General features: G+C 63.6%; 52 protein-coding genes, 1 tRNA gene and 1 pseudogene (1 of these 54 only partly in view). 26 read left to right on the forward strand and 28 right to left on the reverse strand.

Features of this window, described 5'->3' with window-relative positions:
- Positions 1-7 precede the first annotated feature (7 nt).
- A complete protein-coding gene (locus ACR3YK_RS07115) occupies positions 8-874 on the reverse strand; it encodes an HAD family hydrolase (protein ID WP_486174234.1) in 867 nt (288 codons plus the stop codon).
- A gap of 195 nt (positions 875-1,069) precedes the next feature.
- On the opposite strand from ACR3YK_RS07115, the gene ACR3YK_RS07120 reads away from it, so the two are divergent.
- The 5 genes from ACR3YK_RS07120 to ACR3YK_RS07140 all read left to right on the forward strand — a co-directional run bounded on the left by ACR3YK_RS07120 (position 1,070) and on the right by ACR3YK_RS07140 (position 6,601).
- Positions 1,070-3,547 (forward strand): ATP-dependent Clp protease ATP-binding subunit, encoded by a 2,478-nt coding sequence (locus ACR3YK_RS07120; RefSeq protein ID WP_486174235.1) that lies wholly within the window; start codon positions 1,070-1,072, stop codon positions 3,545-3,547.
- Between the two features lie 135 nt (positions 3,548-3,682).
- Positions 3,683-4,186 (forward strand): amino-acid N-acetyltransferase, encoded by a 504-nt coding sequence (locus tag ACR3YK_RS07125; RefSeq protein ID WP_486174236.1) that lies wholly within the window; start codon positions 3,683-3,685, stop codon positions 4,184-4,186.
- 26 nt (positions 4,187-4,212) lie between these two features.
- On the forward strand, positions 4,213-4,830 hold the full coding sequence (locus ACR3YK_RS07130) for a hypothetical protein (RefSeq protein ID WP_486174237.1): 618 nt from the start codon (positions 4,213-4,215) through the stop codon (positions 4,828-4,830).
- A gap of 12 nt (positions 4,831-4,842) precedes the next feature.
- Positions 4,843-5,286, forward strand: a complete 444-nt coding sequence (locus ACR3YK_RS07135) for an SseB family protein (protein ID WP_486174238.1) — start codon at positions 4,843-4,845, stop codon at positions 5,284-5,286.
- A 205-nt stretch (positions 5,287-5,491) separates the two neighbouring features.
- The gene (locus ACR3YK_RS07140) at positions 5,492-6,601 is read left to right on the forward strand and encodes a DUF2510 domain-containing protein (protein WP_486174239.1); all 1,110 of its coding nucleotides are present in this window, start codon (positions 5,492-5,494) and stop codon (positions 6,599-6,601) included.
- A gap of 93 nt (positions 6,602-6,694) precedes the next feature.
- Here the strand turns inward: ACR3YK_RS07140 and radA are convergent, their stop codons facing one another.
- The 4 genes from radA to ACR3YK_RS07160 form a co-directional block, all read right to left on the reverse strand.
- Positions 6,695-8,050 carry a DNA repair protein RadA gene (radA, locus tag ACR3YK_RS07145; protein ID WP_486174240.1) on the reverse strand — a complete coding sequence of 452 codons (1,356 nt, stop codon included), beginning with the start codon at positions 8,048-8,050 and terminating at the stop codon, positions 6,695-6,697.
- Between the two features lie 31 nt (positions 8,051-8,081).
- Entirely contained in the window at positions 8,082-8,414 is a 333-nt protein-coding gene (locus ACR3YK_RS07150; RefSeq protein WP_100388113.1) for a metal-sensitive transcriptional regulator, read from the reverse strand.
- 2 nt (positions 8,415-8,416) lie between these two features.
- A complete protein-coding gene (locus ACR3YK_RS07155; RefSeq protein ID WP_100388114.1) occupies positions 8,417-8,719 on the reverse strand; it encodes a rhodanese-like domain-containing protein in 303 nt (100 codons plus the stop codon).
- Positions 8,720-8,788: 69 nt separating this feature from the next.
- On the reverse strand, positions 8,789-10,444 hold the full coding sequence (locus ACR3YK_RS07160; RefSeq protein WP_486174241.1) for an FAD-dependent oxidoreductase: 1,656 nt from the start codon (positions 10,442-10,444) through the stop codon (positions 8,789-8,791).
- Between the two features lie 152 nt (positions 10,445-10,596).
- Between ACR3YK_RS07160 and ACR3YK_RS07165 the strand changes: the two genes are divergently transcribed.
- From ACR3YK_RS07165 to ACR3YK_RS07175, 3 genes are all read left to right on the forward strand, one after another.
- Positions 10,597-11,181, forward strand: a complete 585-nt coding sequence (locus ACR3YK_RS07165) for a hypothetical protein (protein ID WP_486174242.1) — start codon at positions 10,597-10,599, stop codon at positions 11,179-11,181.
- Positions 11,182-11,220: 39 nt separating this feature from the next.
- A tRNA-Ser gene (locus tag ACR3YK_RS07170) sits at positions 11,221-11,310 on the forward strand.
- Between the two features lie 351 nt (positions 11,311-11,661).
- A complete protein-coding gene (locus ACR3YK_RS07175; RefSeq protein ID WP_486174243.1) occupies positions 11,662-13,014 on the forward strand; it encodes a cell wall-binding repeat-containing protein in 1,353 nt (450 codons plus the stop codon).
- Between the two features lie 139 nt (positions 13,015-13,153).
- On the opposite strand, the gene ACR3YK_RS07180 is transcribed toward ACR3YK_RS07175, so the two are convergent.
- The 4 genes from ACR3YK_RS07180 to ACR3YK_RS07195 all read right to left on the reverse strand — a co-directional run bounded on the left by ACR3YK_RS07180 (position 13,154) and on the right by ACR3YK_RS07195 (position 16,683).
- Positions 13,154-13,750, reverse strand: a complete 597-nt coding sequence (locus tag ACR3YK_RS07180) for a cysteine hydrolase family protein (RefSeq protein WP_486174244.1) — start codon at positions 13,748-13,750, stop codon at positions 13,154-13,156.
- Positions 13,747-15,195: a purine-cytosine permease family protein gene (locus ACR3YK_RS07185; RefSeq protein ID WP_486174245.1), complete on the reverse strand. Its 1,449-nt coding sequence runs from the start codon at positions 15,193-15,195 to the stop codon at positions 13,747-13,749. The genes ACR3YK_RS07180 and ACR3YK_RS07185 overlap by 4 nt, the downstream gene beginning before the upstream one ends.
- Before the next feature lie 42 nt (positions 15,196-15,237).
- Positions 15,238-15,999, reverse strand: a complete 762-nt coding sequence (locus tag ACR3YK_RS07190; RefSeq protein ID WP_486174246.1) for a GntR family transcriptional regulator — start codon at positions 15,997-15,999, stop codon at positions 15,238-15,240.
- Positions 16,000-16,083: 84 nt separating this feature from the next.
- Complete coding sequence (locus ACR3YK_RS07195; RefSeq protein ID WP_486174247.1) at positions 16,084-16,683, reverse strand: TetR/AcrR family transcriptional regulator; 600 nt, start codon at positions 16,681-16,683, stop codon at positions 16,084-16,086.
- Between ACR3YK_RS07195 and ACR3YK_RS07200 the strand changes: the two genes are divergently transcribed.
- From ACR3YK_RS07200 to ACR3YK_RS07215, 4 genes are all read left to right on the forward strand, one after another.
- A complete protein-coding gene (locus ACR3YK_RS07200; RefSeq protein ID WP_486174248.1) occupies positions 16,682-18,142 on the forward strand; it encodes a flavin monoamine oxidase family protein in 1,461 nt (486 codons plus the stop codon). The two genes, ACR3YK_RS07195 and ACR3YK_RS07200, sit on opposite strands and share 2 nt — an antisense overlap.
- Positions 18,143-18,144: 2 nt before the next feature.
- Positions 18,145-19,224, forward strand: a complete 1,080-nt coding sequence (locus ACR3YK_RS07205; protein WP_486174249.1) for an agmatine deiminase family protein — start codon at positions 18,145-18,147, stop codon at positions 19,222-19,224.
- Complete coding sequence (locus ACR3YK_RS07210) at positions 19,221-20,933, forward strand: amidase (protein WP_486174250.1); 1,713 nt, start codon at positions 19,221-19,223, stop codon at positions 20,931-20,933. The genes ACR3YK_RS07205 and ACR3YK_RS07210 overlap by 4 nt, the downstream gene beginning before the upstream one ends.
- 171 nt (positions 20,934-21,104) lie before the next feature.
- Complete coding sequence (locus tag ACR3YK_RS07215) at positions 21,105-21,587, forward strand: MogA/MoaB family molybdenum cofactor biosynthesis protein (RefSeq protein ID WP_486174251.1); 483 nt, start codon at positions 21,105-21,107, stop codon at positions 21,585-21,587.
- A gap of 39 nt (positions 21,588-21,626) precedes the next feature.
- Here the strand turns inward: ACR3YK_RS07215 and moaC are convergent, their stop codons facing one another.
- Together moaC and ACR3YK_RS07225 are read right to left on the reverse strand one after the other, a co-directional pair.
- Entirely contained in the window at positions 21,627-22,106 is a 480-nt protein-coding gene (gene moaC, locus ACR3YK_RS07220; RefSeq protein WP_486174252.1) for a cyclic pyranopterin monophosphate synthase MoaC, read from the reverse strand.
- Positions 22,103-23,413 (reverse strand): molybdopterin molybdotransferase MoeA, encoded by a 1,311-nt coding sequence (locus tag ACR3YK_RS07225; RefSeq protein ID WP_486174253.1) that lies wholly within the window; start codon positions 23,411-23,413, stop codon positions 22,103-22,105. The genes moaC and ACR3YK_RS07225 overlap by 4 nt, the downstream gene beginning before the upstream one ends.
- 97 nt (positions 23,414-23,510) lie before the next feature.
- On the opposite strand from ACR3YK_RS07225, the gene ACR3YK_RS07230 reads away from it, so the two are divergent.
- The 7 genes from ACR3YK_RS07230 to ACR3YK_RS07260 all read left to right on the forward strand — a co-directional run bounded on the left by ACR3YK_RS07230 (position 23,511) and on the right by ACR3YK_RS07260 (position 29,058).
- A complete protein-coding gene (locus tag ACR3YK_RS07230; RefSeq protein ID WP_486174254.1) occupies positions 23,511-23,924 on the forward strand; it encodes a TOBE domain-containing protein in 414 nt (137 codons plus the stop codon).
- A 2-nt stretch (positions 23,925-23,926) separates the two neighbouring features.
- Positions 23,927-24,760 carry a molybdate ABC transporter substrate-binding protein gene (modA, locus tag ACR3YK_RS07235; RefSeq protein ID WP_486176387.1) on the forward strand — a complete coding sequence of 278 codons (834 nt, stop codon included), beginning with the start codon at positions 23,927-23,929 and terminating at the stop codon, positions 24,758-24,760.
- On the forward strand, positions 24,757-25,659 hold the full coding sequence (locus ACR3YK_RS07240) for an ABC transporter permease (protein WP_486174255.1): 903 nt from the start codon (positions 24,757-24,759) through the stop codon (positions 25,657-25,659). Before modA ends, ACR3YK_RS07240 begins: the two co-directional genes overlap by 4 nt.
- A 3-nt stretch (positions 25,660-25,662) precedes the next feature.
- A complete protein-coding gene (locus ACR3YK_RS07245) occupies positions 25,663-26,832 on the forward strand; it encodes an ABC transporter ATP-binding protein (RefSeq protein ID WP_486174256.1) in 1,170 nt (389 codons plus the stop codon).
- A 77-nt stretch (positions 26,833-26,909) separates the two neighbouring features.
- Positions 26,910-27,737 carry an MOSC domain-containing protein gene (locus tag ACR3YK_RS07250; RefSeq protein ID WP_486174257.1) on the forward strand — a complete coding sequence of 276 codons (828 nt, stop codon included), beginning with the start codon at positions 26,910-26,912 and terminating at the stop codon, positions 27,735-27,737.
- Positions 27,738-27,746: 9 nt separating this feature from the next.
- Entirely contained in the window at positions 27,747-28,811 is a 1,065-nt protein-coding gene (gene moaA, locus ACR3YK_RS07255) for a GTP 3',8-cyclase MoaA (RefSeq protein ID WP_486174258.1), read from the forward strand.
- A gap of 1 nt (position 28,812) precedes the next feature.
- Positions 28,813-29,058 (forward strand): MoaD/ThiS family protein, encoded by a 246-nt coding sequence (locus ACR3YK_RS07260; RefSeq protein WP_486176388.1) that lies wholly within the window; start codon positions 28,813-28,815, stop codon positions 29,056-29,058.
- Between the two features lie 4 nt (positions 29,059-29,062).
- Here ACR3YK_RS07260 and ACR3YK_RS07265 read toward each other — a convergent pair whose 3' ends face one another.
- Both ACR3YK_RS07265 and ACR3YK_RS07270 read right to left on the reverse strand, forming a co-directional pair.
- Positions 29,063-29,488 carry a molybdenum cofactor biosynthesis protein MoaE gene (locus ACR3YK_RS07265; RefSeq protein ID WP_486174259.1) on the reverse strand — a complete coding sequence of 142 codons (426 nt, stop codon included), beginning with the start codon at positions 29,486-29,488 and terminating at the stop codon, positions 29,063-29,065.
- Between the two features lie 2 nt (positions 29,489-29,490).
- Positions 29,491-30,747: a ThiF family adenylyltransferase gene (locus ACR3YK_RS07270; protein WP_486174260.1), complete on the reverse strand. Its 1,257-nt coding sequence runs from the start codon at positions 30,745-30,747 to the stop codon at positions 29,491-29,493.
- Between the two features lie 176 nt (positions 30,748-30,923).
- Between ACR3YK_RS07270 and ACR3YK_RS07275 the strand changes: the two genes are divergently transcribed.
- The 4 genes from ACR3YK_RS07275 to ACR3YK_RS07290 all read left to right on the forward strand — a co-directional run bounded on the left by ACR3YK_RS07275 (position 30,924) and on the right by ACR3YK_RS07290 (position 33,556).
- Positions 30,924-31,295 carry a PH domain-containing protein gene (locus ACR3YK_RS07275; RefSeq protein ID WP_100388132.1) on the forward strand — a complete coding sequence of 124 codons (372 nt, stop codon included), beginning with the start codon at positions 30,924-30,926 and terminating at the stop codon, positions 31,293-31,295.
- 32 nt (positions 31,296-31,327) lie between these two features.
- Entirely contained in the window at positions 31,328-31,954 is a 627-nt protein-coding gene (locus ACR3YK_RS07280; RefSeq protein ID WP_486174261.1) for a GyrI-like domain-containing protein, read from the forward strand.
- Between the two features lie 80 nt (positions 31,955-32,034).
- On the forward strand, positions 32,035-32,535 hold the full coding sequence (locus ACR3YK_RS07285) for a DUF6328 family protein (protein WP_100388134.1): 501 nt from the start codon (positions 32,035-32,037) through the stop codon (positions 32,533-32,535).
- Positions 32,528-33,556, forward strand: coding sequence for a YihY/virulence factor BrkB family protein (locus ACR3YK_RS07290; RefSeq protein WP_486174262.1), 1,029 nt, complete (start codon positions 32,528-32,530; stop codon positions 33,554-33,556). Before ACR3YK_RS07285 ends, ACR3YK_RS07290 begins: the two co-directional genes overlap by 8 nt.
- Here ACR3YK_RS07290 and ACR3YK_RS07295 read toward each other — a convergent pair.
- From ACR3YK_RS07295 to ACR3YK_RS07335, 9 genes and pseudogenes are all read right to left on the reverse strand, one after another.
- Positions 33,553-34,662: a PQQ-dependent sugar dehydrogenase gene (locus ACR3YK_RS07295; protein ID WP_486174263.1), complete on the reverse strand. Its 1,110-nt coding sequence runs from the start codon at positions 34,660-34,662 to the stop codon at positions 33,553-33,555. The two genes, ACR3YK_RS07290 and ACR3YK_RS07295, sit on opposite strands and share 4 nt — an antisense overlap.
- A gap of 18 nt (positions 34,663-34,680) precedes the next feature.
- A pseudogene (locus ACR3YK_RS07300) lies at positions 34,681-36,949 on the reverse strand (heavy metal translocating P-type ATPase).
- 65 nt (positions 36,950-37,014) lie between these two features.
- On the reverse strand, positions 37,015-37,239 hold the full coding sequence (locus tag ACR3YK_RS07305) for a heavy-metal-associated domain-containing protein (protein WP_100388137.1): 225 nt from the start codon (positions 37,237-37,239) through the stop codon (positions 37,015-37,017).
- Positions 37,240-37,313: 74 nt separating this feature from the next.
- The gene (locus ACR3YK_RS07310) at positions 37,314-37,595 is read right to left on the reverse strand and encodes a metal-sensitive transcriptional regulator (RefSeq protein ID WP_341619151.1); all 282 of its coding nucleotides are present in this window, start codon (positions 37,593-37,595) and stop codon (positions 37,314-37,316) included.
- A gap of 102 nt (positions 37,596-37,697) precedes the next feature.
- Positions 37,698-38,402 carry a hypothetical protein gene (locus ACR3YK_RS07315; protein WP_486174264.1) on the reverse strand — a complete coding sequence of 235 codons (705 nt, stop codon included), beginning with the start codon at positions 38,400-38,402 and terminating at the stop codon, positions 37,698-37,700.
- A 62-nt stretch (positions 38,403-38,464) separates the two neighbouring features.
- Entirely contained in the window at positions 38,465-39,040 is a 576-nt protein-coding gene (locus ACR3YK_RS07320) for a hypothetical protein (protein WP_486174265.1), read from the reverse strand.
- Between the two features lie 65 nt (positions 39,041-39,105).
- Positions 39,106-40,026 carry a nucleotidyl transferase AbiEii/AbiGii toxin family protein gene (locus tag ACR3YK_RS07325; RefSeq protein ID WP_486174266.1) on the reverse strand — a complete coding sequence of 307 codons (921 nt, stop codon included), beginning with the start codon at positions 40,024-40,026 and terminating at the stop codon, positions 39,106-39,108.
- Positions 40,016-40,831 carry a type IV toxin-antitoxin system AbiEi family antitoxin domain-containing protein gene (locus ACR3YK_RS07330; protein WP_486174267.1) on the reverse strand — a complete coding sequence of 272 codons (816 nt, stop codon included), beginning with the start codon at positions 40,829-40,831 and terminating at the stop codon, positions 40,016-40,018. Before ACR3YK_RS07330 ends, ACR3YK_RS07325 begins: the two co-directional genes overlap by 11 nt.
- 73 nt (positions 40,832-40,904) lie before the next feature.
- Positions 40,905-43,082 carry a RecQ family ATP-dependent DNA helicase gene (locus ACR3YK_RS07335; protein WP_486174268.1) on the reverse strand — a complete coding sequence of 726 codons (2,178 nt, stop codon included), beginning with the start codon at positions 43,080-43,082 and terminating at the stop codon, positions 40,905-40,907.
- A 239-nt stretch (positions 43,083-43,321) separates the two neighbouring features.
- On the opposite strand from ACR3YK_RS07335, the gene ACR3YK_RS07340 reads away from it, so the two are divergent.
- Both ACR3YK_RS07340 and ACR3YK_RS07345 read left to right on the forward strand, forming a co-directional pair.
- Positions 43,322-44,719, forward strand: coding sequence for a DNA cytosine methyltransferase (locus ACR3YK_RS07340; RefSeq protein WP_486174269.1), 1,398 nt, complete (start codon positions 43,322-43,324; stop codon positions 44,717-44,719).
- A 163-nt stretch (positions 44,720-44,882) separates the two neighbouring features.
- Entirely contained in the window at positions 44,883-46,091 is a 1,209-nt protein-coding gene (locus ACR3YK_RS07345; protein ID WP_486174270.1) for an MvaI/BcnI family restriction endonuclease, read from the forward strand.
- Between the two features lie 18 nt (positions 46,092-46,109).
- Here ACR3YK_RS07345 and ACR3YK_RS07350 read toward each other — a convergent pair whose 3' ends face one another.
- The 5 genes from ACR3YK_RS07350 to ACR3YK_RS07370 all read right to left on the reverse strand — a co-directional run bounded on the left by ACR3YK_RS07350 (position 46,110) and on the right by ACR3YK_RS07370 (position 53,950).
- The gene (locus ACR3YK_RS07350) at positions 46,110-46,508 is read right to left on the reverse strand and encodes a (deoxy)nucleoside triphosphate pyrophosphohydrolase (protein ID WP_486174271.1); all 399 of its coding nucleotides are present in this window, start codon (positions 46,506-46,508) and stop codon (positions 46,110-46,112) included.
- A gap of 129 nt (positions 46,509-46,637) precedes the next feature.
- On the reverse strand, positions 46,638-47,417 hold the full coding sequence (locus tag ACR3YK_RS07355) for a DNA-formamidopyrimidine glycosylase family protein (RefSeq protein WP_486174272.1): 780 nt from the start codon (positions 47,415-47,417) through the stop codon (positions 46,638-46,640).
- Positions 47,410-52,293, reverse strand: a complete 4,884-nt coding sequence (locus ACR3YK_RS07360) for an Lhr family ATP-dependent helicase (RefSeq protein WP_486174273.1) — start codon at positions 52,291-52,293, stop codon at positions 47,410-47,412. Before ACR3YK_RS07360 ends, ACR3YK_RS07355 begins: the two co-directional genes overlap by 8 nt.
- A 131-nt stretch (positions 52,294-52,424) precedes the next feature.
- Positions 52,425-53,048, reverse strand: coding sequence for an alpha/beta hydrolase (locus tag ACR3YK_RS07365; RefSeq protein ID WP_486174274.1), 624 nt, complete (start codon positions 53,046-53,048; stop codon positions 52,425-52,427).
- 23 nt (positions 53,049-53,071) lie between these two features.
- On the reverse strand, positions 53,072-53,950 hold the full coding sequence (locus ACR3YK_RS07370; RefSeq protein ID WP_486174275.1) for a hypothetical protein: 879 nt from the start codon (positions 53,948-53,950) through the stop codon (positions 53,072-53,074).
- A 206-nt stretch (positions 53,951-54,156) separates the two neighbouring features.
- Here ACR3YK_RS07370 and ACR3YK_RS07375 point away from each other — a divergent pair, with 206 nt between their 5' ends.
- On the forward strand, positions 54,157-54,696 hold the full coding sequence (locus tag ACR3YK_RS07375) for an NUDIX hydrolase family protein (RefSeq protein WP_341619163.1): 540 nt from the start codon (positions 54,157-54,159) through the stop codon (positions 54,694-54,696).
- Between the two features lie 745 nt (positions 54,697-55,441).
- On the opposite strand, the gene ACR3YK_RS07380 is transcribed toward ACR3YK_RS07375, so the two are convergent.
- Positions 55,442-56,475 carry the 3' portion of a DEAD/DEAH box helicase gene (locus tag ACR3YK_RS07380; RefSeq protein WP_486174276.1) on the reverse strand. It continues 697 nt past the right edge of the window, so 1,034 of the gene's 1,731 nt are visible here — the last part of the coding sequence; its start codon lies beyond the right edge, outside the window; it ends in the stop codon at positions 55,442-55,444.

Here is a 56,475-nt window from a genome sequence, read left to right on the forward strand (position 1 = left end):
TCGTGAGCTAACGCGCCGGCGCGAATGCAGGCACGTGAAGGGGATGTTCGGGATTGCTCCAGCGCGTGATTTCCTGAGCCACCCCGTCCTCATCGTTTGTTTCAATCACGCGCGTTGCAGCTGCCCTCACCACGGCTGAGGCGTTCGATGGTGCGAAACTGTGGTCCGCCAGTGCCATCATCTCGAGGTCGTTGTCGCCGTCACCAAAGGCGACAAGGCTGCTCGTTCCGGTAAGCGACATCAGCCGCTTGAGGGCGTTCGCCTTCCCGGCGCTGCTGCTCGCGATTTCCAAGCAGCGCGTGCCGGTATACACGTTTTCGTACGCGATGGCGGAAAGTCCGGAGATCAGCGTGCATTGCGCTTCGACCTCGTGCAGCTGGGCTGCTGTCCCCACAACGGCGACATAGATCAGATCATGTGAGTCGGTGGGCTGCGCGCGGCTAGGCCCAATAAATTCGATCCCCGCATCGGTCGCGGCCTGACTGGCATATTGCGTGAACGCGAGATCCTCTTCGCGGGCGTAGTGGACACGAAGCCCCTGTGAACCGAGACGATAGAAGAATGCCCCTGCCCCGGCTTCGCTCACGAGGGCGGAAATCCTAGCGGTGTCCTCTTCCGAGATCGGAAAAGAGTCGACGTACTTGTGCTCGGGAAAGGAGTAGATCGCGGCACCATTCATGACCACGCTCGGGGTCGTGAGATTGATGCCGGAGATTCTGGGTGCCGCGCCAAACTCCATGCGAGCTGTGGCGACGGTGAATAGCCCTCCGGCATCGATGAAGCGATTGATTGCTTCGACGCTAAACGCGCTGATGCTCTTGGCTGAATTCAGTAGTGTTCCGTCAAGGTCGCTTACAACGAGCTGGCGAGTCAATGGATCTCCTTAGGGGAATATTCGTATGATGTCAGACTACTCAAGATTGAGTGCGCATGCTGCTGTGTTTGGGTTCTCTGCGGTCGTCGGATTGCACAGTCACGCCTAGGGCGAACAGCGGACTATTTCAGGATTTCTGTCGTTAGTCTCTTTACATCGGTACCGAATCTGTAGCGGTATCTAAGGAGTGAAGAGATGTTTGAGAGATTTACCGACCGCGCCCGTCGGGTAGTCGTTTTGGCCCAAGAAGAGGCCAAGATGCTCAACCACAACTACATCGGCACCGAGCACATTTTGCTCGGCCTCATCCACGAGGGTGAAGGTGTTGCCGCTAAGGCGCTTGAGTCGCTGGGTATCTCACTCGACTCCGTGCGCGAACAAGTGCAAGACATTATTGGCCAAGGTCAGCAGCAGCCGACCGGGCACATTCCCTTTACGCCGCGTGCCAAGAAGGTGCTTGAACTGAGCCTGCGTGAAGCGCTGCAACTCGGTCACAACTACATCGGCACCGAGCACATTTTGCTTGGCCTCATCCGCGAGGGTGAAGGTGTTGCCGCTCAGGTGCTCGTGAAACTCGGCGCCGACCTCAACAAGGTTCGCCAGCAGGTCATCCAGCTGCTCGGTAGCTTCCAGGGCAAGGAAGCGGTTGCCGTTGGCGGCAACGAGTCAGCCCCCGATAAGGGATCACAGGTTCTCGACCAGTTCGGCCGCAACCTCACTCAGGCGGCTCGCGATGGAAAGCTCGACCCCGTAATTGGCCGCGAAAAGGAGATGGAACGCGTTATGCAAATCCTCTCCCGCCGCAGCAAGAACAACCCCGTGCTCATTGGTGAACCCGGCGTCGGAAAGACGGCTGTCGTTGAAGGCCTCGCCAACGCGATTGTGGCTGGCGACGTTCCCGAGACGCTAAAGGACAAGCAGCTGTACTCGCTCGACCTCGGAAGCCTCATCGCCGGTAGCCGCTACCGCGGTGACTTCGAAGAGCGCCTCAAGAAGGTCACCAAGGAGATCCGCACCCGCGGCGACATCATCGTCTTCATCGACGAGATCCACAGCCTTGTCGGTGCCGGCGCTGCTGAAGGGGCCATCGACGCCGCCTCCATCCTCAAGCCGCTGCTGGCTCGTGGTGAGCTCCAGACCATTGGTGCGACGACCCTCGACGAATACCGCAAGCACTTTGAGAAGGATGCCGCGCTTGAGCGCCGTTTCCAGTCCGTGCAGGTGCACGAACCTAACCTGCCGCACACCATCAACATCCTCAAGGGACTGCGCGACAAGTACGAGTCGTTCCACAAGGTATCCATCACCGACGGTGCCATTGTTGCCGCAGCGAACCTCGCCGACCGTTACGTCGCCGACCGTTTCCTGCCCGACAAGGCCATCGACCTGCTCGACGAGGCTGGCGCACGCCTGCGTCTGTCGATCCTGTCGGCACCTCCCGAGCTGCGCGAATTCGACGACAAGATCGCCGACGTTCGCGCGCGGAAGGAAGGCGCTATCGAAGACCAAGACTTCGAGAAGGCTGCAAGCCTGCGCGACGAAGAGAAGAAGCTGCTCGGAGAGCGCCTGCGCCTCGAGAAGCAGTGGAAGTCTGGCGACGTCGGCGCGAGCGGAATCGTGGATGAAGGTCTAATTGCCGAAGTTCTGGCAGCAGCAACCGGCATCCCCGTCTTCAAACTCACCGAAGAAGAATCCAGCCGCCTTATCTTCATGGAGAAGGCACTCCACATGCGCGTCATTGGTCAAGAGGAAGCCATCTCGGTTCTCTCCAAGACCATCCGCCGTACGCGTGCTGGCCTCAAGGACCCCAACCGTCCGAGTGGTTCGTTCATCTTCGCCGGTCCGACCGGTGTGGGTAAGACCGAGCTCGCGAAGGCCCTTGCCGAGTTCCTGTTCGACGATGAGTCGGCCATGATCTCGCTCGACATGAGTGAGTACGGCGAGAAGCACACCGTTTCGCGACTCTTTGGTGCCCCTCCCGGATTCGTGGGATTCGAAGAGGGTGGCCAGCTCACCGAGAAGGTGCGCCGTAAGCCGTTCAGCGTTGTGCTCTTCGACGAGATCGAGAAGGCTCACCCCGACATCTTCAACTCGCTCCTGCAGATCCTCGAAGAGGGTCGCTTGACCGATGGCCAAGGTCGCGTGGTTGACTTCAAGAACACCGTCATCATCATGACCACCAACCTTGGTACCAAGGACATCACCGCCGGCCCGATGGGCTTCCAGGTGGAAGGCGACTCCTCGACCAGCTACGACCGCATGCGCGGCAAGGTTGTCGAAGAGTTGAAAAAGCACTTCAAGCCTGAGTTCCTCAACCGCGTTGACGAGACGATCGTGTTCCCGCAGCTCAACAAGGAAGAGCTGCTCCAAATTGTCGACCTCTTCATCAAGCGACTCTCCGAGCGCATGATGGATCGCGACCTCACCGTCGAGATCACCGTTCCCGCCAAGGAGCGCCTCATCGAAGTCGGGTTCGACCCCGCTCTCGGTGCTCGACCGCTTCGTCGCGCAGTGCAGCACGAAGTGGAAGACGCCCTCAGCGAGAAGATTCTCCACGGTGAGCTCAACGCCGGTGACCACGTGCACGTCGACTTCGTTGACAACGAGTTCGTCTTTGTTACGAGCCGCCAGCCGGGCCTGCCCGAAAAGGAACCGGCCGAGGTCGAGGCCTAATCCTCTGAATAAGCGAGGCCTAAGTCTCTGATTGAGCGACTGCGGCACTAGCCACACGAGAGCGGCTGCGCGACACCTTCGGGTGTTGGGCAGCCGCTTCGTCGTTTGCGGCCCCCTGAGGGGTAGCGTTACTGCGTGACCACCTTCAGCATCCGCCCGGCACGCACGCACGACGTACGGGCCATTCAGAGCCTTGTTGAGCCACTCGTGCATGAGCGCATCTTGCTCGGCAAAGACCTCGTGGTGTTTTACGAAGCAGTGCAAGAGTTTCGCGTCGCCGTCGCCCCCGATGGTTCGGTCATTGGATGTGGTGCCCTGCACGTGATGTGGCAAGACCTGGCCGAGGTTCGCACCCTTGCCGTCACCTCCGAGTGGCTCGGCCGGGGCGTAGGCCATGCGCTGCTCGATCAGATCGAAGCGGATGCACGCGCGCTCGGTCTCGACCGCCTGTTTTGTCTCACTTTCGAGACGGCCTTTTTTCAGCGGCACGGCTTCGAACCGGTACAGGAAGAAATCGTGGATCCGGCGGTATTCGCCCAGCTAGCGCTCTCTCCCGACGAGGGCGTGGCCGAATTTCTGGATCTTTCCCGGGTAAAACCCAACACCCTCGGCAACACGCGCATGCTGAAGCACCTTTAGTGGCCCGAGACGTTTAGCCTTGCGGTATGTCGACGTTTAGGAATCCTGTCGGCCCGCAGTCGAGCAGCGTCTATTGGCGCCGGCGCTTGATCGTCGGGCTTGGGCTTCTTGCTGTGATCGCGATCATCCTGCTGATCATCTTTGGTCCGAAAGCATCGACGGACCCCTCCGGTACTTCCGCAAGCACGGGGCCATCGGCCGCAGCATCCAGCACTCCGGCGGCTACGGATGCCTCAGGCTCGGTTATTTGTGATCCAGCCAAACTCACCCTTGAAGCGGTCACGGATGCGTCAAGCTACGACGAGGGCGAGAATCCTCAGTTGTCGTTCTCGCTCAAGAGCACCATGACAGAGCCGTGCGTCGTCGAGGCTGGCAGTGACATCCAAGAGTTCGTGATTACGACTGGTGACGACGAAGTCTGGAACTCCAAGCACTGCCAGACCGAGGGGGAACCGACAACCGTCGTGCTCCAACCCGGAGTTTCTGTGCAATCGAGCTCGATTGAGTGGGATCGTACTCGCTCGGCAACAGACACGTGTGAATCCGACCGCCCCGCTGTGACGGCCGGTGGTGCCAGTTACCACCTTCAGGTTTCCGTCGGGGACATCAGCTCAGAGAGCACCAAACAGTTCTTGTTGAACTAACCCGGATAGGTCATGGCTTCTTCAACCTCCGCGGCGCAGAGCGCCGAATTCAGTTCCCCCATGCTCGCGCAGGCCCTCGCGGCCGGTGATCCCGCTTCGGTGGCTCTTGCGCTCCGAAATGACCGAGTCATGGTTCCGATGCTCGTCGATGTCAACCACGATGCAGACGATGCAGACGATGCAGACGATGCCCACGGGGCCGAGCCGCAAGTGCGCGTGTTTCGGCGCGGTGACGCGGACAAGTACATGCTGCTGTTGTTCTCATCGGTGGATACCTACGTCGCCATGCTCCCGGAGGAATCAGACCACCAGGTTGTCGCTTATCGGGCGGACGATTTGCGCGCTTTCTTGGAGACGAATAAGGGCGTTCTCGAGTCAGTGTGGTTCGATGTCGCAGGCCCTCATACGATGCAAGCGTCGCCAGAGGACATTCTGGATGCCCTGACACTTTCGTGACGGGCGTCGCGAAAATCTCACGGCGCGCTGATTGAGTGTTACTCGGTTGGCCGAGACGCTGACCCAGTTCAGGGGACAAAGTGGCCAAAATAGACCATTTTGGGCCCTTTTCGGCACTCTTTAGGGTTACATCCAGACTCAGGCGAACATCAATGTTATAAACAGGCCTTTCTATCCCCCGTCTGTGCCGGTTACTCTGTTCCACGTGGAAGACAACAGTTTCGGTGTGCCAGCGGGATGGTACCCAGACCCTCTGGGCTTGCCCCAGTTGCGCTGGTGGGATGCCCAAGCCTGGACTGAGCACACCTCAGATGCCCGTGCCCCTATCGTTGTACAGCCGTCGGCGACCAAGCTGGCCTTCGCTGATGACGACGAAGACGATTTCAACGAGGACATCGGTGGGTTCCCTTCACGCCGTGAACAGCGGGATCGCGAACGCGACGCTTCCGAGGGTTTCCTCTCGACGGAGACTCACGCTGAGCCCGAACCCGAGACCGCTCCTGTTCACGACGAGCTAAGCGCCCAGCCATTGCTCGCGATGACACTGCGCGAGCTTGAAGCTCCCGCCGATGAGACTCGTGAGGCCGAAGAGCCTCAACTGCTTCCCAAGTCGGCCACCGCTCACGCGAACACGATGCCTGGTGCATCCACGCTGAGCGCCTACGCCGAAGAAGAAGCTCCCGAACGCGAGATTCGCCAACACCGTACCTACAACGCGGCTGTCTGGCTTATCGCCATCCTGCCTCTCGTGCAGTTGTTGAGCGCCATGTTCCTCATCGCAGGTGCAGGCCTCGGTAATAACCTGCCGCTGCTCCTCGTGGTGTGGGTCGCGCCGTACATCGTGGTTCTCGGCCTAGCCGCCTACGACAACCTCTTGCTTCAGGTGTGGGGCCACGAACGCCCCGCGAATGCAGCTTGGGCGTTCCTGACTGCACCGGTCTACCTCGTGATGCGCGGTATCCGCACAATGCGCGAGACCGGTAAGGGCATCGCCCCGATCGCTACCTGGTCGGCAACTCTCGTCTCGCTCGTGATCGGAATGCTGATCCTTCCGGGTCTCATCATTTCGCTCATCCCGCAGACCTTCAGCACTCAGATCGAGGATTCGATTCAGGCTCAGGCGGCAACGCTCGGCGCCAACATCGAACTCGACTGCCCGGCAACTCCGCCGGTTCTTATCGGTGACACCTTCACGTGTCGCGCAGTGAAGCCAGACAACGGTCAGCGCGACTCGATTCTGGTGAGCTTGCAGCGCGAAAACGGCTGGATCAGCTGGCGCGTAGAGGACTGGGGTCTCTGGACCTTGTTCGGCTAGCCACTCGGCTTCCACAGTTTCAGTCGCAACGGCGGCTCGTCTTCGGATGAGTCGCCGTTGCTTCGTTAAGTGCGGCTGGCGGTACCGTGCGCTCTAGAACTCGGGGATCTGCACGCGCTCGTCGGTAGCGCCAGCGAAAGCGAGTCGCAGTGCTTCGCGCACGTGAGCGGCTTCCGAGTCAATCACGGTACTGAAGCCCAGACGACTGGCCTCTGCGCGGCGCTGTTGAGGCGACGACGCGGGACGAATCTCGCCGGCGAGACTGATCTCGCCGACGACCGCCATCGTGGCTGAGTACGCTTTGTCTTTGTAGGCGCTGGCGATGGCGAGAGCAATGGCGAGGTCGGCGCCCGGCTCAGTGACCCGGATGCCGCCCACCGTCGAGACGTAAACGTCGAACGCGGAGAGCGGGATTCCCGCTCTCCGCTCGAGCACCGCCAGCAGCATGGCCACGCGCGAGGCGTCAACGCCGTTCACGACGCGTCGCGGCTGCGGGGCTTGGGATTTCACGATGAGTGCCTGAACCTCCACGGGGAGGGCACGTCTGCCTTCCAGCGCGATCGTGACGCACGTGCCGCTAACGGGCTGACGTGCGTGCGAGAGGAACAGGCCACTGGGGTCAGGGACTTCGGCGATTCCTTCGCCGGTCATCTCAAAGCATCCAACCTCTTCGGTGGAGCCGAAACGGTTCTTGTGCGCGCGCACGAAGCGCAGCGCGGTCTGGCGGTCGCCTTCGAATTGCAGCACGACATCCACGAGATGTTCGAGCAATCGGGGGCCGGCGATGTTGCCATCTTTGGTGACGTGGCCGACGAGCAAGATGGGCAAGTTTTGGTCTTTGCTAACGCGGATGAGGGTCGAGGCAACTTCGCGTACTTGCGAGGGGCCGCCGGCAATGCCCTCGGTCGCGGCGGAGGCGACGGTCTGCACCGAGTCCACGATCACGAGCTGGGGTTTGACGTGGTCGATCTGGCCAAGGATGGTGCCGAGATCAGTTTCGGCCGCGAGAAAGAGTGAGGGGTGCAGGGCGTTGGTGCGCTCAGCCCGCAGCCGCACTTGGCTTACGGATTCCTCGGCGGTGACATAAAGTACGCGCTGACCGGATGCTGCTGCGCGCGACGCGACTTCAAGAAGCAGGGTGGACTTACCCACGCCGGGCTCGCCGCTCAACAGAATGGCGGCTCCGGGAACAACGCCGCCGCCAAGCACGCGGTCAAACTCGGCGATGCCGCTCGGCCAGTGCGCGACGGACTCCGCGCCAATCTCGGTAATCGAGCGTGCGCCGCTGGCCTCAGAGACGGCGACGGTCGAGACCCGCTTGGTGATGCCGGTGGCCGCACCAGCGTCGGTCACGGTGCCCCACTGCTGACATTCGCCACAGCGGCCTACCCATTTGATGGAGGTCCAGCCGCACTCAGTGCAGCGAAAATTACTTACAGCTCGGGCCATAGTTCAAGAGTAGGCGGCACGACTGACACCGCTACGCGAGCGTCAGGAAGAGCTTCTCGATGTCGTCTTTCGTCATGCCATCGTGGCTTCCCTGGCCATCGGCGTCTTCAGTTGAGCACGACTGCAGCGCATTGGCGATGATCATGAAGCCGGCGCGGTCGAGAGCCTTGCTCACCGCAGAGAGTTGCGTCACGACATCCTTGCAATTCGAGTCGGCGCCCATCGATTCAATGAGGGCGCGAAGTTGTCCTTCGGCGCGCTTGAGGCGATTCATGATCTTGCGCATGGCCTCGGGATCGTGGCCAGCATCGGCAACGACTGCCGTGGCGTCCGCGGTGCCGGTGGCTGCAGCATCCGTTGTCATGATCAGTTGCCCTTGGTGACGGGCAGGCCAGCGTTACGCCACGCTGACGTTCCGCCCTCAACGTTGACGGCGTCGAAGCCCTGAGTGTTGAGCCATTCGACGGCTTGTGCACTGCGGCCGCCGCTTTCGCAGATGACGTACACGGTGTCGTCGCGGTCGAGTTCTTCGACCCGGGCAACGAGTTCTCCGAGCGGAATGCTGGCGGCCGCAGGTGCATGCCCCGACACGTATTCAGCGGGTTCGCGCACGTCGATGACGACGGGGTTGGTGAGTTCGGAGAGCGTGTGCGTGGTGATGGTGTTCATGAAATTCCTTGCGAGTGATGAGGTGAGTGAGGTGGGTGAGAGAGAAAGTGGGGGAGCGAGCGCCGACGCTTACGCGGTAGCCGCGCTCCACGTGCGGTAGCCGCCGTCGAGGTTTACGGCGTCAAAACCATTCTGAGCGAGGATGCGCACGGCGGTGTGGCCGCGCTGTCCGACCTGGCAGTGCACGATGACGCGGCGGTCACCGAGTTCATCGAGACGCTCGCGCAGCTCGTCGAGCGGAATGTTGACGGCGTGCGGGATGGCGCCGCGTTCGAATTCGGCGACGGTGCGAACATCCACCAACAGGGTTCCCGCTGCGAGTTCGGCGTCGATCTCGTGCCACTGAATCGACGCACTGAGGCCGTCGCGCAGATTCTTTGCGACGTAGCCGAGGTGGTTGATCGGGTCTTTGGCCGAGCCGTACTGCGGGGCGTAGGCAAGCTCGAGATCGGCGAGGGCACTCGCGGTGATGCCGAAGCTCGTGGCAGTGGCCAGTACATCCATGCGCTTGTCGACACCTTCTTTACCCACCGCCTGAGCGCCCAGAATGAGATCTGTCTTGGCATCGACCATGAGCTTGAGGGAGAGTGACTGAGCACCGGGGTAGTAGCCGGCGTGCGACACGGGGTGGGTGTGGATGACGCGGATGTCGCGCCCCGCAGCCCGTAGTGCGCGTTCGGTCGAGCCGAGGCTCGCGACGGTCAGCTCAAAGACGCCGACGATCGCGGTGCCGAGGGCCGGCTTCGATGCCACTTCGTCGCCGGCGAGAGTGTCAGCGAGGTAGCGGCCGTCGCGGTTGGCGGGGCCTGCGAGGGCGACGAGCTCGTGTTCACCACTGATAGCGCCGACCTTTTCAGCGACGTCCCCGACGGCATAGATGTGAGGTTCGCTGGTCTGGTAGCCCGCGCTGACCCGGATGCCGCCAGCGGCTCCGGTTGCCAGTCCAGCGTGCACGGCGAGGGCATTGTCGGGGCGCACGCCGATTGCCGCGACGACAACGTCTGCCGCGACGCTCGAGCCATCACTAAGTTGGACGGCGGAGTCATCCACCGCAACCGCCTCGGAGCCGAGGCGAAGGTCAACGCCGTTGGCGCGCAAGTGGGCTTCGACGGGCGTGACCATTTCGGGGTCGAGCGTGCCGAGGATGTGAGCGGGGCGCTGCACGAGGGTGACGTTGAGGCCGCGCTTGGCGAGGTTCTCGGCCATCTCGACGCCGATATAGCCGGCACCCAGTACGACGACGTTCGCGGTTGTGGGGTCGAGGTCGCCGAGGGAGGTGTGGAGGGCGTCAACGTCTTCGATGTTGCGGAGTACGAGCATCCGTTCGCTACCGGGGATGGCCGGGATGGCGGCGCTCGCGCCGGTCGCGATAACGAGCTCGTCAAAGTGCTCGGTGCTTGTTGAGTTGTCGCTGCGGTTGTGCACCGTGATGCTGTGGCCGGCGGAATCGATCGCGGTGACGTCGTGGTTGACTCGAACGTCGAGGCCGAAACGGCGGCCGAGGCTCGCGGGAGTCTGGAGCAGTAGTTCGTCGCGCTCGGTAATAACGCCGCCGAGGTAGTAGGCGAGGCCGCAGTTGGCGAAGGAGACATGGCCGCTGCGCTCGAAGACCACGATCTCAGCGCGCTCATCGCGACGGCGCATGCGGGTGGCGAAAGACATTCCGGCGGCTACTCCACCGATAACGAGGATGCGGCGGGGGCGTGGTGTGGTGGCGGTGCTCATTGATTAAGCATACCCCTAGGGGTATCCGTCGAGCCAGTGGTTCTCGATGAGCGAAATATCGGGGTGGGGCAGCGCGGGCGAATATTGCTGAGGAATGCGCGGATTTGGTGAGATCGTGTTTACGATGGGGTACCGAACAAGGGAGCATCGCCGTGGCCGACAGCACTTTCGATCCGCGGTTCGATCCGTCATTCCAGCGCGGTTTTAAGGCGAGGGAGCGGGCTGACCGGTCCGATACTGCGCGCCTCGTCGATCTCTTTCGAGAGGACGCCACCCCAGGCGCCACCAACCCCGCCCCGCGCTCTTACGGAGCTGCCGGCACTCCAGCGGTGGCATCCGATTCGCACATCTCTCCGCCTCCGTCGTCACCGGCGACACCACCGACGACACCTCTGGCGTCGGCTGACATGCGAGCGCCGCAAACGCACTATGTGGATGATTCGGGCGCGCCCGGGGAGGTTGTCGCTGATGATCGTGAGACAGTCGCACCCTCATCCCTCGCGCGCAACCCATGGGTGTACGCGCTCTGGGCTGTCGGGGTCGCCGGCGTGGGCGCTGCGGCGTCAGCGCTGTGGTGGTCCAACTCAATCCTTTATGGCGTCACGAGTGTCGAGCTGGAAAGCTACGCGACTGTCGCGACGATCCAATCAGTCGCTCCCCTCGGATTCGCCGTCGGCGCGTTTTCACTCGTCGGGGCGATGCTTCTGCACGGGTTGAGTTGGTTGCGTAGAAACTAGTGAACGCACGTCGCAAATATCTGTACTAAACTCTCTCCCGGTACCGTGTCCGAGCGGCCGAAGGTGCAACTCTCGAAAAGTTGTGTGTGTGAAAGCGCACCGTGGGTTCAAATCCCACCGGTACCGCCAACGAAAGGCCCCAGATTCGTCTCGAATCTGGGGCCTTTTTGGGCGCGTTCGGCACCATGATGGCGTCGCGTTCTCGCCGAAGTGCGGTGGGTAACTGTGTGGCCTTCGATGACCGGGGCGATCGTTCGTTGTGCCCGTGGATCTCATTCGTGGTGGAAGCAAATTTGCCCCCCGAATGGGCGTCCAGTGCGGCCGAGAATCCCCATTATCGGCGCTGTTTGTGCCCCGTTTTGGGCTCAGGCAGTCCCCGGAAGAGGGGACTGTACGCGCACTGAGGGCTCGCGTAGCGTTCGTATCGTGGGAAAAACCGGGGGGTTTCGAGCGCGACGCACAGTCGTACGCGCATTGGGCATGCTTGCGATCGTGGGAGTGCTGGCTTCAGGCCTAGCGCTCTCATCGCCGACACCAGCAGCTGCGGCCGGAGAGAGCACGATCCTCTCCTTGGTCAACAGCGCACGAGCGGCGGAGGGCCTCGGCCCGTTGAAGCTGAACTCGTCGATGAGCTCGGTGTCTGCAGCGTGGGCGAAGCAAATGGCGGCCAATGGGGTGATGGCACATAACCCGAGCTATTCGTCGCAGATCAAGAGCGGCTGGTCTCGCGCGGGAGAGAACGTCGCCCGTGGGTGGCCTTCTCCCACAGCAGTGCACGAGGCTTGGATGAACTCGGCGGGACACCGCGCCAACGTCTTGGGCGACTACACCGACATCGGAATCTCATTCCTGACCATTAACGGCACGACCTGGGCCGTTCAGAATTTTGCCAAGTACGGCAAGAGCGTTCCTGCTCCCGCAACCCCGAGTGGCGTTGAGCGTCTCTCGGGCCGAGACCGCTACTCCACTGCCGTCGCAATCTCGCAGGAGTACAAGCCGGGCGTTGACGTCGTTTACGTCGCGACCGGCTCCAACTACCCCGACGCTTTGAGCGCGGCTCCCGCCGCGGCCAAGCAGGGTGGTCCGCTCTTGTTGACGCCACCGACTGGACTTCCAACCAGCGTCAAGAACGAGATAAAGAGGCTGAAGCCGAAACTCATCGTTGTCGTGGGTGGAAAAGGCGTGCTCTCCAACTCGATCTACTCACAGTTGTCAAAACTCGCGCCCAAGATTCGACGCGATGGTGGATCCAGTCGCTACGAGACCTCACGCATTGTGATCCAGCGGGCCTTCCCGGAGGGGGCGGACGCTGCGTTCTTCGCCACCGGCGCCAATTTCCCTGACGCGCTGAGCGCGAGCGCCGCGGCGGGCAACACGGGCAGCCCCGTCATCCTGATCGACGGAAAAGCAAACGGAATCGATAGCGCGACAGCCAAGCTGATCGATCGCCTTGACATCTCGGAGGTCATGATCGCTGGTGGAACAGGAGTCGTCTCTTCGAAGGTCATGAAGGCTCTTGATGCGCAGCCCGGAGTGGACTCAACTACTCGCTACGCCGGGAACGATCGTTACTCCACCTCCCAGGCAATCAACAGCGCAAGCTTCGACACCGCACCACGAGCATTCTTCGCGGTCGGGACAGGATTCGCTGACGCTCTTGCGGGAGCCGCGCTCGCTGGCGGAACCTCCGCTCCACTGTATGTGGTACCCGGAAACTGCATCCCTCGGGGAGTTGTCGGAAACCTCAACGACTTTGACACCTCGAACCGTGTTCTTCTCGGTGGGACCGGAGCGCTCGGCTACGGGGTTGTGAACATGACTCCCTGCAAGTAATTGCAACTTACAAGAGCCCCGCATTCCTGATGGAATGCGGGGCTCTTTGCGTGCCGTGCCGCAACAGCAAATGCCCCGCCTTGTCCTAGACGGGGCACTCGTTGTTGAGGCTCAGAGTGAGCTGATGGCAGGGGAGGTTCTACGCGGCGTTGCTCTCTGCAAAGCCGAGAGCCATCTCCTCGAGGCTGCGTAGTGCGCCCGTCTGGAGGTACTCCATAGCTGCGAGTGAAGCATCGTGCGGCGCCTGCGCCGAGCCGATCGTGCATTCCTTGACGACGCGCGCAAAGTAGTTGTTCTGGTGCGCGTCCACGAAGGTGTAGTGCACGCAGACGTCGGTGAGGCATCCGATGATGACCAGGGTGTCAATGTCGAGTCCTTTGAGCACGAGTTCTAGATCGGTCGCAAAGAAGCTTGAGTATCGGCGCTTAACGATGATCGGTTCGCCTTCGAGCGGAGCGATAACATCACTGAGCTCGGTTTCTGGATCGCCCTCGAGGAGGTGCACGTCCTCATCTCCATCGAGTTCCCGGCCAAAGTCGATTCCGGAACGACGGTGCTGCTCGGAGACGTAGACAACGGGGACATCGTTACTGCGAGCGGCTGCGATGAGCTGAGCACAGTTCTGAAGAAACTCGGGGTAGCCGCTCATCATCGGAATGGATTCGTCCGTCGGATCATCCTGCACGACGTCGACGACGAGGAGGGCTGTTTTGCCCACGAGCATGGGTTGTTTCATGAGAGGTTCTCTTTCTTGACCGAGAGCGGCCAGATAGTGGTGAAGGTGACATACGTTGCTCCAGAGACGACGATTCCGGCGATCCAGGCGATATCAGCACCTCCGAGGTAGTCGACAGACCACGGGCCCACCCAGAGCGTCGCGTTCGTTGTCATCAGGGCCGCGAATGCCCCAATCGCCCACGCGCTGACAGCACGCCAGTTGACTCCAGCCGAGTACCAGTAGGTGCCGCGACGTTTGGCGAACAGATCTTCGAGGTTGTTGTACTGCCAGCGACGCAGTGCAAAGTCAGCGATGAAAACACCGCACCACGGCGCAGTCCACACAATGAGCATCGAGAGGAATTCAACGAAGAAGTCGACGAAGTCGAAAGCGAAGAGCGCAACGGTTGCTGCGACGGCGACCAAGAGCGAGTCCACGATCACCGCGGTCCAACGCCGCACGTTGATTCCGATCGTCTGGAGGGCAAGGCCCGAGGAGTACAGATTCACGGTGTTGTTGGTCATAAGGCCGAGCACTACTACGAGCAGGAACGGTACGAGATATCCCGAAGGAAGGATTTGTTCGAACGCTCCCACGGGGTCAATAGAGAGGTCGATGGTGGACGCGACGGCGATTCCAAAGCTCATTGTGAGAACCGAGGGGAAGAGTGCGCCGAGGGTAGCCCACATCGATATTGCGGGGATCGAACTGCGGGTGGGCAAGTAGCGAGCGAAATCGCTGGCGATCGTGACGAACGAGAGCGCGCCACCGGCGACGCCAATGCCGAGCGCAAGGAACCATGTGGCAACAGCGTTGTCTGCGGCCAATTCGCCGCCGGCGTAGGCCCAATCGACGAACGGCAATCCGAAGTAGATCGCGATGACCATTCCGATAGCGAGCGCCCAGGTCATGATGCGCTGGAGCGCAATGATCAGGTCGTGACCCCACACTGCGGCCACGGTGACGATGCCCAGCACGAAAACGAGCGCCAATAGCGTCTGGAGGATGCCGGTTCCCCAGCCCAGTACATTGAACAGCGTCAGGAGCGCCGAGACGCCGACAACAACGTTGACGGTTTCCCAACCTACGGCGCTGAGCCAGGCGAGCACTGCGAGCGGCTTGTTGGCGCGGATACCGAAGGAAGCACGGGATACCACCATCGTGGCCGTACCGGCGCGTGCTCCGGCGCCTGCAACGATGCCGACGAAGACGTAGGCCAGTTGTGCCACCAACATTGCGCTGAAGGATGCCGTGAGCGAGAGCCCGAGTGAGCCCATGATGGCACCCATCACGAAGCCGGTCACGGCCCAGTTGACGGCGGCCCAGATGTAGAACTGCTGCCGAGTCTTACCGTGTCGTTCCCGTTCGGGAATGAGGTCGATTCCTCGAGTTTCTACCTCGAGTGCTGATGTCGTTTGACGAGCGGATTCCGAAGTTTCCGAAGCGGTTGCTGTGTTTTTCATCGGGGTCTTCCTTGACGTGATGGTGCTGTGGGCAGGAGTGAGTTAGTAGCGGCGTCGCACGAGAGTGAATTGGAGCTTTCTGTCGGCGATGTGGACAAGCGACACGATCATCGGGCGGCCGCTGGCGTCGTAGTGAGTCTCGATTAGGCGCATCACCGGGTCTCCGGCGGCAACTCGTAGCTCCGAGGCGATTTCTTCAGCGGCGGGAACAGGGGAGAGTTCAACTACAGAGTGGTCGACCGGAGTTTCGCAGTGGAGGTCGGCAAACTCAAAAATTGAGTGACCCAGTTCGGACTCGTGTGACACTGGCCCCGTGATCGCCGAAGAGTGAACGAGCTCGACGGCATGGACAATGGGATCATCGTCGGCGGTGAAGACCCGGGAGATCTTGACGACGGGGTCTTCGCTGGTCGACGCGATCCGCGACGCGAACACCTCGGGTGCCGGAATCTCGACAACTGCCGTGCGAATGACGTCGGGGGTGAACCCCGCATCAGCGATGAGATCGAAGAAACCGGTCGTGCGGTTGAGAGAGGTGCGCGCCTGCGCGATGTGGGTGTTGATTCGAGTACCGACTCCGCGTTGGCGGCTAACGAGCCCTTCCTCTTCGAGCGATCGCATCGCGGCTCGCAGTGTTGCTCTGCTCACGCCGATCTGTGGGGCGAGACGGTCCTCTGCGGGGAGCTGCCCGTCGGGGAAAGCGCCCGCGAGGATGGACTCGGTGAGGGCGCGTTTTGCGCGATAGGTCAGGGGCTGGTTATCAACCCGCGTCACTGCGGGAGCGACCGATGTGGACTCTGGCATGGGGGGAGCCTAGTTAGTCAGACAAAGTATGTCAAACAAATACGAAACGAACGCACGCACGCCTGTGGGCGGGCGAAAGCGTGGTTAGAGCGAGGTTCCGAGGATGTCTTCGATCGTCTCGCGGACGAGCGCGTCTCGTTCGAGCCGGCTTCGGAAGTCAACGAGTTGATATGCCGCGGAAGCGTCGACGAGCGCGAAGAGTACTAGGGCAGCCCGTTCTGGCCCCACCTGGGCGAAGTCGCCGGTACGCTGACCGGCCTCAATGATGGTGGCGGCCAGTGTGAGCCAGGAATCCATTGCGGCGCGAGCTTCTCTTGCGACTTTCTGGTTTGTGCGACCGATGCTCCACGCATCGCTCCACACCACTCCGACGGGATCGCGTTGGGGGTCAGCAATGGTGCTGATGAGAGCGCGAAGGCGTTCAAGAGGGGACGTCGGTGCGGAGGCAAGAGCCGAGACGTCCGAGATTTCGCGCTGCGCAATAGCCGCGAAGGTGTCGGCTACCAGAGTTTCCATGCTGGGTTCGTAGTGAGCGATGAGGGGAGGGGTGACTCCGCACTGCGTCGCCAAGTTGCGAAGTGTGATCGCGTTGAGGCCACGGGTGAGAGCGATGGTTTCCGCAGCTTCGCGAATTTCGCGTGCCCGTTCGGCAGGATTGCGTCGTCGAGCGGGGGATGCGGCCATGGCCTCAGTCTATCGGCGCTTGACTCTTATTGATGGGGTGATCAATAATGCTTTCACGAAGCAACACCATGTCCCCCACTCAGGAGTTTCAACACGCATGAACACCATTGATCGCGACGTCGTCATCGTCGGAGCCGGCGCCACAGGTCTCACCGCAGCGAGAGCTCTCGTTCGCGCGGGCCACAGCGTGATCGTGCTCGAAGCACGCGATCGCATCGGTGGTCGTCTCTGGACAGACTCCATCGATGGCCAGATGTTTGAGATTGGTGGGCAGTGGGTTTCTCCTGACCAGACCGCACTCATCGACACCCTTGCCGAGCTGGGCCTCGACACATACTCCCGCTACCGCGAAGGCGACAGCGTCTACGTTTCCCGCGACGGAGTGGCTCGCCGCTTTACCGGAGACATCTTTCCGGCGGGGGCTGCAACCGAAGCGGAGATCACTCGGCTCATCGCCGAACTCGACGCGCTCGTAGCCGAGCTTGACCTTGAGGCTCCGTGGGAGCATCCACGGGCCGCAGAATTCGACCGCATCTCGTACCGCGCGTGGCTAGAAAGTCAGAGCACGGATGCCGAGGCAATCGACAACATTGCCCTATTTGTAGCCGAGGCCATGCTCACTAAACCGGCACACTCGTTCTCGTTGTTGCAGGCTCTGCTGATGGCAGCGAGTGCGGGAAGTTTCAGCAACCTCGTGGACGCTGATTTCATTCTTGACAAACGCGTCGTCGGTGGCCTGCAGCAGGTTCCGCTCGTGATGGCAGCGGAATTGGGCGACGATGTTGTGCGGTTGTCGCAGCCAGTGCGCGAGATCCGATGGAACGATGCTGGAGCGACCGTCGCGAGCGACGAGCTCACGGTCACGGCGAAGCACGTGATCGTTGCCGTGCCGCCGAACCTCTATGACCGCATCGACTACGTTCCAGCGCTGCCGCGCCTGCGCCAGCAGATGCAGCAGCACTCCTCGCTCGGCCTCGTGATCAAGGTGCACGCGACCTACGCGACCCCGTTCTGGCGGGCGGCGGGACTCTCGGGCACGGCCTTTAGCCCCTACCAACTGGTGCATGAGGCGTACGACAACACCAACTACGGAGAAGACCGCGGCACACTCGTCGGCTTCGTTTCGGACGAGAAAGCTGACGAATTGCTCGCGCTGAACCCGGAGGAGCGACGATCCCGCATCCTCGAATCGCTCGCCACCTATTACGGCGACGAAGCGCTCACCCCGGCGGTGTACTACGAAAGCGACTGGGCCTCCGAAGAGTGGACGCGAGGTGCGTACGGCACGAGTTTCGACCTCGGCGGGCTCACGCGGTACGGCGCTCTTCAGCGTGAGCCGGTTGAGCCGATTCAGTTCGGCTCGAGCGACCTTGCGGCGGCTGGCTATCAGCACGTCGACGGTGCTATTCGGGTGGGACAGCGGCTGGCATCCACCATCATTGAAGCGACGAAAGGCTAGTCATGAGCTGGAGAATGCCATCCGAAACCGCCGCCCACGAGCGCACCTGGATGGCATTCCCGCGCGTCGGGGAAACGCTCGGCGCGACTGACTCCGAACGTGAACTCGGCTACGCCGCTTGGTCTGACGTAGCCAACGTCGTCGCCCAGTTCGAGCCCGTCTCGATGGTCGTTGACCCGACTGAAATGTTCCGCGCTCGGCGGATGCTCGACAGCAGCATTGAGCTGCTCGAAGCACCGCTCGACGAGTTCTGGATGCGCGACATCGGGCCCACCTTCGTGCTCGACAATGAACGACCCGGCGTTCTCGGTGCCGTCGACTGGATCTTCAACGGCTGGGGTGCTCCAGCCTGGGCCGAGTGGGAACAAGCGGCGAAGATCGGGCGCGTTGTCGCTGAGGCTGCCGGCGCGGAGATCGTGAGCTCGCTCCTCGTCGCTGAGGGTGGCGGACTTCACGTCGATGGCGAAGGCACTGTTCTGCTCACCGATACCGTTCAGCTCGACCCGCGCCGCAATCCGCTCGCTGATCGCGCCCGCGTTGAGCAGGAAATGCTGCGCACGATTGGCGCCACTCACGCGGTCTGGCTGCCGCGCGGCCTTACACGCGATTACGACGATTTCGGCACCAACGGTCACGTCGATATCGTCGCGACGATCGCGTCGCCGGGGCGCGTGCTGCTGCACGCGCAACCCAACCCTGAGCATCCGGACCACCAGGTGATGGCCGAGATTCGGGCCAGCCTCGAGAGCCAGCGGGATGCCGCCGGTCGCGCCTTCGAAATCCTCGAGCTGCCCGCCCCCGCCCTGCTGCGCGACGACCACGGCTTCGTCGACTACAGCTATGTCAACCACCTCGTCGTCAACGGGGGAGTCATCGGCTGTGGCTTCAACGACGACATGGCGGATGCCCGAGCCGCCGACATTCTGGCCGACGCGTATCCTGGCCACACCGTGCAGATGGTCGACTCTCGCGAGATCTTCGCCCGCGGTGGCGGCATCCACTGCATCACTCAACAGCAGCCTCAACTGCCCGGCCTCAGCGATGATGCCGCTGCCGCGCAAGAACCGGGAGCCATCGTATGAGCACCTTCGATGTCGTCGAAGCGTCGATAGCCGAACTACACGAAGCACTCGCGGCTGGCACCCTCACGAGTGAGGCGCTCGTCACCGCGTACCTCGCGCGCATCGATCGCTACGATCGCAGCGGGCCGAAGCTCAACGCCGTCGTCGTGCCCAACACCGAGGCGCTCGCCGAAGCGCGCGAATCTGATGCGCGCCGGGCGGCCGGTCAACTGCGGGGACCGCTCGACGGCATCCCGTACACGGCCAAAGACAGCTACCTGCACCGAGGGCTCACCGCAGCAGCCGGTAGCCCCGCCTTCGCCGACCTCATGGCGACGCGGGATGCCGCCACCATTGGCGCACTGCGCGACGCGGGAGCTATCTGCTTGGGCCTCACCAACATGCCCCCGATGGCCAACGGCGGAATGCAGCCCGGCGTCTATGGCCGCGCCGAAAGCCCCTACAACGCTGAATACTTGACTGCTGCCTATGGCTCGGGATCGTCGAACGGCTCTGGCACTGCAACGGCCGCGAGTTTTGCCGCCTTCGGTCTCGCCGAAGAGACCTGGTCGAGCGGCCGGGCACCGGCATCGAACAACGCCCTCTGCGCCTACACGCCCTCGCGCGGCGTGATCTCGGTGCGCGGCAACTGGCCCCTCGTGCCGACGATGGATGTCGTCGTGCCCCACACCCGCACCATGGCCGACCTGCTCGCCGTGCTCGACGTCATCGTGTTCGACGATGACGACACTCGCGGAGACTTCTGGCGCTCGCAACCGTGGGTGGAGATTCCGGCGGCGTCGAGTGTGCGGCCGGAGACGTACTTGTCTCTCGTGCCTGACTTGGCGGAACTGCCGCTGGCGGGCAAGCGCTTCGGCGTTCCCCGGATGTACATCAACCGCGATACCGAGGCGGGCTCGGGCACGCGAGGAGTCGGCGGTCCGACAGGAACCGCGATTAACACTCGCCCGAGCATCCTGACCCTGTTCGATCAAGCACGTCGCGATCTTGAAGCTGCCGGTGCCACCGTCGTGGAGGTCGACTTCCCGGTGGTCTCGAATTACGAAGCCGATCGCACCGGTGCCCCCACGATCGCAACCCGCGGTCTGGTGAGCCCTGAGTTTCTCAAGCGCGAAATCGTCGATCTCTCGGCGTGGGCGTGGGAAGACTTTCTGAAGGCTAACGGCGACCCGAACTTTGACACGATCGTCGGCGTGGACGGCAGCACGATCTTCCCGAGCGTGCCCGGTGCCCCGCACGATCGCTACGACGGCTTCGAAGACGACATCGCCGTGTATCCGACTCAGGTGCGCGACCACCCCTACGATCACTTCACCGACATCCCCGAGCTTGAAGGGGGCGTGCGCGGCCTCGAAGAAACCCGCCGCGTCGACCTTGAAGAATGGATGCGCGCCAACGAGCTCGACGCCGTAGCTTTCCCCGCGGTCGCCGATGTCGGGGCCGCCGATATGGGAACGAACCCCGCCACGGCAGAAGCAGGATGGCGAAACGGTGTCTGGGTCGCCAACGGCAACCTCGCGATTCGGCACCTGGGCATCCCGACCGTCACAGTTCCCATGGGGCTCATAGACGACATCCGGATGCCCGTGGGAATCACCTTCGCCGGTGCCGCGTACTCCGACCTCGACCTGCTGCGCATCGGCATCGCCTATGAAGCGGTGTCGCAGCGTCGGGTAGCGCCGCCGCGCACTCCGCCGCTGACGGACTAGCGGCGCGCGACCGGCCCCGTGCAGGCTAGAGCTGCTTGATCATTTCAAGCCGCAGTGTGCGCACCTCGCGCCAGTCGTCGACAGTTGTTCGACGGATCGTAAACTCGGGCGCGCGCATGATCTGGAGTTTAGTTGTGCGCTGGGGGTGTGGGCTGCCGTACCGTAGCGGGTATGGTTCATGCTCCCATCCCCGCCGCCGTCATCACCGTGTCTGACCGCAGTTTTCGCGGGGAACGCGCTGATACTTCGGGGCCGCGGGCGGTCGAACTGCTTGAGCAGCAGGGTTATGCGGTGTCGTTGACCGTGATTCCGGATGGCGCGGAATCAGTCACTGGCGGCATCCGGGCCGCGCTCGCCGCCGGGGCCCGCATCGTCATCACGAGTGGCGGAACTGGAGTGGCACCGCGGGATCTCACGCCCGAAGGAACCCGGCCCCTGCTTAGCCGAGAGATTCCCGGCATTGCCGAAGAGTTGCGCCGCGAAGGTGCACGCCACACGAAGATGGCGGTGCTGAGTCGCGGGCTGGTGGGCATCGCGGGCACTGCGCTCGTGGTCAACCTGCCCGGTTCAACGAAAGCGGTCGAAGAGGGCTTTACTGTTGTCACGCCGCTGATCGGCCACATTCTGGAGCAGCTAGACGGCGGCGACCACTAGCTGGCGAAAGCTACGCGGGGCCGCTTCGAGCCGACCGTTTTAGGCCGGCCGGCGCCAATCGCCCGAACGACCGCCGGACTTCGCGAGCAAGCGCACACTCTCAATCTGCACGGTCTTGTCCATGCCCTTGACCATGTCCACGATCGCGAGAGCTGCCACGGACACCGCGGTCATCGCTTCCATCTCCACTCCGGTGCGGTCGGCGGTACGCACGGTCGCGGTCACCGCGACTCCGTCATCCGTCACGTCAAGATCAACTGTCGCGCCGTGCACTCCGATGATGTGGGCGAGCGGCAAGAGCTCAGCCGTGCGCTTTGCCGCCTGGATGCCGGCGATGCGAGCGACCGCTAGAACGTCGCCCTTGGGGGCATTGCCCGAGCGCAGCGCGTCAATGATCACCGGGGAGCAGCGAACGAAACCTTCCGCCGTCGCTTCGCGCACGGTCGGGGTCTTGGCAGTGACATCCACCATCCGGGCGTGGCCAGCGGAATCGAGGTGGGTGAAAGGCTGATCGCTCATGACACCAGTGTGACAGTCAGGGTGTCACCTTCGCGCACCTCGGTCACGTCTTCGGGCACAAAGGCTAAGGCATTGGCGCTGGCGAGGCTCGCGACGAGATACGAACCGGCACCACCGGCGCTCGCGGGGCGAACGGATGCCGCACCCTGTTCATCCCGTTCGACAACCGCGGGCATGTATTGCGCGCGCCCCGCGGGGCTGCGCCAGCCCGTCGTGACGGTGGCGGAAAGAGTTGGGCGCTGAATGGTGGAGTGGCCCGCCATCGTGAGTAGCGCAGGGCGAACGAAGGTTTCGAACGAGACGAAGACGCTCACGGGGTTGCCGGGGAGGGCGAAGAGGAGGGGGCCGGGGTGCGGTGTGGTTCCCGTGGTGTTACTCGCGCTGCTGCTGTTGCTGGCGTCGCCCTCGTCGCCGACCGGGAAGCGGCCGAAGCCCTGCGGCTTGCCGGGTTGCATGCGCACGGGGCCGAACCACACTCCGAGCGGGGCGAGCACGGCTTTCACGACGTCGTAGGCGCCGACGCTCACGCCGCCCGAGGTGATGACGGCATCCAGGTTGGGCGCATGTAAGTCGAGGATCGCACGCAGAGCATCGTCATCGTCGGGCACTGACCCGAGCCGCACCGGGATGCCGCCGCACTCGGTAATCAGTGCTTCGAGCAACAGCGAATTCGAGTCATGGATCTGGCCGCGTGCGAGTGTGTCGCCGGGCTCGCGCAGTTCGCTGCCCGTCGAGAGCACGCCGATGCGCGGCGCGGGATGCACCGCCAGAGTGCTAACTCCGGATGCCGCGGCGGCGGCCAGATCGCGTGCACCCAGTACACGGCCAGCGGGCAACACCGCGTCGCCTGCGTGTACGTCGGTTCCACGCGGACGGATGAAGGCCGCCTCGGCGGGGGTTCGATAGATGAGCACGGTCGCGGTGCCCTCGTCGGTGTCTTCGATGGGCACGATGCAGTCGGCGTCGTCGGGAACGGGGGCGCCGGTCATGATGCGCGCGGCCTCGCCGGGCTGGAGCCGAGGGTTCTCGGCGGAGCCCGCCGGCAGGTCAGCGACGACAGTCAGCGTTACGGGATGGTCGACGGTAGCGGCCACGGCATCCGCGCGGCGAAGGGCGTAGCCATCCATTGCGGAATTGTCGAAACCGGGAACGTCGGCGGTGGCGTGCACGTCGGCGGCGAGGGTGCGGTGCAGCGCCTCGGCGATCGGCACGGTGATGGCGGGCAGCGCAGTGACGCTCTCGAGAACGCGAGCGAGATGCTGTTCGATGCCGATCGACGCGGGCGCTGCAGAAGAGTCGTGAGCCATGCACTCACCCTAGCTAAGGTGGTTCCTCCCCAGCTGAGCGGCGGATGCGGTGAATACGACTAATTGTCTCCGTGTTTGCGGTGATAAACTCCGAAGCATGGCGCACTATCGGATTAGCGAAGCTGCAGGGCTCCTCGGAGTCAGCGACGACACCGTGCGACGGTGGATCGCGTCCGACGGTTTGCCGGTGACGCTCGATGATGTCGGCCGCCAAGTCATCGACGGCGCCGATCTCGCGCAGCGTGCCCAAGAGCGGGCGCAACAGGCTCAACAGCGGGAAGCGGCATCGGAGACAACGAGCAGCGCTCGCAACCGAATGGTCGGGCTCGTCACGGGCATCCTGAGCGACACCGTCATGTCGCAGGTCGAGCTGCAGTGCGGCCCGCATCGCATCGTGTCGCTCATGTCGACCGAAGCGGTGCGCGACCTGAAGCTCGAAATTGGGTCGCTCGCAGTCGCCGTCGTGAAAGCGACGATGGTGGTTGTTGAGGCTCCGAAAGATAACTCCTAGTGATGGGCGCGGTGGGGCAGGCGCGCGGGCAGGGGCGGCACGGCCGACGCCGGGTTCGTGTGCTGACGACGGTTGCCGCCGCCGCGATGGCGGGCTTGGTGGGGCTTTCCGGATGCTCGGCAGCAGAGCCGGCACCGGCATCCACCTCTGCTGACGGGGCGCTGCGGGGTGAGCTCACGATTTTCGCTGCAGCCTCATTGACGGCCTCGTTCACCGAATTGGCTGAGGCCTTCAGCGCCGAGAATCCCGGCGTCAAGATCGCGCCGATCTCCTTCGACGGCTCCTCTACTCTCGCCACGCAGATCAGCGAGGGTGCCCCGGTCGACGTGTTTGCCGCCGCGGACGACGCGACAATGCAGCAGGTCAGCGCCGAGCTGGCGACTGCGCCTGTTTCTTTCGCGAGCAACGAATTGCAGATTGCGGTGCAGCCCGGCAACCCGCTGGACATCACGGCACTGAGTGACCTGGCGGAACCCGGCGTGCAGGTTGCCCTGTGCGCTCCCGCGGTTCCGTGTGGGGCCGCTTCGGGCATCCTGCTCGACGCGGCAGGCGTCGAACTCACGCCCGCGACGGAAGAGCAGAACGTGACGGCCGTGCTGACCAAGGTCGAGCTGGGCGAAGTGGATGCCGGGCTCATCTATGTCACCGACGTGCTGAATGCCGCAGGTTCTGTTGACGGAGTTGAGATTGCCGACACTGCAACCGCACGCAACACGTACCCGATCGCCGTGCTGAACGAGGCTGCGCAACCGGCCATCGCGGCCGCTTTCGTGGAGTTCGTGTTGTCGCCGCCGGGGCAGGCCATTCTCGCGAGCTATGGATTCTCGAAGCCATGAGTGCCTCCTCGCGCAGTGCGCAGACCACCGACGACGCAGCCACCCGAAGCACGGCCACCCGAAGCGCAGCCAGCCAAAGCGCAGCCTCCCGCACCACGACCGCAGCAGGCTTCGGCATCCCGCGCCTGCTCTACCTGCCCGCAGCCCTCGGTTTCGCGCTGCTGATCTTGCCCCTCGTCGGACTGTTTCTCCGTGCCGACTGGCCCAGCGTTCCGGCCGCGATTGTCTCGGCGGAGGCGCAGTCGGCGCTATGGCTGTCGCTGCAGACGGCCTTCGCCGCGACCGTGCTGTGCCTCATCGTCGGCATCCCGCTCGCGCTCGTGATCGCTCGCTCGGGCAACCGGCTGGCGGGTCTGCTGCGTGCGCTCACGACGCTCCCACTCGTGATGCCGCCCCTGGTCGGAGGCATCGCGCTGCTCTACCTCCTCGGACGCAACGGGCTCGTCGGCAGCGTGCTCGAACTGTGGTTCGGCATCCGCATTCCGTTCACGACGGGCGCTGTCGTGATCGCCCAATCGTTCGTGGCACTGCCCTTCCTCGTGATCTCGGTCGAGGGCGCGCTGCGCACTGCGGGCACCCGGTACGAGGCGGTCGCCGCAACGCTCGGGGCGGGGCGTTGGACGGTCTTTCGTCGAGTCACCCTGCCTCTCATCATGCCGGGCGTCATCGCCGGCACCGTGCTCTGCTTCGCTCGCGCGCTCGGCGAATTCGGGGCCACCGCCCTCTTCGCCGGCAACGCCGCCGGCACCACCCGCACCATGCCCCTCGCGATCTACACCGCGTTCAACGGCGCCGGCGTGAGCCAAGATTCGGCCATCGCCCTGTCGCTGCTGCTCGTGGTCGTCGGCATCGTCATCCTGCTTCTACTGCGCAGCTGGCGCGCGACCCCGGAGCGCTGACCCATGACACTGGATGCCAACATGCTGGTGAACCGAGGGTCGTTCACCCTCGACGCGAGTGTCACCGTCGCGCCCGGAGAAACCCTCGCGCTGCTGGGCCCGAACGGCTCGGGCAAGTCGACGCTGCTCGCGGTGATCGCCGGTCTGCTCGCTCCGGAGCGCGGCACGGTGTCGGTCGACGGTCGAGTGCTCACCGAGGTTCCGCAGCTCGGTAGTGCGCCGTCGGGTGGCGGGCGGCCGGGCGGCGGGCGGATGACCGTGGTGCCCGCCCATCGTCGTCGCATCGGTTTGCTCGGGCAAGACCCTCTACTGTTCCCGCATTTGAGCGCTCTCGAGAACGTGGCCTTTGGGCTGCGCTCGCACGGCTGGCTGCGGTCGCACGGAATGAAGGCGGTGGAGGCCCGCGACCGTGCCTCCGAATGGCTGGCGGCCGTTGGCATGAGCGAATTCGCCGTCCGCAAACCTGCCGAACTCTCGGGAGGCCAGCAGCAGCGCGTGGCGATCGCCCGGGTGCTAGCCACCGAACCCGACGTGCTGCTCTTCGACGAACCGATGGCCGCCCTCGACGTGCAAAACGCGTCCCTCGTGCGCACCCTGCTGCGCGAGTGCCTGGCCTCCCGGATCTCCGCTACCCACACCGGGATCGATGGCCGGCCGCCGACCGCGCCCGCCACCATCGTCGTCACCCACGATGTGGTGGATGCCATGGTGCTGGCCGACCGCGTCGCCATCATGGAGGCGGGCCGCATCATCGACAGCGGCGCCGTCGCCCGGGTGCTGGGCGAGCCGGTCAACCAGTTTGCCGCTACGCTCGTCGGCCTCAACGTGCTGCACGGCATCGTCGAATCAAGCCAGCTCGTGCGGCTCGCGGATGGGCGTGGTCTCGCCGTCGGCGGCGTCGTATCGGCGGTCGGGGCAGAGGTGTCGATCGCGTTCCCGCCGTCCGCGGTGACGCTGCGCCGGGAGGCATCCGCTCCCTCGCAACCCAACGAGTGGCCCGCCACCGTCGAGCTGCTCGAACCTGGCCTCAAGGGCATCCGCGTCACGCTGCTCGGCGATACCGTCGTGGCCGAAGCCTCGCCCGCCGATCTGCTCGCGCACGACATTGCGCCGGGGGACCGCGTCGTGGCATCCGTCGATCCCGCTCAGATCGCCGTGTATCCGCGACGCTAATCAGCGCCGCAGTTTCACGCCGCTTACCCTCGGGATAATCCCGTCGTTCTCGGGGTGCACGTTGCTAGGATTCGCCCATGCGCGTGACACGACTCAGAGTGTATCCAGTGAAGTCTTTTGCCGGTGAAGACGTTGATTCGGCGGCCGTCAATCCGTGGGGCCTTGACCAGGATCGGCGTTGGGCCATCGTAGACAGCGACGGCAAGAGTCTTACCGCGCGCCAGCACAATCACCTGCTGGGTCTTTCGGCGCACGCCCTCAGCGACACGGCGGTGCAGCTCTCCGACCGCGACGGCTCCAGCGTGACCGTCGATATGGCGGAGGGCGGAGACACGATCGAAGTGAGCCACAGCGGTCAGGGCACAGCGCTTGCCGCTCGCGGCGAAGTCAACCGTTGGCTGAGCGAACGCGTCGGCCTCGACGTGCGACTCGTCTGGCAGTCCGACCCCACCGTGCGCGCGATCGACCCCGAGGATGGCGGTCAGCCCGGCGAAGTTATGTCGCTCGCCGACGGCGGTCCGCTGCTGCTCGCCAGCGAAGCGTCGCTGCGTCAGCTTGACGAGTGGGCCGAGGCGGATGTCGCCCCGCTCGACATGATCCGGTTCCGTCCCAACGTGATCATTGACGATCTCGAACCGTTCGTCGAAGAGAGCTGGTCGCAGGTCACCATCGGCGACGTGCGCTTTCGCGTCACGATGATCTGCGACCGCTGCGTCATGACCACGATCGAACCCACCACGCTCGAGCGCGGCAAGGAACCGATTCGAACCCTGGCGCAGCACCGCCAGCGTGACCACAAAACGTGGTTCGGCATCCGGCTCACTCCGCTTGATGGTGGACGCATTCACGTGGGCGATGCGATCGACGCGACCGCCTCGGAGGTTTCGCAGCCTGCCGCGGGTTAGTCTGACGCTATGAGTTCCTCCGCGATCGGCAGCCCCGTCGTGGACACCCTGGGCAGGCCGCTGCACGATATCCGTTTCTCGGTCACCGACCGCTGCAACTTTCGCTGCGTTTACTGCATGCCTAAGGAAGTATTTGGCGCCGACTACGCGTTCATGCCGCGCGACGAACTTCTGAGCTTCGAAGAGATCACCCGGCTGGCGCGCATTGCCGCGCTCCACGGTGTGGAGAAGATTCGCCTCACCGGTGGTGAACCGCTGCTGCGCAAGGGCCTGCCCGAACTGGTCGGGATGCTGTCGAAGCTGACAACTCCGGCGGGCGCACCCCTCGACCTCGCGGTTACAACGAACGGCTCAGCACTCGCCCACCTCGCCCCAGCGCTGAAGGAGGCCGGGCTGAAGCGCGTCACGGTGTCGCTCGACTCGCTCGACGACGCGACCTTCCAAGCCATGAACGACGTGAAGTTTCCGGTGAAGAAGATCCTGGCTGGTCTCGATGCTGCCCACGCTGCCGGCCTGGGACCCATCAAGATCAACATGGTCGTCAAGAAGGGGCACAACGACCAAGACATTGTCGCGATGGCCCGCCACTTCAAAAACACTCCGTTCATCCTGCGCTTCATTGAATACATGGATGTCGGCACCACCAACGGTTGGCAGCTCGGCGAAGTCGTGCCTTCGGCCGAAGTCGTGGCTCGAATCAACGCCGAGCTTCCCCTCGAAGAAATCGCCCCTAACTACAGCGGTGAAACCTCGCAGCGCTGGCGTTATCGCGATGGAAGCGGCGAGATCGGCGTGATTTCCAGCGTCACTCAGTCGTTCTGCCAGACCTGCTCACGCGCCCGCATCTCGGTCGACGGCAAGCTCTACACGTGCCTCTTCGCCAGCTCGGGTCACGACCTGCGCGCTCTCATGCGCGACGGCTGCACCGACGATCAGCTTTCGGATGCCATGGCGAGCCTGTGGCGAGAGCGTACCGACCGCTATTCAGCGTTGCGTTCGCTCAACACCGCCCGGCCGGCGACGACGCCAGGACCGGGCGCTAAGAAGATCGAGATGTCGTACATTGGTGGCTGACATGACCCTTCACATCCGCTATTTCGCCGCCGCAGCCGAGGCCGCTGGGCGCGATGAGGAGCACCTCGAAATCGAGTCGGGCGCGACTCTGGCAACGCTCAAAGATCTGCTCATCGAGCGCTACGGTCCGCTCATGCAGAAGGTTGTCGAGTCGGGATCATTCCTGATCGATGGCGTCGTTCGGCGTGACCCCGCGCACGCGGTGGGTGCTCGCGTCGACGTGCTGCCACCCTTCGCTGGCGGCTAGGCCTTTACAGCCCCACCCATTCGGTCGCGCCGCCCGCGAGCTGCTGACGTTTCCAGATCGGCACCGTTGCTTTGATGCGCTCGACGAGCAATTCGCACGCCTCGAAAGCTTCGCGACGGTGTGCTGCCGAGACGGCTGCCGACAGGGCAACATCCCCAATCTGCAGCAGGCCAACGCGATGGGCTGTGGCAATGGCGAGGCCCGTTTCGGCCGCCACTTCGGCGCAGCACTGAGCCAGCAGTGCTTCGGCTTCGGGATGCGCCTGGTACTCAAGGGACCACACTTCGTTGCCAGCGTCGTGATTACGCACCACTCCCGAAAACACGACGACCGCGCCGGAGGCGGGGGACTCCACCGCGCGCCGGATAGCGGCCTCGTCGATCACGGCATCCGTAATGGTGGCGAAGCTGGCGGGGATCTGATCGTTCACGTTTAGTACCTCGCGAGCGCAGGATCAATGACCTGCGAGTAGTCGTCGATGCCGCCAACCAAGTGGCGGATATTGGTGAAGCCGGCGCTCTGCAGCATTCGCAGAGCACGTTCGCTGCGGATGCCGTGGTGGCAGTACACAACCACAGGAATGTCGGTGCGGATGTCGGCAAGCCGCTCTGCGAGACCACCCAGCGGAATCAGCTCGGCAGTCTCAATCGCGGCAATCGCGTACTCGAAGGGTTCGCGAATATCGACGAGTTGCAGGGGCGCACCACTGCGGAGCATGGCCGCAAGTTCGCGCGAGTCGATCTCGTCGCTCGCGCCGCCCGCGTTTCCGGCAGCGTTCGCTTCGCCTGCGCTGCTCCCGCTACTCGCGCCGCCCGCACCATCGCTATCCGCACCAGCGCCACCTGCGGTCGCGGATCCCGGCTTCACGCCACAGAACGCCTCGTAGTCGATGAGCTCGGTGACGGCATCCACTTCGTCGCTCGCGGCGTAGTCGAGTTCCCGGAATCGCCCGGACAGCGCATCGTAAGTGCTCACTCGCCCGAGGAGTGGTTCGCCGATGCCGGTGATGAGCTTCACGGTTTCGGAGCACATGATGGCGCCGATCATGGCGCACACGGTCGGCAGAACCCCGCCCTCAGCGCACGAGGGAACGGTGCCGGGTGCCGGCGGCACCGGAAAGAGGTCGCGATAGGTCGGTCCGTGACCAGCCCACGCCACTCCGGCTTGACCGCCATAGCGCAGAATCGCTCCCCAGACGACGGGGATGCCGGTCAGCGCGGCTGCGTCATTGACGAGGTAGCGGGTGGCGAAGTTGTCGCTGCCGTCGAGCACGAGGTCGTACCCCGCAAAGAGTTCGAGCGCGTTGCTGGAATCGAGCCACACATCGTGAAGGACAACCGCGATCTCCGGATCGATCCGGCCGACCGTCTCGGCCATGGAATCGAGCTTGCTGCGCCCGATGTCGGCGACCCCGTGAGCGAGTTGGCGGTGCAGATTCGAGAGCTCAACGGCATCCGTATCGATCACGCCGATGGTGCCAACGCCCATTGCAGCGAGCGCGGGAATGGTGGCACTGCCCAGCCCGCCAGCGCCCACAACAAGCACGCGCGCGTTCGCGAGGCGGCGCTGCGCGAGCTCGCCGAAATCAGGATTAGCCAGTTGGCGCGAATAACGAATCAGCGACTGCGGGCCGAGCGGTGCGCCGGGCTCGACGAGCGGCTGGCGGTCATGCTGAGCAGGCGATGTCACAGGGCAATCCTTACCGCGCCGGAAGCGGCACAGCAACGATTCTACTGTTCCGGATGCTGCCGAATCTGGGCGCGTTCGGGTGCGGCAGTGCTGTCGCAGCAGGGGCGTCGGCGGTGGCCGATAGGGTGTGTGCGGGTCGGAGATCTCGGCCCATTACCCGATTCAAGGAGTACCGGATGGAAGCCGCCGTAATCGCAGCCTGGACGTTCGTTTCTGAAGCCCCGATCCCCGAAGACGTCATGCCGATGTTGCTCCCCGGCGAGCAGCCCATCGCGGCCTACAAAACCTTCCGTGACAGCGCCGTCTTCACCAACAAGCGCCTCATCGTGCGTGATGCTCAAGGCATCACGGGTAAGAAGGTGGAGCTGTACTCGCTGCCCTATTCGAGTGTTCTCATGTGGTCATCCGAGAATGCGGGCACCCTCGATTTCAACGCTGAGCTCGAACTGTGGACCCGCGCCGGCCACATCAAGATCAAGGTCGGCAAGGCCATTGATGTGCGCAAGCTCGATATGCTCATCGCCAACGTGGTGATCGGCGCGAGCTAACAACACGAACCAATGCACGGCGGGGTGGGGCAATGAAAACAGATTTCAAGAAGACGCTCGACGCGTATAAAGCGCGCCACAACGAGTTCAGAATTCTGGATCTCCCACCTCAGCAGTACCTCATGGTCGACGGCCATGGTGCGCCCGGTGAGGGCAGCGAATACACGGCCGCGATCGGCGCGCTCTATCCGGTGGCGTACACGCTGAAGTTCGCGAGCAAAGCGCTCGACCGCGACTATGTTGTGCCGCCCCTCGAAGCGCTGTGGTGGGCCGAGGATATGGCCGCGTTTACGACCGGCCGCGACAAATCGCAGTGGGACTGGACTGCGATGATCCTCACCCCCGAGTGGATCACCGACGCGATGTTTCAGGCTGCCGTGGCCGCGGTCACCGCCAAAAGCAAGACCCCCGAGACTCTGCCCGCTAGCCTCGGCAAAGTCAGACTCGAGACTCTCGAGGAGGGGCTGTGCGTGCAAACACTCCACCTCGGGCCCTATGACGATGAGGCCGAGATTCTGGCGCGGATGCACACCGAGTTCATTCCCGAGCAGGGGCTGCGGATGACCGGCAAGCACCACGAGATCTACTTCAACGACTTTCGCAAAGTCGAGTCATCCAAGCTCCGCACCCTGCTGCGGCAACCTGTCGAGCGGGTCTAATGGGCGGCCGGAACCCGGGGTGCTGCGGCGCATCGGACGCGATGGCAATGACACTGCGCCGAACTGCTTAGGATGTGGGGATGAGCACGAGTGTGAGTAGCGCCGACGCGCAGGAAGACGGTCGTAACGAGACCTCAACGGAACGGGGAGATCGCAACTGGACCGAGATCCTCCAAGAGCTGCGCGTCATCCAAACCGGTACTCAGATTCTCACCGGATTTTTGTTGACGCTCGCGTTCCAGCAACGCTTTTCCGAGCTGGATGACTACCAAGTGCGGATCTACCTCGCCCTGGTGTCAGCTGCAGTTCTCGCGACCGCGCTCGCCGTCTCTCCCGTGAGTCTTCACCGTGCCCTCTTTGGAAAGAAAGCGAAGCCCGAACTCGTGACGGCATCCGATCGTCTCCTCAAAGTGACGCTGTTCGTGGTGTCGCTTACTATCGCTGGCACGGCAATGCTGATCTTCGATGTTGTCGCTGGTCGCACAGCCGGAGCAGTTGCCGGCGGAACAGCGGCCTTCCTGGCGATTGCCCTGTGGTTAGTGATGCCCACGATCGTGCGCCGAAAACTCTCCAATGAGTAGAGAGCGAGACACTTTCGTAGAGCCCCGCCGAGAGTGGCGTTATGCCTTTCGCCGCGCCTATCACGGCTTCATGTTGCACCGCGGAATCGACTCCGCCGCCACGCTCGCCTTCTTCTCGGCGCTCGCCACCCTGCCCGCCGCGCTGAGCGTCGTCTCCGTCCTGGCGATTACCGAGGGCAAAGATCGCGCCGCCGACACCGTGATTGATCTCGCGACCGAAGTGCTCAAACCGAGCACCGTCGAAGTTCTCAAAGAACCGCTTACTCAACTCTTCTCTATCGGCAGCCCCGGAGTCGCGCTCGCCGTCGGGCTTCTGCTGAGTGTGTGGTCGCTGTCAAGCTACGCCACTGCTTTCGGCCGTGCCGCGAACAGCGTGTACGAAATTCAAGAGGGTCGACGCTTCGTGAAGTTCCGTGGACTCATGCTTGTGCTCTCGACCTTCTTGCTCGCCGCCTTCGCCGCCGTCGTCGTTCTGCTGCTCACCACCCGCAACGTTGCAACTGCCGTGGGCGACGCGCTCGGTATTGGCGAACCCTGGATCACGGTGTGGTCGATCGGGCGCTGGCCGGTGCTCGCCGTCATCCTCACCATGATCATCGCGGTGCTCTACTACTACACGCCCAACGTGCGTCATGAACGGATGCGCTGGGTCAGCACCGGCGCGATCTTCGCGATCGTCACGTGGGGTCTTGCCACCGCGGGCTTCGGTTTCTACGCCTCCAACTTTGCCAGCTACGACCGCGTGTATGGCTGGCTTGGCGGAGCGCTCGCCCTGCTCATCTGGCTCTACATCAGCAACCTCGCGTTCGTGGCGGGGCTCGAAGTGGATGCCGAATTCACGCGCCTACGTCAGTTACTGGCGGGCGTCCCCGCCGAAAATACCGTGCAATTACCCCTACGTGACACCTTCCGCAATCTCGTGCTCGCCCGCCGCCAGGCGGAAGACGAGGCGCGGGGAATTGCAATCCGCACGCGCGAGACTGACGAGGGCGCCAGCTGGGGAGGGCGCGAGTCCGACTAGGGTGCCAGCTCAACCTGGATGATGCGGTCATCGCCGTCTTGGGGATCGCCTCGACCGTCGGTGTTGTTGGTGAGCATCCAGAGGCTGCCATCGGGGCCGGGAACGACATCGCGAATGCGACCAAAGGTATCGGCGAACGAGTCGATAGCGGTGGTCGGGTCGCCGGGGTGAATCGCCCAGAGGCGGTCGCCGCCGAGGCCGGCCATGAAGAAGGTGCCGCCGACAAAGGTGAGACCGCTGGGGCTCGCGTCATCGGTGGGCCACTGATAGATGGGTGCTTCGAATGCGGGATCGTCGTTCGCGCCCTCGACGATGGGCCAGCCATAGTTGGCGCCCGCATAGATGATGTTGAACTCATCCCAGGTGTCTTGGCCGAACTCGGCTGCCCACAGTTGACCGCTGTCATCCCAAGCGAGCCCTTGAGGGTTGCGGTGGCCGAGCGAGTAGACGAGCGATCCGTCGAAGGGGTTATCGGCGGGCACGCTGCCGTCGGGTTCTAGGCGCAGAATCTTGCCGTTGAGACTGTCGGGGTCCTGAGCTAGATCGGGGGTGCTTGCATCGCCCACGGTCGCATAGAGCATGCCGTCTGGTCCGAAAGCGATCCGGCCGCCATTGTGTATGCCTGTCTTCGCTACCCCGGTGAGGATGTCGCGGCTCGCGCCCAGCTCGTACGAACCGGGTTCGCCCTCCAGCTTGAAACGGATGATGCGGTTATCGGTGGCCGTCGTCGCGTAGGCGTAGAGAGTGCGGTCGTCGGGCGTCGCTAATCCGAGAAGGCCCCCTTCGCGACCGGGAGCAGCAGCGTCAACGGTGCCCACCTCGCGCAGCTCGCCGTCGGCAGTGAGCTCCATAATGCGTTGAGTGTCGCGTTCGCTGATCAAGGTCGATCCCGACGCGAGCCGTACGATCGACCACGGCGCCTCAAGCCCGGTGATGATCGTGCTGGAGGTTTCAGTCGCGTCGACTGGGGGCGTCGGCGGTGCTGTCGATTCTGTTGCCAGTGGCACCGGCTGCAACTCGCCCGCGGTCGGCTGACTGCAGCTCGCAAGCAGAGCGAGGGCGGCAACGGCAGCTATTGTCGGGACGATCAGAGAGCGACGCATCATGTTCCTATCTCACCGCAGTTACGACTCAGAACCTAACGACTGCACGCTCGACTTAAACCCGCGCAACCGCAGACTGTTCGTCACGACGAAGACCGAGGAGAAGGCCATGGCCGCGCCCGCGATGAGCGGGTTGAGCAGACCGAGCATCGCAATCGGCAGGGCCGCCACGTTGTAGGCAAAAGCCCAGAACAGGTTGCCGCGGATGATCCCGAGCGTGCGCTTGGCGAGGCGAACCGCGTCGGCGACGACCAAGAGGTCCCCGCTCACGACGGTGATGTCGCTCGCGGCGATCGCGGCATCCGTTCCGCCACCCATGGCGATACCGAGGTCGGCGGCAGCGAGGGCGGCAGAGTCGTTCACTCCATCACCGACCATCGCGACAACCCGGCCTTCGGCCTGCAGCTGGCGGATGACGTCGAGCTTTCCCTGCGGGGTAATCCCGGCGTGCACATCAGTGATTCCCACCGCGCTGGCAACGGAGGCTGCCGCTCCGGCGTTGTCACCGGTGAGGAGCACGGGGCGCAAGCCGAGGCGGATGAACTCGGCTACGGCGTCCGCACTGCTTGCCTTGATGGTGTCGCCGATAACCAGCACGCCTCGCGCCTGACCGGCCCACGCGATGACCATCGCGGTCGATCCGGCGGCTTCGGCTTTCTCAACCAGGGTGAGGGCGGCATCCGACACCGTTTGTTGGTGGTCGGCGGTGAGCCACGACGGCTTGCCGACGAACACGACAGTGCCGTCGATGGTGGCCTGAACGCCGGTGCCCGCATGGGCGGCGAAGTCGGTGACGGCGGGGAGTGTGAGGCCGCGGTCCTCAGCTGCGGCAACAACCGCACGGCCGACCGGATGCTCGGAGCCAGCCTCAACGGCGGCGGTGCGAGCCAGCACGAGCTCCTCGTTCTCGCCCTCGAGCACCTCGATCGAGCTGAGGCGCATCTCGCCGGTCGTGACGGTGCCGGTCTTGTCGAGCACGATGGTGTCGACCGAGCGGGTCTGTTCCAAGACTTGGGGCCCGCTGATCAGGATGCCGAGCTGTGATCCGCGACCGGTGCCCACGAGCAGGGCGGTGGGCGTTGCGAGGCCGAGGGCGCAGGGGCACGCGATGACGAGGGTGGTGACGGCGGCCGTGAAGGCCAGCTCGATGGGGCCGCCGGCGATCATCCAGCCGACGAATGCCACGACGGCGAGGCCGAGCACGACCGGAACGAAGATGGCCGAAACGCGATCTGCGAGACGCTGGATGTCGGCTTTGCCGGTCTGTGCTTCTTCGACCATGCGACCGAGGCGGGCCAGTTCGGTGTCGCGGCCGACGCGAGTGATTTCGATGACGAGTCGTCCGCCGACGTTGAGGGTGGCGCCGGTGACGCGATCGTCGGGGCCGACTTCGACGGGTACGGATTCTCCCGTGAGCATGCTCGCGTCGACGGCGGAGTTGCCCTCGATGACGAGGCCGTCGCTGGCGATCTTCTCCCCGGGGCGCACGACAACGTGGTCGCCGACGACGAGCGAGGAGACGGCAACGCGCTGCTCGACGCCACCGCGCAGCACGGCAGCATCCTTCGCGCCGAGTTCGAGCAGAGCGCGAAGAGCAGCACCCGACTCGCGGCTAGCGCGGGCCTCGATGTATTTGCCGAGCAGAATGAAGACGGTGACAGCGGCGGCAACTTCGAGATAGATCTCGCTCGAACCACCGTGGGGTGTTCCGAAGAAGGTCATCGTCATGTGCATGCCAGCTTCGCCAGCACCACCAAAGAAGAGCGCGTAGAGCGACCAGCCAAAGGCGGCGATCACGCCGAGGCTGATGAGGGTGTCCATGGTGGCGGCACCGTGGCGGAGGTTCACGGCCGCAGCGCGGTGGAACGGCCAGGGCACCCCACACGACAACCGGGGCCGTCAGCGTGAGGGCCAACCACTGCCAGTAGGTGAACTGCAGCGCCGGGATCATCGACATCAGCACGACCGGCACGGCCAGTGCGGTCGAGACGAGCAGACGGTGCAGCAACTGCGAAGCCCAATCGTCATCGCTGCTCTTGGGGCTCGCGTTGTCGTTCTCGTCGCGTTCCTGAATGGGCGCCGGGATGACGGCGCTATACCCAGCAGCCTTCACGGTTTCGAGAAACTGCTCCGGGTCGGTGCCTTCGGGCGCGCGAACACGAGCCTTCTCGGTGGCGTAGTTCACGCTCGCCTCGACGCCGGGGAGCTTGTTGAGCTTGCGCTCGATGCGGCCAGCGCAGGAGGCGCAGGTCATTCCGGTGATGTCGAGTTCGACATCCAGAAGGTTGATGGTGCCGGGCGCTGCGGTGGTGGCGGTGCCGTCGGTAGTTGTTGCGTTGTCGGGTGCCGCGGCCATCAGAGGCTCTTCACGAGCGTGTAGCCTGCCTCCTCGATTGCGGCGCTGACGGTGGCGTCGTCGAGAGGGGTCTCAGACGTGACAGAAACGGTGGAGGGCAAGCCCGAGGCGAGGTCAACCGAAACTTCGGTGACGCCAGCAACTTCGGATAGCTCCTCGGTGACGCTGGAGACGCAGTGGCTGCAGGTCATTCCTTCGACCAGGTAATCGGCGGTGTGGGTCATGATTCTCCTTCGATTGCCGCAGGCGCGAGGCGCGGGCGGAAGTTGTTGTGCAGAACAGCGGGGTCGAGCGGAGGCTACGAACGAACGAGGCGCGCGATTGCCGCACTCGCCTCGCGAATCTTCTCGTCGGCCACAGCACCACCTTCGCGGCTCGCTTCGGCCACGCAGTGGCTGAGGTGGTCATCGAGCAGCGCGAGCGCGACAGACTCGAGGGCCTTAGTCGCGGCCGACACTTGAGTGAGCACGTCAATGCAGTACGTGTCTTCTTCGATCATGCGATGGATGCCGCGCACTTGGCCTTCAGCGCGACGCAGCCGCTTAAGCAGCTGCTCTTTGTTCTCGTCATAACCAGGCATCGTGATCCTCTCAACCGGATACCCCTTAGGGGTATTCCCATTAGACGCCTCTAGCGCAGAGAAGTCAACCGCAGTCAGGCGGGTGGGGGTTCCGCGCTGTTGCTACTGCCAGAAACGTTTCTTAGGCTCCGGTTCGCCCAGAGGCTTGCCGTTGAGCAGGATTCCGGAGGACGGCGCGTTGATCGTCGAGGCTGCGGCATCCGGCAGCTCTGGAGTCGCGGTGGCGACGGTCTCGGAGGGTGCAGGGGTTGCAGGCGTCGCAGGAGGTGCAGGCGTCGCGGATGTTGCAGTTGCTGCCGCTGCGTCGTTGCCAACAGCGTCGGCGGGCGTTCTGTGCACGGCAATCGCGGTCTTCATGTATTTGACGAGCAACATGATCGCGAGAAAGGCAGCGATGGCGGCGGGGATAAAGAAGTCTTCGGGGCGTTCGGTGAGGCGGTAGACGATGCGTCCGATGAAGACGTCGCCGAGCAGGCCGCCTTTGCCGCCGACGGCGTTGAACGAGTAGTAGACGGAGGAGACGAAGCCGGCGATGACTCCGAGGCTGGTGGCGACGAGGCCGACGAGGAGAGCGAAGGCGAAGCCAAAGCCTCGCACGATGCGGAGGCGCGAGGCGCTGCCGAAGAAGGTGAAAGCGAAGACCATGCCGAGGCCACCGAAGGTCGCGGAGTACTCAAAGCCGAACTGGCCGATGACGATCGTGACAATCACCGTCAGAGGGACCGCGAGGAGGGAAGCGAGCGCGCCAAGCACGAAGTTGTAAGGCTTGTGGATCTGCGCGTCGGGGGTTGTCGAGCTGTCGGTCATCGCTGGGCTTCCGGGTAGTCCGCAGATGGGCATCCTGCAGGCGGCTTATTCCCGGGCGGCGACTACCGTTGGGCGGTGGTGTGGGCTCGGGCTGCTCGTGCTTTTCTCCACACGATCACCACAGAGACTACTGTCACGACGGCAATCGAGGCGAGTATCAACATCACGTTCGCGTCGACCCAGGTTGAGAAGAAGCGTGCAAACCCTGAGCTGAGGATGCCGCCGGTGCCTCCGTCGTAGAGGTAGGTGAGAAACAGGCTGTAGGGGTAGCTGATCGCGGCAGCTATGGCCATTGTTACGAGGCCGATGCCAGCTGCGGCCGTGAACCCTCGGCCGGTGACAGGGGAGCGCCCCGAACCGCGAGCGAAGAACCCGAACGCGATGATAATCGCGAATGGGGCGGTGGCGGCGCCTGCGGTTGGAGAGTTGAGTCCGAAGACGGCGGCAAGGATGGCAGCGATCGGAATGGTGAGCAGAGCCATGAGTAGGCCGCGCCGAAAATGGTCGGCGTGTTCGGGCTCCGGGAGAATGTTGCCGTCGCGGTACTGGTTCGCGGCGATCTGCGCTTCGACGTCAGCTATGCGGCCGCTTGCAGCGGAGAAGCTTCCGTGGGCGGAACTGGGTTGCATTTCTTGCATTGGTGCCACCTCAGTAGTCGCGGCGGGAATCTCTCACCGAGCGACTCTACTCGTGTCAAGAGTACCTAAGTATTTGTCCAGACCCCAGCGCTCGGTTCCCATCGGCCTTCGGCAAGGGAGCCGTTGAGTACTGGATTCAGCATGGTCTGAATGCGTTCCTCGGCGGCCGTAGCGCTGGGGAATCTATCCACCAGCCCGAGACGTCGAGCGAGCACGAGATACCGACTCGACCAGTCAGAGGGAAGGAGGAACGCCGTGATGGGTTCGAGACTACGACGCTTGGACTCAGTCGCGACGGCAATCGACAGCTGGCGGGCATCCATCGATTCAGTGAGCGAGATGAGAAGGAGATCTATCAAGTCCTTGACGCGCGACGAGGGTGATTTGCTCTCACCGTATGTTGCCTGGGTGGCACAAAGCTTGTCGGCCACTTGATCCGCCAACGGATACAGCACGTAGTCGAACGTTCGAAGCCGAGCGAGCGGTAGCCGGTTCGCTGGGCTCACCGTTTCTAGTTTGCCTGTGGGTTTGTAGCCCGCTGCGAGGTCGATAGACAGAGTGCCTTGTTTCGTCACGCCGACGTACACGTCAAAGGTCAGTCGGCATCCGGCCGTGTACGGCTGGTTCTCTCCCGCGAGCTGATCGATCCTGTTCGTGTGTTCGAACCTGAAATGGTCATCGAGGTCAACGGATGCGAGTTGCCGCAGTTCAGCTACGGCGGTGTCGAGCTCGTTCTCTTGTGCCGCCAAATCGATATCTGTTGTCGCCCTGCTGGTCGACAACCGGGCGAGCATGCCAGTGCCGCCCTTGAGGGCGAACTTGGTTGACTGGTCAGAGAAGATTCGGCACAGAAAGCGGTCGAACGTTGCTTGTCGGATCAGGTCGCCGACGCCAACTGATTTGGCTCGTTCGTCTTTCGTAGCCGCACTTTTGATCGCGGCCTGTACGGCGCGGCCGTTCGGATATGAACCCTTATCAGTCGGCATGTTGTGCCTCACTGAGAAGCGCAAGCGCCTGTAGCGAGCTGACGCTCTTCATAAGTGATGGCGTGAATCGGAGGTCGTCGTCGGATATGGCGTCGCTTGGGGGGATCAAAGTAGGCCACGCAGGATTCGACGTTATCTTTTTGACTTGGGTCGCGACATCGGCGTGGCCGAGTTCTAGGAGTTTCCTTAGCAGAGCGAGTCCGTCATTTGGGGGGAAGCCGTTTCGGGCCGCGAGGGGGCCAAGCAGAACGGCAAGAAAATCCAGTTGTATGGTTCTGGAATTCATTGCCTCGCCAAGAAGATCACCGACGAGGCTCAGATCTTCCTTATCCTGTACGAGGTCTGCGATCGTGCGCTCAACCCCGGTAGTAGGAAGTCCGGCTTCTAGAGTGACTTGGTCGGCCCTGAGGATCCTCCGCTTGAAGCGGATATCGGGGCGCTGCGATTGCCGTCGGTCAGCCGAAGTGAAAACGTAGGGCGTGGGGAGAAGATCTCCAATCCCGTGCAGGGCTGCTGCAGTGTTGCCGCTCACGACTATCCCGTTGATTCCGTCCCGGATGCGGTCTTCAGCCAGTCGATCTGGATCGAGGCTCAGCCAAGCCGCTCGGATGTCATCGAATTCCTGCGGTGGACTCCCGGCGTCCCTATAGACGCCGTGGGCAAGGCGCTCGAGGTGGCCGTCCTCTGCGAGCCGCGCTACCTGTACTCGACTCACTCGTATCGAGCGCGCCTGCGCCGTCGTCACCATTCCCCACTGGCCGGACGAGATCGCCGCTAGCGCGAGCAGAGCATCCGCAGTATTCATGCTTGAATAGTAACGTCTAGATAGATACTTTTCAAGATTATTTGGACAGTTCGCGTATCTGTATCGGAAGAACCTATCCGCGCAGCGCGAGCGCAAACGGCAGCACGGCATCCGCCCCTGCTTCGCGGAGTGCTTTCACGGCGATGGTGAGGGTCCAGCGCGAGTCGACGAGGTCATCGACGAGCAGGATGGGGCCGTGGGGTAGTTCGCTCCCTGCTTCGCCGCGGCCAGCTGCGTCACCAGCCCATTCGAATTGCCCCCACACGCTCGCGAGTCGGTAAGCACTGTTGCCGCCGGGTTCGCCGGTGGGGCCGGCGCCGGTGTGGCTGAGCGTTCCGAGGTGGGGCAGCTTGCCGGCGCTGGCGAGGGCCTCGGCGACGGATGCCACGAGTTGTGGTTTGCTGCGTGACGGCATCGAGACCACGGCGACGGGTCGCTCATCCCAGCCCCAGTCGGCGAGCACGCGGACGCAGGCCGCGACGAGCGCGGGGCTCGCTGGTGCGTCGGGGGTGCCGGGGGCGAAGAGGGTGCGCAGGGTGCCGCCCCAGCCGAGGTCGGTGAGGCGGGCGAGGGCGCGACCTTCGCTGGCGCGTTGGTCGGGGTTGATGCGTCCGCGCACGGGGACGCCGAGCTTGTCGGCTCCGGTGGGCCATTGCGCGCGGGGTTCGATGGGCACGCCGACTTTGTCGAGGGTGGCGGTGGCGCGGGTGGTGGCATCCGTGCTGATGTCGGTGGGGTACCAGACACCGGCGCAGTTGTCGCAGCGGCCGCAGGGGGTGGCTGTGTCGTCGTCGAGGGCGCGTTGCAGGTATTCCATGCGGCAGCCTTCGGTGCCGGCGGGAAGTCGTTCGTAGTCGAGCATGTGTTGTTGTTCGGCTCGGCGGGCGGCGGTGACTCCGGCGTAGCGTTCGGCGTCGTAGCTCCAGGGCTGGCCGGTGGCGGTCCAGCCGCCTTGCACGCGGGCGACGGCGCCGTCGACGTCGAGCACTTTGAGCAGCAGTTCGAGTGGGGTGCGGCGCAGGTTCACGCGGGCTTCAAGCGCGGGGGTGGAGACAGGCCCGGCGCCGGAGTTCGCGGCGGCAGTCAGCTCGGCAATCACGAGTTCGGCGTTGGCTTGGTCGGGCATGGATGCGGTGGCGAAGTATTCCCAAATGTCTTCGTCTTCGCGGCCCGGCATCAGCAGCACGTCGGCGTTGTCGGTGGCGCGGCCGGCGCGGCCGACTTGTTGGTAATACGCGACGGGGGAGGAGGGGGCGCCGAGGTGCACGACGAAGCCGAGGTCGGGTTTGTCGAAGCCCATGCCGAGCGCACTGGTGGCGACGAGCGCTTTCACGGTGTTGTTCTTGAGTGCCTGTTCGGACTCTTCGCGTTCTTGTGGGTCGGTTTTGCCGGTGTAGGCGCGCACATCCATGCCGCTGTCGCGCAGTAGCCGCGCGGTGTCTTCGGCGGCCGAAACGGTGAGCGTGTAGATGATGCCGCTGCCGGGCAGTTCGGCGAGGTGGCTCAGCAGCCAGCCGAGGCGGGCTCGGGCATCCGGCAGTTTAAGGACACCCAGGCGCAGGGATGCTCGCGCCAGAGGCCCGCGGATGGTGACGACTTCGGTGCCGCCCGTGGCTGTGTTTTCGGCGGTGCTGCTACTCCCCGTTTCGAGTTGGGCGGCGATGTCGGCGACGACGCGGGAGTTGGCGGTGGCGGTAGTTGCGAGCACGGGGACGCCGTCGGGCATGGTGGCGATGAGTTCGCGCAGGCGGCGGTAGTCGGGGCGAAAGTCGTGGCCCCAGTCGCTGATGCAGTGCGCTTCGTCGACGACGAGCATCCCGATGCGGTTGATCAGTGCGGGCAGTTGGTTGTCGCGAAAGCTGGGGTTGTTGAGGCGTTCGGGCGAGACGAGCAGCACGTCGACTTCGTCGTTGGCGAGTTGTTGCTGAACTTCGGCCCATTCGTGCGGGTTGGTGGAGTTGATGGCGACGGCGCGAACTCCGGCACGGGATGCCGCGGCAATCTGATCGCGCATGAGCGCCAGCAGTGGCGACACGAGCACGGTGGGGCCCGCACCTCGCCGGCGCATGAGCAGCGTGGAAACGAAGTAGACGGCCGACTTTCCCCACCCGGTGCGCTGCACAACGAGTGCGCGGCGGCGCCCATCGACGAGCGTCTCGATCGCCTCAAACTGTCCCTCATGAAAATCGGCAGTCTCATTGCCGACAAGCGTGCGGAGAACGGCCAGGGCATCGGTGCGGGTATCTGTCACGTGGCTAGTGTGGCAGGGGGTGCTGACTTTTCGGTGGTCGGTCTCTGCCGATGAGGATTCTTATCGGATGTGTACTCGTGAGATGGAGCAAGTGGCTGACGGTGGCTCCGGGTAACTTGGCCCGCACAGCACGAATTCTGCGCCGACTTTGAGCCCCACCTGGACTCCTCGCGGGAGAACATATACTCTCGAAGAAGGGCCGGCACCGAAGATCCCCCACCTAACTTTTAAGAGGACCCTTGTACAACTATGTAGATCTCTTTTCCGGATGCGGCGGCCTTTCACTGGGCATCGAACGCTCCGGGGGAGAACTCCAACTTGCGGTCGAAAAATCCGACATGGCGGCTTACACCTTCTACGCGAACTTCATCGACGAATCGATTGAGGACGATTCGTGGAAGGCATACGTTAAGTCCTCGATCGAAAATCAAGTCCAGAACCGAGTCGCAGTTTCAGCGCTTCGCGAGGTGCTCGATAACGATGCTGCAATGGCCGGGCTCGCAAGCTCAGGCATCGACGTCGTCGTCGGCGGGCCGCCTTGCCAAGGATTCTCTCTGGCCGGACGCCGCAACCCAGACGATGTCCGGAATACGCTGCCGTGGGAGTACCTCGAGTTTGTGAAGCGCACAGCTCCCAAAATGGTGGTGATCGAGAATGTGGTCGGTATGAGCCACAAGTTCTCGCCTGATGAAGAAGCGCCTTTCGTTCAATTGCAGCAGGCCTTGCGTGAGACTGAGCCGGGTTACGAAGTTCAAGGCGTAGCCGTCAACGCTGTTCACTACGGCGCACCACAAAACCGTCCCCGGTTGATGATTATTGGAATGCGCTCAGATGTCGCACAGGAGCGGGGAATCAAGGCCACGGGGCACCTCTGGAAGTCGGCGTTTACGGACGACGAGAAGTTTGAGCCCGCACCGGCTCTTGCGCCCAACCCGACTGTCTCGTCGAAAGAGTCGCCCACAATCGCAGATGCAATCGGTGATTTGCAAGACGTGCTTCCTGCGCCCAAGAGCCGCCGGTCCGCAGCATTCCACAAAGCTACTTCTACGCGAACGATCTGGGGCCTCCCTAAGTCGAAAATTCGACGTAAGCATTTGCCTAACCAGTCGCCGCGTAAGCACAGCGAATCCACGACTCAACGATTCCGTCTTTACCAGTGGCTTCGGGACAACGGACTTCAACCGCGACTGCTCTCGCAGCTCTCGAGTGGGCCAGCGGAAGCAGCCTCGAATGTCAGATTGCAGCTGGCGAATGCGAAGTACCCGGCGATCGCCCCCGACGGCACAGTTCTCGCAGAATCAGCGGAGTCGATGTTCGAATTGATGGTTGAGCTCAAGACCAAGAAGCATTCACAGAAGGCGCTGGACTGGTCCCAACCAGCTCGCACGGTTGTCACGCTGCCAGACGATTACGTGCACCCCAGCGAGCCTCGTATCTTCACCGTGCGCGAGATGGCGCGTTTTCAAGGCTTCCCCGATGATTTCGAGTTCCGAGGCAAAGAAACAACAGGATCGCTCCGTCGTCGCTTTGAGGTTCCGCAGTATTCGCAGGTGGGAAATGCTGTGTCGCCATTTCTTTCACTAGCGGTTGGAAAGATGGTCAATGAAGCATTGACATCGGATCCGGCTCAGCCTTAATCGGTAGCCGAGATGCTCTCGTGTCTGGTAGACATCCCTATGTGCCCAGATACCTGATCCAGAAGAACCAGCTTGAAGAGGTTTCCGTTGATTTCGAGGAAACTGGGCTCGGGACAGCATGCGTGCGTCCTGAAGTGTTGGTGGCCGATGTTAGCTATCGCGCATGAGGGAACTAGTCGGCACGGAGCTCGAAAGCGTTGCATTTCTAACAACCAACGACGTCCCATTCGGCTTACTGGAGCTGACTGCGACCGGTCTGAAGAAGTCGATACTCGACGCAACAGAACCGTTTCGGGAGTTTCTTGGGGCGAATGCTGTTCACGACTATGTGCGCCAACCGCAGGGACCAGATGCGAAAGTCATTCTGCCCGCACGGCTGGTAGTGGAGAATTCGACCCTTGAGTCAAAGGCGTCGCTTTACCGACCTCAAACGAAAAATGGCGATCCCAGAGTGTGGTTCGGCGGCCTGAAACGCATTTCCGAACCGGGCGATGTAATTGCTGCTGTGTGGAACGACGGATGCTTCTGGGTCTTCAACCTGTCCAGAGGTACCCTCGCTCGCAACACGTCGAGTTTGAGCGGCGCGGCAGCTGAAGTATTAGGCGCTTTCGTCCAAAAAAAGACTGGCGCTGTCCAATCACTACTGTCCTTGCTGCACGGAGTTTCGAATAAGGGCTTTTTGCCTGCGCCAGTGAAAGGCACCACTGCAGTCGGGCGTCTACTCGAAACGGAGCTGGGCATTGCGATCAACTCTCGAAAGGAGCCGGACTTCCAAGGTATCGAGATCAAGTCTTCACGAAGTTCGAGCAACAGAACCACGCTTTTCGCGAAGACCCCTAATTGGAGCGCTAGTCGTTACAAGAGCTCGCGCGATTTGCTCCGCGCCTTCGGCTATGATCGCGATGGTCAGCGGAAGCTCAGTTGCACGCTCAGCGGTCGGGTCGTGAATTCTCAGGGTTTGAGTTTGAGAGTGGACAACAAAGCGGATGTCCTTCACGCAATACACACCAGCGAGGTATCTCACCAAGCTGTTGAGTGGGAGATGGAAGCATTGCGGCACAGCCTCGCCGTCAAGCACAATGAAACTTTCTGGGTGAAGGCAGAAAGCCAGATTATTGACGGATGGGAACACATCCGATTCACATCGGTAAAACACACCCGGAAGCCGATTATCGCCCAGCTTCCGTCATTGCTAGAAGACGGCAAAGTGACCGTCGATTTCTTGATTCGAGAAAAGGGCGACAAAGGTTACCTGTTCAAGATCCATCCCAGAAACCTTGGTTCGCTTTTTCCCCCAGCGCAGGAATACCAGCTTGCATCCGTGGATACGATTTCGGGGAAACCGCCAAGCCCGGAAGCGAGGCTCTTCTAAACGCGAACACGATTGCGGTTATACGCGCCTTGCGGTCGCTATCAATTCGACCGCCGGGACATCGGCGGAAGCCCATTCGAGGTCGCTCAGTTCGGCAGGCGCGAGCCAGCGAACTTCCGCGTGCTCGGTCAGCACTGGCGTGCCGGAGCGTAGCTCGCAGTAGAACGTGGTCAGCACGACGATCCCGAAGTCGTACTCGTGAGTCGTGGTGGTGATCAGCTCGCCCACGGCCACCTCGCACTCGAGTTCTTCGGTAATCTCCCGTGCGAGCGCATCGCGGGGAGTCTCGCCGGTCTCGATCTTGCCGCCGGGGAATTCCCACATCCCGGGCAACGCTCCGCCGGGTCCGCGCTGGGCGCAGAGGATGAGGCCTTCGCGCAGGATGACTGCGCCGACGACGTTGATCTGTTTCTTCACTGATGATCTCTCTCGCGGATGTCCCCAAGGGCACCCGGTTGGCTTTCGAAGCAGGATCAACCTGCTCGCTTCAGCCTATTGGCGAGACCAGGCTGCGCGGAGTGCGACACTGCCCGCGACCGAGCGACGTCACTTCTGGCAGCTCGGGCACCACCACATGTAGCGGGTGTCGGTGGGGCCGGTGCCGAGCTGGTCTGACTCGATGCGGGTGCCGCAGCGCAGACACGCTTCCCCGCGCCGCCCGTGCACCCAGTAGCGGGGTTTGCCGCGCGGCAGGCCTGTGAGATTGCGGATCGGGCGGTCCTTGTTCACCATGATCGCCTTGAACGCGAGCGCGACGAGGCGCTTCGGGTCGACGATCTCGCCGATGGGAGTGTGCGGGCGAACACCGCGCAGAAAGCTCAACTCGTTGGCGAAAACGTTGCCGAGGCCGGCGAGGTTCCGCTGATCGAGTAGCGCGAGCGCAACCGGACGCGCTGGGTCTGACAGCAGGTTCGCCAACGCGAGTTCGGCATCCCAATCGGGCCCCAGAAGGTCAGGGCCTAGGTGACCCACAATGCTGTCTTCGGATGCCGTGGGCACCACTTCGAGCAGCCCCAGTTCGAAACCTACCGCGGTCTTCGTTGCCGTGCTCAGCACTCCGCGAGCCAAGTAGGACGGCTTGCGCCACCGCTCGCCGGCGCCGTAAATCTGCCAGACGCCCTCCATCTTGAGATGGCTGTGGAGGGTGAGGCCGCCTACCCGAATCAGAAGGTGCTTGCCGCGCGGCACGACACTCGTGACGGTCTGACCACTGAGATCGAGCGTCGCAAAAGCGGGCACCCGAAAGTCGGTGCGGGTGAGCACTTGCTGGTCGAGCGCTGCCCGCAGTTTCGCGGCCGCCTTATAGACGGAATCACCCTCAGGCACGCAGCCTCAACCCCTGCGGTGTTGCAACAAAACCAGCCTCCACGAGCGCTTTGCCCACCGGGGTGCCGACGGCGAAATCACCGTTCACCTTCTCGATGCGCAGTTTCGGCAGGGTTCCGCGCAGGGTGCTCGTGAGCGAGCGGGTCGCGGCATCCACAACGGCGGGTTCGAGGTCGAACGCCAGCAGCGACTTGCCGCCGCGCTCTAGGTAGAGCGCAAGATGCCCATCGACCATCACGACGATCGCACCCGCCTTGCGGCCGGGGCGATGCTTCTTGGGCGAGTCAGCGACGGGCTTTGCGGATGCGGCAGCGGATGCCGATGCCGACGTTGCAGTCCACGCGTCCGAGTTGTCGTCGCCAGCCGACCCAGCGCCAGAACTCGCCGCACCAGCCGCGCCGGCAGCACCGACTCCAGCGTCACCACCCTCCGCCCCAGCATCCGCGCCACCCAGCCCCGGCCACCCAAGAGCAGCCCCGTAGGGGTTGGCGGGGTCGGTCGCGGCGAGAGTGATCGCCAAAAGTTGGGGCGCAGCATCCGGGTCCCGAGTGAAACCACGAAGGCGGTCAACGGTAGCGCCAGTCGCGAACTGGGCGGCACCGAGCCCTTCGATGAAGTAACCGCGACGGGCGCGACCGGTCTCTTCGAAACCGCTCAGTACGCGGTACGTCAGGGCGAAACCGCCACGGATGCCTTCGCTCACGACCGCGCCGCGCGTGACGACAGCGTGCCGCTCGAGCATCAACTCGGCGGTCGACTTGGCGCGCACCGTCGTCTCCCCCTCGGCAGTTTCGAGCAGCGCCCACCGACCGGACGCACTCGGCGGCCCCGCCTGCGCGACCGTCGAAACGCGTCCGCGATAGGCGCGAGCCCGCGCCGGACGCGGCGCCCGAGTGGCCCGCACGGTTCCTCCGAGATGCGCGCGCAGGGGCGCAAAACTGTCATTCGTGATGAGCGACCGCCACACCAAATCCCACAGTTCCTTCAGCAGCGCCTTGTCATCCGTGCTGCCCACCTGATTCGACAACTGCCTAAAGAAGAACGCACCGCCACCGGCCAGCGCCTCGAGAATGCTCTGCTGCAACTCGCTCAGCCCATCCCGATCTGGCTCGGGCAAGGTCAGCGCTGCGGTCGCCGCGGGGTGCAAACTGATCCAGCCATCGCTACCGGCCAGCGCACCCTGCCCGGCCCACACCACTTCGCCCGACGTCGTCAGCTCATCGAGCCACGCGGGCGAATAGTCGCGAATGCGGGCACCAAGAATGAAGTTCTCCCACGCGGATGCCGGGGCTGAGTACCCAGCAAGTTGGTCGATCACTTGTGCCAGTCCATCAATCCCGCGCAGTGAGTCACCGGCAGCGGAAACGTGTTGCCAGGCGGGCAGGAACCGACCAAGCGTCGCGTGGGACACCGGCTCGACCTCTTGGCGCAGTGCCGCAAGCGAGCGGCTGCGCAGGCGACGCAGCACATCCACCGAGCACCATTCGGTGCCGCTCGCGCCGGGGCGGAACTCGCCATCCACAACGCGGCGGTCGGCCGCGAGGCGACGCAGGGTGTCCTGCACGACGGCGGTTCCGAGACCGAAGCGGGCGGCGGCATCCGCCAGCGTGAAGGGTCCGTGGGTGCGGGCGTAGCGACTCACGAGGTCGCCGACGGGATCGTCAACGGGCTCGATGAACGCGGCGGGCACACCAATGGGCAGCGGAACCCCGAGGGCATCCCGCAGCCGAGCGGAGTCTTCGATGCCGGCCCAGCGACGTTCGCCCGCGATGGTCACTTCGAGCACGCGGTTCGCTTTCGCGAGCCCGGCCAAGTCGGTGGCCAGGGCGGCGCCGGTCACGAGCGAGCGCGCCTCGATCTCGGCAACGGTTTGCGGGCCAAGCACGCGCAGCAGGTCGACGATTCCCTCCGCGTCCCGAGCGTGACGTTCGGGGGTCAGCCGCTGCAGCTCGTTCTCGGTCTGGGCGATCACGTCGGGGTCGAGCAGTTCGCGCAGTTCCGCACGGCCCAGAAGCTCAGCGAGCAGCGCCGGATCGAGCGAGAGCGCGGCGGCGCGACGCTCGGCCAGCGGCGAATCACCCTCGTATACGAAAGCGGCCATATAGCCGAACAACAGGCTGCGCGCGAACGGCGACGGCACATCCGTCTCGGTCTCCATCACGCGGATGCCGCGGCTGGCGATGCGCTTCGTCAGCGCCGTGAGCGCCGGCAGGTCGTACACGTCTTGCAGCACTTCGCGCACGGTCTCAAGAACGATGGGGAAGCTCGGGTACTTGCGTGCCACATCCAGCAGTTGCGAGGCGCGCTGGCGTTGCTGCCACAGGGGCGAACGCTTGCCGGGGTCGCGGCGCGGTAACAGTAGTGCGCGAGCGGCGCACTCCCTAAAGCGTGCGGCGAACAGCGCGGAGCCGCCGACCTCCTCAGTGACGATTTGTTCGAGCTCGTCAGCGTCGAACACAAAAAGGTCGGCACCGGGCGGCGCGGCATCGGTGTCTGGAATGCGCACGACGATGCCATCGTCACCGGCCATGGCTGCGCCATCCACCCCTAGCTGTTCGCGGATGCGCGCCGTAATCGCCAACGCCCACGGCGCGTGCACGGGCATGCCGTACGGGGAATGCAGGATTACGCGCCAGTCGCCCAGCTCATCGCGGAAGCGCTCGACGACCAGGGTGGTGTCGCTCGGCACGTGACCGGTGGATGCCTTCTGCTCGGTCACGAGGGCGATCAGGTTAGTGACGGCGTGCTCATCGAGCCCGATCGACTCCGCCCGAGCGCGCGCATCGTCCACGGATGCCGTAGCAATTTCCTTAGTGAACGCCCCGATGGCTTCGCCCAACTCTGCCGGGCGGCCGAGGCCATCGCCCTTCCAGAACGGAACGCGGCCGGGCTGGCCGAAAGCGGGGGAGACGAGCACTTGATCGTGGGTGATGTCTTCGATGCGCCAGCTGGTGGTGCCGAGCGCGAAAATGTCGCCAACGCGGGATTCGTAGACCATCTCTTCGTCGAGTTCACCGACGCGACGGCCAGGAGCTCCGGCTTCGCCGCCGATCATGAAGACGCCGAAGAGGCCGCGGTCGGGGATGGTTCCGCCGGAGGTAACGGCGAGGCGTTGGGAGCCGGGCCGACCGCTGAGCGTGCCGGCCACGCGATCCCACACCACGCGCGGTCGCAGTTCGGAGAATTCGTCGCTCGGGTAGAGACCGCTCAGCAGGTCGAGGGTTGCGTCGAAGGCGCTGCGCGGCAGGGTCGAGAACGGCGCGCTGCGACGCACGGTGTCGAACCACTCCTCGATGTCGATCTCGTCGAGGGCGACAGCGGCGACGGTTTGCTGGGCGAGCACGTCGAGCGGGTTTGTCGGCACTGCCAGCGCTTCGATCTGCCCACTGCGCATCCGCTCAACAGCGACAGACGTGTGGATGAGGTCGGTGCGGTGCTTCGGAAACAGCACGCCCTTGGAGATTTCCCCGACCTGATGCCCGGCTCGCCCAATGCGCTGCAGCCCACTCGCGACCGACGGCGGCGACTCCACCTGGATGACAAGATCGACGGCACCCATGTCGATGCCGAGCTCGAGCGAGCTCGTCGCAACAACGCAGCGCAGCACGCCCGTCTTGAGGTCGTCTTCGATGATCGCCCGCTGGTCTTTGCTGACCGAGCCGTGGTGCGCGCGGGCGAGCAGCGGGGCAGCGCCCATCGTGGATCCGCCCTGCGCCATCATCTGAGCGGGCGGCTTCCACGGTTGCTGCGGAGCGGCGTAGGCGGCGGCATCCGCGCTGGCTTGGGAACGCTCGAGAGCGGCTGCGGCACTACCGGGCATGTTGCCTGCACCGGCTGCTCCAACACCTCCGGCAGTACCGTCACCACCACCATCACCACCGGCGGCCGAATCTCTACCGCCTCCATCGACGCTGCGCTCGCTCATCCGCTCGTCGTAAATCTCGTTGAGACGGGCGGTCAACCGTTCGGCCAACCGCCGCGAATTCGCAAACACAATCGTTGACCGGTGCTCGAGAATCGCATCGACAATGCGTTCTTCGACGTGCGGCCACAGGGATGCCGCTGATTCAGGAGTCGCCTCGTCGTCACTGCCGTCACCGCCGCTGGCTTTGCCGCGCGCGGAGGCCACGGTGCCGGGAATAGTCATGTCGGGAACGGGAACAACAACGCTCAACTCGAAGGTTTTCGCAGAGGGCGGGTGCACGATCGTAACCGGGGCGCGTCCGCCCAAGAATCGCGCTACTTCTTCGATCGGTCGCACGGTGGCGGAGAGGCCGATGCGCTGTACGGGTTTCGTGAGCAGAGCATCCAACCGCTCAAGGGAGAGAGCAAGGTGGGCGCCGCGCTTGGTGGCGGCAACCGCGTGCACTTCGTCGATGATGACGGTGTCGACGTTCTTGAGGGTCTCGCGGGCTGCCGAGGTGAGCATCAAATACAGCGACTCAGGGGTCGTGATGAGGATGTCGGGTGGGGTGCGCGCGAGAAGACGGCGGTCTTGCGCGGTGGTGTCTCCGGAGCGCACGCCCACGGTGATGTCGGTCTCGCCGAGCCCGAGCCGCCGAGCGGTTTGGGTGACGCCGACGAGCGGTGCGCGAAGGTTGCGTTCGACGTCAACGCCGAGAGCTTTCAGCGGCGAGATGTAGAGCACGCGCGTGCGCTGTTTCGGGTTGGCCGGGGGAGGGCTCGAGGCGAGTTGGTCGATCGCCCACAGGAAAGCCGCGAGCGTCTTTCCGGAACCGGTGGGGGCAACGACGAGCGCGTTGGCTCCGGATGAGACGGCATCCCACGCACCGAGTTGCGCCGGGGTGGCAGCATCGAACGCGCCCTGGAACCACTCTCGGGTGGCGGGCGAAAATTTGCCGAGCACGTCGCTCATGTCTCTATCTTCGTCGCAACCCCTGACAGTGCCCTACGGATTTCGCCGAAGGCGTTCAGCGGGTGCTCCGACCCGCTACGCGTGCGTGCTCACCAAGACCGCACCACACGCTCGGTCTTGGCTCCAACCCGCTACGCGTGCGTGTGCAGAAAGCTCACAAAGTCGTTGAGTTCGTCGGTCGAGATCGCGTGCGCGAGCCCCTCATAAATGCGGGTCTCGGCGCGCGTGTGATCGACTAGCCACTCTTCGGTGCGCTCGATCGCCGCCGTCGGAATAACCGAGTCATCAGTGCCTCGGCCCCAAAACACGGGCGGGCGGATGCTCGTAAGCGCCGCATCTCCCGGGTGCTCAGCACTGGCCACGAATCCGGAGAGTGCGACGGCGCTCGCGAAGCGTTCCGGGGCGAGCCGCAATAGCTGGAGCGACATCGCCGCCCCCTGCGAGAAACCGAGGAGGCTCACACTCGTGTACTGCTGCGAGTCGAGCCATTCGAGCACAGCGTTGGCCGCGTCATCCACGCCAGAAACCTGAGGGAGCCCTCCACCACTGAGATCGATCGGGAACCACGAGAACCCGCCGCTCTCGGGGATCGGCGCTCGCAGCGATGCGATCACCGGACCGAGCGGCAGTGCGGGGGCCAGCGCAAACAGATCTCCCTCGTGAGAGCCGTAGCCGTGCAACAGCACGATGAGTGGACGACCAGCCCGTTCGCGTTCGGGGGCCGACCAGAGCACTGCGGAGGAATCGATCTGCATGGCACAAAGCCTACGCGGCGCGGCTAGGGGGTTGTTGTGACCGAAAGAACCTCGGAAAATACCTCGAACTGTGCAGTGAAAGCGTTGTGGACTAGGGCGTCGCAGGTGAGCCTGGCGACCAATTCGCTCTCCGAACCGAGCATCGATCGGGCTGCCAGTTCAGTGATCTGGGCAACTCCGTCGGGATTGATGTGACTGATGGTGACCGAGGCGAACTCAATCGTCGAGTCACTACCAACCTCCGCGATAGCGATGTTGAGCAGGCCCGGATCGTGGAGTTGCGCGTCGGGATCCTCCTCAAGGAAAGCAGTGAATTCCCGCACGAGCACGGCATAAGAACCGTCGAAATCGTCCGAAACGTCGGGATCAGGCAAAGCCAGACGCTGGGTGGTGGCGAGCTGACAGCCAGTGGTCTCATCCTGAAGCACATTGATGCCAGCGCGATCAAACGTTGTTGGTTGCCATGTAGCCCCGGGAGCGATCGACCACACCGGCTGGCCGTCAAATACTGCGCTTCGATCGAGCGGAACGTGCACGTCGACCGCAGGTCGATCGCTCCCGGAACTCGTCGGTTCGGGTCGCGCCTTGGTCGCGTCGCTGCCGGAACACTCACCGAACTCGTCACACTCATACGAGCCGGCGGAGGCAAGCGCCGAGGTCACGATGATCGTGGTCGTAGCGGCGGACGCGAGAAACACGACGACCGCGACCGCGATTAGCGCCCACGCCCACCCAGGCAGCGGAACGCGGGCAGGCGTGGGCGCAGCCTCAGCCGATGCCGATGCCGATGCCGATGCCGGTGCCGGTGCCGGTGCCGATGCCGGTATTGCCGTTATCGGCGCCGCGCGTTCCCCGTCGCTTTCCTGTGACGGCTCAGAAGAGGAGGGGCTGTTCTCGGTCATGGGTTCCCTTTCGCGTGACAGGCGAGTGCCTGAGATAGGAACGCTAATTCGGGGGCTGTTGCCTCCGGCTTGGGACTGCGCAAGCTGTGCACTGCGCGAGTGAAAGCGGGATTGGGGACGACTAGTGGCCACCTCGGTCGGCCCGCCGTGGCATCCGCTCGGCGACATCGTGCACGCCAAGCCCGCGCGATAGGTGACAATGGAGCATGAGCTCCGTCGGCACACCAGACCCCAACTCGTCTTGGCTATCAGATGAAGAGCTTGCGGAGACCCGCAGGCGACTGCCGCTGCTCTATGTCGAGGCTGTTCCCGTGCGCGTGGATGGGCTGGGTCGCGTCATTGAGGTCGGCACTCTGGTGCGCGGCAACAGTGGTGAGATCACCCGCACGCTCGTCTCGGGCCGCGTCATGTTTGGCGAGACGTTGCGCGATGCTCTGTTCCGTCATCTGGAAAAGGATCTGGGCCCCATGGCCTTCCCGCTCCTGCCGGCAAGCCCGACCCCGTTCATGGTCGCCGAATACTTCCCGTGGCCCGGCGACAGCCAGTTCACGGACCCCCGCCAGCACGCCGTCTCGATGGCCTACGTCGTTCCGGTCACCGGTACGTGCGAACCGCGTCAGGATGCGCTCGAGCTCACCTGGTTGAGCCCCGCCGCCGCGGTATCCGACGACGTCACCGCAGACATGGAAGGTGGCCGCGGAGCGCTACTGCGCGCGGCCCTCGCTTCCGTCGGAGTGCTGCCGTAGGCGCTAGCTAGCTCCTGCCCGTCTGTCTACTGCGGGCAAGCTTTGGAAATTCAGGAAATCCGTTCGCGGGTTCGCGCGCGGGCGCGGAAAAAGCGCAGAACTCTGCGGGAGCGATGCCGTGAACACTGATGGTTCAACAGAGTTTCCTGAATTTCCGAAGGGCAGCGTGACCGCGCTCGTGCAGCGTGACCGCGCTCGCGGTCGGCGAGTCGTTGTGCGCCGCGTGTGGTGCGCTGTGCCTGAGCTCGTGCCTGTGCCTGTGCCTGTGTGCCTAAGCCCCAGCCCCGTGCGTAGGCCGTTGCTGCTGCGGCGCATTGCGCGTCTGCGGGTGGGACTGGAGCTGCACAACGTTGGAAATTCAGGAAATCTGATGTGCGCGCGTGGGCTGCCAGCTTGGATGCCCCGAAATCCGGGCACACTCGGGCCCGTGAACGCTGGTCGAAACCGAATTTCCTGAATTTTCGAATGGTGATCAGGCAGGCTGTTTGGCCGGCGGGGTATTCGAACAGCGAGCTGGCCGCCCGGGCGCTCAAGGACTCGGGCGCCCAGCCGACCACTCAGCGAGCACGCCCTTAAATGCCGAAGGGCGACGAACCCCACCCCAGGGCTGCTGGGGGTGACTCGCCGCCCTTGACGGTAAAACTGCGGCACGCATACGCGCGCTCGCCGACACGCCTGCGCGTGCCCTGCGGCACGCCTGCGCGAGATCGCCGACACGCTCACGCGCACCCGGAAGAACTGGAGCCTAGCGCCCGCTGCTCGATGCGCGACGGTTAGGTCGAACGACCTGGCCTACGCGAACGGGTCCGCCGTTGCCGGCCTGAGCGCGACCCTTGCCGCCGCGCGGACGCGAGGGAGCTTCGGATTGCTGCTGGCGAGGTTGGTGAGTTGAACGCTGTTCGCTTGCACCGGAACCGGCGACAACGGCGCCACGGCCGGAGCCTTGACGGTCGTTACGCTGCTGTCCACCACGAGCTGCGCCGCGAGCGCCGCCGCGAGGCTGGCCATCACGAGCGCCATCACGAGCGCCGTCACGGGCGCCATCGCGTGCTGCACCGTTACGGCCGCCACGACCACCGCTGCCGCCACGGCCACCGGCACCGCCACGGCCACCAGCACCGCCACGACCTCCGGCGCCACCACGGCCACCCTCACGGGCACCATCGCGTTCGCCTTCGTAGAATCCGGCACCTTCGCCACCGCGACGCGAACGCTTGCGCTGGGCGTTTGCGCCCTGCGAGCGTCCACCCTGCGACTGGCCACGGGCGGGAGCTGCTGCACGAGGAGCAGGCTTCACATATTCAGCTACCTCGCCGGTCAGGGCCACGACGGCTTCTGACTTGGCGTTGACGTGCTGCGGGGTCACCGTGATGGCGGCCTTACGCAACAGCGCTGCGGTGTCTTTGCGCTGGGCGGGAAGAACGATCGTCACAACGTCGCCCTCTTCACCAGCACGAGCGGTACGGCCACTGCGGTGCAGGTAGGCCTTGTGCTCGGCGGGCGGGTCAACGTGGATGACCAGCTCAATGTTGTCAACGTGCACGCCGCGCGCCGCTACGTCAGTAGCGACAAGCACCTTCACGTCGCCAGCGGAGAATGCAGCGAGGTTGCGGTCGCGGGCGACCTGCGAGAGGTTTCCGTGCAGGTCAACGGCGGGGATTCCGGCATCCGTCAACTGGCGTGCCAGCTTCTTGGCGTGGTGCTTGGTGCGCATGAAGAGGATGCGGCGGCCGGTGCCCGAAGCAAGCTTCTCAACGAGAACGCGCTTGGATTCGACGC

Source organism: Salinibacterium sp. 10G20-15, assembly GCF_057365065.1.

Bases quoted from the DNA above. Each gene is read 5' to 3' on its own strand.
- ACR3YK_RS07260 (WP_486176388.1), top strand. From the start codon at position 28,813: ATGACCCTTCACATCCGCTATTTCGCCGCCGCAGCCGAGGCCGCTGGG.
- ACR3YK_RS07295 (WP_486174263.1), bottom strand. From the start codon at position 34,662: ATGATGCGTCGCTCTCTGATCGTCCCGACAATAGCTGCCGTTGCCGCC.
- ACR3YK_RS07280 (WP_486174261.1), top strand. From the start codon at position 31,328: ATGAAAACAGATTTCAAGAAGACGCTCGACGCGTATAAAGCGCGCCAC.
- ACR3YK_RS07275 (WP_100388132.1), top strand. From the start codon at position 30,924: ATGGAAGCCGCCGTAATCGCAGCCTGGACGTTCGTTTCTGAAGCCCCG.
- ACR3YK_RS07365 (WP_486174274.1), bottom strand. From the start codon at position 53,048: ATGCAGATCGATTCCTCCGCAGTGCTCTGGTCGGCCCCCGAACGCGAA.
- ACR3YK_RS07160 (WP_486174241.1), bottom strand. From the start codon at position 10,444: ATGAGCACCGCCACCACACCACGCCCCCGCCGCATCCTCGTTATCGGT.
- ACR3YK_RS07130 (WP_486174237.1), top strand. From the start codon at position 4,213: ATGTCGACGTTTAGGAATCCTGTCGGCCCGCAGTCGAGCAGCGTCTAT.
- ACR3YK_RS07155 (WP_100388114.1), bottom strand. From the start codon at position 8,719: ATGAACACCATCACCACGCACACGCTCTCCGAACTCACCAACCCCGTC.
- ACR3YK_RS07175 (WP_486174243.1), top strand. From the start codon at position 11,662: ATGCTTGCGATCGTGGGAGTGCTGGCTTCAGGCCTAGCGCTCTCATCG.
- ACR3YK_RS07200 (WP_486174248.1), top strand. From the start codon at position 16,682: ATGGCCTCAGTCTATCGGCGCTTGACTCTTATTGATGGGGTGATCAAT.
- ACR3YK_RS07285 (WP_100388134.1), top strand. From the start codon at position 32,035: ATGAGCACGAGTGTGAGTAGCGCCGACGCGCAGGAAGACGGTCGTAAC.
- ACR3YK_RS07205 (WP_486174249.1), top strand. From the start codon at position 18,145: ATGAGCTGGAGAATGCCATCCGAAACCGCCGCCCACGAGCGCACCTGG.
- ACR3YK_RS07345 (WP_486174270.1), top strand. From the start codon at position 44,883: ATGAGGGAACTAGTCGGCACGGAGCTCGAAAGCGTTGCATTTCTAACA.
- ACR3YK_RS07330 (WP_486174267.1), bottom strand. From the start codon at position 40,831: ATGAATACTGCGGATGCTCTGCTCGCGCTAGCGGCGATCTCGTCCGGC.
- ACR3YK_RS07185 (WP_486174245.1), bottom strand. From the start codon at position 15,195: ATGAAAAACACAGCAACCGCTTCGGAAACTTCGGAATCCGCTCGTCAA.
- ACR3YK_RS07225 (WP_486174253.1), bottom strand. From the start codon at position 23,413: ATGGCTCACGACTCTTCTGCAGCGCCCGCGTCGATCGGCATCGAACAG.
- ACR3YK_RS07195 (WP_486174247.1), bottom strand. From the start codon at position 16,683: ATGGCCGCATCCCCCGCTCGACGACGCAATCCTGCCGAACGGGCACGC.
- ACR3YK_RS07120 (WP_486174235.1), top strand. From the start codon at position 1,070: ATGTTTGAGAGATTTACCGACCGCGCCCGTCGGGTAGTCGTTTTGGCC.
- moaA (WP_486174258.1), top strand. From the start codon at position 27,747: ATGAGTTCCTCCGCGATCGGCAGCCCCGTCGTGGACACCCTGGGCAGG.
- ACR3YK_RS07135 (WP_486174238.1), top strand. From the start codon at position 4,843: ATGGCTTCTTCAACCTCCGCGGCGCAGAGCGCCGAATTCAGTTCCCCC.
- ACR3YK_RS07210 (WP_486174250.1), top strand. From the start codon at position 19,221: ATGAGCACCTTCGATGTCGTCGAAGCGTCGATAGCCGAACTACACGAA.
- ACR3YK_RS07250 (WP_486174257.1), top strand. From the start codon at position 26,910: ATGCGCGTGACACGACTCAGAGTGTATCCAGTGAAGTCTTTTGCCGGT.
- ACR3YK_RS07215 (WP_486174251.1), top strand. From the start codon at position 21,105: ATGGTTCATGCTCCCATCCCCGCCGCCGTCATCACCGTGTCTGACCGC.
- ACR3YK_RS07325 (WP_486174266.1), bottom strand. From the start codon at position 40,026: ATGCCGACTGATAAGGGTTCATATCCGAACGGCCGCGCCGTACAGGCC.
- ACR3YK_RS07245 (WP_486174256.1), top strand. From the start codon at position 25,663: ATGACACTGGATGCCAACATGCTGGTGAACCGAGGGTCGTTCACCCTC.
- ACR3YK_RS07375 (WP_341619163.1), top strand. From the start codon at position 54,157: ATGAGCTCCGTCGGCACACCAGACCCCAACTCGTCTTGGCTATCAGAT.
- ACR3YK_RS07320 (WP_486174265.1), bottom strand. From the start codon at position 39,040: ATGCAAGAAATGCAACCCAGTTCCGCCCACGGAAGCTTCTCCGCTGCA.
- ACR3YK_RS07305 (WP_100388137.1), bottom strand. From the start codon at position 37,239: ATGACCCACACCGCCGATTACCTGGTCGAAGGAATGACCTGCAGCCAC.
- modA (WP_486176387.1), top strand. From the start codon at position 23,927: ATGGGCGCGGTGGGGCAGGCGCGCGGGCAGGGGCGGCACGGCCGACGC.
- ACR3YK_RS07370 (WP_486174275.1), bottom strand. From the start codon at position 53,950: ATGACCGAGAACAGCCCCTCCTCTTCTGAGCCGTCACAGGAAAGCGAC.
- ACR3YK_RS07360 (WP_486174273.1), bottom strand. From the start codon at position 52,293: ATGAGCGACGTGCTCGGCAAATTTTCGCCCGCCACCCGAGAGTGGTTC.
- ACR3YK_RS07230 (WP_486174254.1), top strand. From the start codon at position 23,511: ATGGCGCACTATCGGATTAGCGAAGCTGCAGGGCTCCTCGGAGTCAGC.
- radA (WP_486174240.1), bottom strand. From the start codon at position 8,050: ATGGCCCGAGCTGTAAGTAATTTTCGCTGCACTGAGTGCGGCTGGACC.
- moaC (WP_486174252.1), bottom strand. From the start codon at position 22,106: ATGAGCGATCAGCCTTTCACCCACCTCGATTCCGCTGGCCACGCCCGG.
- ACR3YK_RS07190 (WP_486174246.1), bottom strand. From the start codon at position 15,999: ATGCCAGAGTCCACATCGGTCGCTCCCGCAGTGACGCGGGTTGATAAC.
- ACR3YK_RS07290 (WP_486174262.1), top strand. From the start codon at position 32,528: ATGAGTAGAGAGCGAGACACTTTCGTAGAGCCCCGCCGAGAGTGGCGT.
- ACR3YK_RS07240 (WP_486174255.1), top strand. From the start codon at position 24,757: ATGAGTGCCTCCTCGCGCAGTGCGCAGACCACCGACGACGCAGCCACC.
- ACR3YK_RS07180 (WP_486174244.1), bottom strand. From the start codon at position 13,750: ATGAAACAACCCATGCTCGTGGGCAAAACAGCCCTCCTCGTCGTCGAC.
- ACR3YK_RS07315 (WP_486174264.1), bottom strand. From the start codon at position 38,402: ATGACCGACAGCTCGACAACCCCCGACGCGCAGATCCACAAGCCTTAC.
- ACR3YK_RS07310 (WP_341619151.1), bottom strand. From the start codon at position 37,595: ATGCCTGGTTATGACGAGAACAAAGAGCAGCTGCTTAAGCGGCTGCGT.
- ACR3YK_RS07150 (WP_100388113.1), bottom strand. From the start codon at position 8,414: ATGACAACGGATGCTGCAGCCACCGGCACCGCGGACGCCACGGCAGTC.